Here is a 57,671-nt window from a genome sequence, read left to right as displayed (position 1 = left end):
GATCACTAAAAAACGCTCTTGCTATAATAGGCCCCTCCTCCGTCTCACGCGGTTTAACATCAAAATAACTACACCCTGCGACAAACACACCTAACACGATAACCACTACATTTTTAATCATTTTAGAACGCTCCATTTTTCCCTACGTTGTAAGCGGAATAATCAGACGCATCAAAATTTGCGCTTGAAGTCGCACAGGCAGGCCAGCCTCCACTCTGAGCCAGGCCCGGCGTTCCAGAGTGAATACCCACCACTTCAATAACATCATCGTTACCAGAGGATTTTGAATACACCGCAGCAATCATAGGACTGCCACTGTATCCCTCCGATGTTTGGCAGGTGTGATAAATACACGACTGACTGACGGCCACTACCCTGCACTGAGCGGCCGCGGAGTTGCTCCATCTAATTGAATCTTGCCACTCCACGCTTGGATTAGAGCCCCCTAGATTCTGATAAGCCCTTTGCATCGCAATCGCTTGATCCAGGAGTGCAAACGGTCCGGCAATCCATAGCAATTGCTTGGCTTGAGCAGGTTTGAAAAGTACTTTTGGCAATGGCTCTGCTGAGGGCGATTTTATGGTTTCAACAGCAATACTGACCGGATCTTTTTCGATATCAAAACCCGTCGCTGTCCTCAATCCGACTATTGCTTCTTTTGACAGGATGACTTTTCGCTTCAAGTCCATGCTCTGAATACTGAAACCAGAAAATTCACCCGAGTTAAACTCTTCAAGCACCGCGCCGCTAGACTGCCGAATAAAACAGTGCCGAGCAGTCATCATCGTTTTTTCATCCAGCAACAATCCTGTACAAAACGCCTTGCCGAGATATGACATGACAACCAAAGAACGCTGCGGCACCTGTGGATCACTGACATTTTTTTGCTTTTCCGTGCGGGTGAGACAATTTCGATCCAGCGCCAACAGAGCGCACGCATACTTCTTATCATTGGCGACCGGCTCAAGCGCTTGTAGCGTTGAGACGGACGTCGAACAGCTATCGACCTTACTTTTCTGAATAAAAAAAGGGACGCTTTTGCCGTTTGAAATAACGTTATCATCAGGATCAGGAATCACAACATGCGTATTATCCGCCTCTTTTGGCGCAAACCGATTACTCAGCGAAACCAAGGTATTTTGCGAGTCTCGATACCTCATTCTATTGCCAAGCTCTTTAATTAACTTGATATTCTCATACGTATTTTTACCCTCCCACTTGCTGTTTATCTTTCCACTATGAGGCGGCGCGCAGAAATCAGTGAAGTTGTCCGCTCGCGAAAAATCCGTAGTGAACATATTCACCGAAAAGACAGCGATAAACACTGTGCCCTTTAGATGAAAGCAGCAAGCCGTCAAAACAGATATCGTTTTTTTCTCAGCCATGATGAACACCCATATTCAAGAAGAACAAGGCCTCAGGGTCTGACTCACACAGAAAGGACAAAACACCTCAAGCCAATAAACTTAGCTAGCTCATCAACTCTTATGCCTTATTCAGGGTGATGATCCGTTGGTTTCCGTACACTGAGTGAGCATAGTCAATATTTAGAAACAATCTACAAGGGCCAATAATAGAATTACCGACCCACTGAGTAACTTCGACTAGTGAGTTAACCGGCGTACTGCCCCCAACCGACTGATCCACACCGCCCCCAAAATCACCAACCCGCCCAACGCCAGCCTCCCCAGCGGCTCATGCTGGTTCCAGATCAGCAAGTTCAGCAGCAACCCCACCGGCACATGCAGGTTGTTCATCACGGCCAAGGTGCCGCCGTTGACCAGGCAGGCGCCCTTGTTCCACCAGTACATACCCAGCGCGGTGCTGACCAACCCGAGGAACACCAACACGCCCCATTGCAGTGGCGCCTGCGGCAGGAAGTCGGCCTTGCCGAACAGCACGAATGCTGGCAACACCACGATCAAAGCACCCAGGTAGAAGTAGCCAAAACGCCGGTAATGCGGCAAGTCGCTCGGATAGCGCGCCACCAGATGCTTGTACATCACCTGCCCAGCCGCGTAGGTGAAGTTGGCCAGTTGCAGCAGCAAAAAACCGCCGAGGAAGTGCGGGGTGATCTGGTCGAAGCGGATTACCGCCGCGCCGCCCACTGCCACCAGTGCAGCGATCAGCGCCCAAGGGTTGAAGCGCCGGTTGAGGGCGTCTTCGATCAGGGTCACGTGCAACGGCGTGAGAATAGTGAACAGCAACACCTCAGGCACAGTGAGCACACGAAAGCTCAGGTACAAGCACACGTAGGTCACACCAAACTGCAGCGCACCGATCACCAACATACCGCGCATGAACGCAGGTTCGACCGAGCGCCAGCGGGTCAGCGGGATAAACACCAGCCCAGCCAATACCACGCGCACCAGCACGGCGAAGTAGCTGTCGACGTGACCGGCGAGGTATTCGCCGATCAAGCTGAAGGAAAATGCCTGAATCAGGGTGACAACCAGTAGATAGCCCATGCGCGCCTCGTTTCGAATGGGCGCGACTTTAAGGGTTTTCGGTGTTTGACGAAACTCGAGGCAAAAAAAACCCGACCTCGCTAAAGCGTCAGTCGGGCAGGAGCACTCAGGAGCAACAAGTGCAAAGGGAGGTTCGATACGCGTACTTGAAGGGTTTGCGTGGGGCGATATAAACACCACGCGATTATGTGACGATTAAACGATCAAGCGACCTGAGCCAGCAGCGCTTTAGCGTGGTTGATGCCCTTCTCCTGGAAGTCCCCGCTCAGGTTCACTCCTTCGGCGTGAATAAAGGTGACGTCATGAATCCCGATAAAAGCCATGACCTGACGCAGGTACGGTTCCTGGTGATCGGAGGTGGCACCGGTGTGGATGCCGCCCCGCGCGGTCAGCACAATGGCGCGCTTGCCAGTGAGCAAACCCTGAGGGCCGGTGGCGGTGTACTTGAAGGTCACCCCGGCGCGCAACACGTGGTCCAACCAGGCTTTGAGGGTGCTGGGGATGGCGAAGTTGTACATCGGCGCTGCCATCACCAGCACGTCGGCAGCCAGCAGTTCGTCGGTCAATTCATTGGAGCGGTCCAGAGAAGCCTGTTCAATGCCGCTGCGCTGTTCGGCGGGCTTCATCCAGCCGCCGAGCAGGTTGGCATCCAAGTGCGGGACCGGGTTAAGGGCCACGTCGCGCACAGTGATCTGATCCGCCGGATGAGCGACCTGCCATTGGCCGATGAACTGTTGGGTCAGCTGGCGGGAGATCGAATCTTGCTGGCGGGCGCTGCTTTCGATGATCAGAACATTGGACATGGCTAGGTAGGCTCCATCTGTAAGTGCTGTAAGGCGATAGAGAAAAGATTAACCAGGGCTCATTCGATAAAAAAGCGCAAAAAACTGCTACAACCCATCTATAAATTTGTTTATAAGCGGAGTATTGCTGTGAGCATGCTCCGCCGCCGGTTTATTTTGGGGCGCACGCCAGGGCGATGCGCATCTTGATGATGGCGCGGCTGAACTTGACGGTTGTGTTGGTGCTTTTGCCCGCCAGCACCGTGACCTTGCGATTACGCGGTGATTCCGGGCCGTTGGTGAAGGTTACTAAACATACCGCATCGACAGTGCCGTAGTTATTGAGTCGGATCGAACTGATGTCGCCGTCCACATCGGAGGCGGTGTAGTCCACTTGCACGCCGTCGATCTTTTTTGTCACGTCGATGGGATAGGCAAATGCGCTCATCGGCAGCAGCGCCAGCAACACACAACAGAATTTTCTCATTCGGCAGTCTCCAATAAGGACCGCCAGCTTAGGACAAGAGGAGCTCATCTTGAAAGCGCCCCGCGTTACCCTCGATCAATGGCGCACGCTGCAAGCGGTGGTCGACCATGGTGGCTTCGCACAAGCGGCTGAAGCGCTGCACCGCTCGCAATCCTCGGTGAGTTACACCGTGGCGCGCATGCAAGACCAGCTCGGCGTGCCGCTGTTGCGCATCGACGGTCGCAAGGCGGTGCTCACCGACGCCGGTGAAGTGCTGTTGCGCCGCTCCCGGCAACTGGTGAAAAACGCCAGCCAACTGGAAGACCTCGCCCACCATATGGAACAGGGCTGGGAGGCCGAAGTGCGGTTGGTGGTGGATGCCGCCTACCCGAATGCGCGCCTGGTACGCGCCCTCACCGCCTTTATGCCGCAAAGCCGTGGCTGTCGCGTGCGCCTGCGCGAAGAAGTGTTGTCGGGTGTGGAAGAACTGCTGATGGACGGTATGGCCGACCTGGCCATCAGCGGCTTCGTCATCCCCGGCTACCTGGGCACGGAAATGAGCGACGTGGAGTTTATCGCCGTGGCCCATCCCGACCATTCGCTGCATCGCCTCAACCGCGAGCTGAGCTTCCAGGACCTGGAAAGCCAGATGCAGGTGGTGATCCGCGATTCCGGCCGCCAGCAGCCGCGTGACGTAGGCTGGCTGGGCGCCGAACAGCGCTGGACCGTCGGCAGCCTGGCCACCGCCGCGACCTTCGTCAGCAGCGGCCTGGGCTTTGCGTGGTTGCCCCGGCACATGATCGAGCGCGAACTCAACGAAGGCCTGCTCAAGCAGCTACCCTTGGAAAAGGGCGGCAGCCGCAACCCGACGTTCTACCTGTACGCGAACAAGGACAAACCCCTGGGCCCAGCCACACAGATCCTCGTGGAGTTGCTGCGCACCTTTGACACCGCTCCCCTGGACGCGCCTTTCGCCGCCCCCGAGCAAGCCTGAAACGGAGTTCATGCATGGCCTGGTTCGACCATGAAGGCTGCAGCCTGCATTACGAGGAATACGGCCACGGCACTCCGCTGATCCTGATCCATGGCCTGGGCTCCAGCAGTCAGGATTGGGAGCTGCAAATCCCGGTGCTGGCCCGGCATTACCGCCTGATCGTGGTGGATGTGCGCGGCCATGGACGCTCCGACAAACCCCGCGAGCGCTACAGCATCCAAGGCTTCACCTTCGATCTGCTGGCCCTGATCGAACACTTGAACCTGCCACCCGCCCATGTGGTGGGCTTGTCCATGGGCGGCATGATCGCCTTTCAGTTGGCGGTGGATGAGCCCGGCTTGGTCAAGAGCCTGTGTATCGTCAACAGCGCCCCCGAGGTCAAGGTGCGCAGCGCCGATGACTATTGGCAGTGGGCCAAGCGCTGGAGCCTGGCGCGTTTGCTCAGCCTGGCCACCATCGGCAAGGCGTTGGGCGAGCGATTGTTCCCCAAACCGCATCAGGCCGACCTGCGCCGCAAGATGGCCGAACGCTGGGCAAAAAACGACAAACGTGCTTATCTCGCCAGCTTCGACGCGATTGTGGGCTGGGGCGTGCTGGAACAACTTTCCAGGATTACCTGTCCTACCCTGATCATCAGCGCCGACCACGACTACACACCCGTGGCGCAGAAACAAAACTATGTAAAACTGCTGCCCGATGCGCGACTGGTGGTGATCGAAGATTCCCGCCATGCCACGCCCTTGGATCAACCCGAAGTCTTTAACGCTACCTTGCTCGATTTTCTAAAGACAGTCGAAACCACTACCCAGGATCACTGACCCATGTTGAAAAAAATCGCCTTCTTTGCCGGTTCTGTTCTGTTCGCCGCCAACCTGATGGCCGCCGAGACCGCCAAAGCGCCTCACGTCCTGATCACCACCACCAATGGCAACATTGAAATCGAACTGGACCCGGTCAAGGCGCCGATCAGCACCAAGAACTTCCTGGCCTATGTCGACAAGGGCTTCTACACCAACACGATTTTCCACCGTGTGATCCCCGGCTTCATGGTCCAGGGCGGTGGGTTCACCCAGTCGATGTCGCAAAAACCGACCGAAGCCCCGATCAAGAACGAAGCCAGCAACGGCCTGCATAACGTACGTGGCACCCTGTCAATGGCGCGCACCAATGATCCGAATTCGGCCACCAGCCAGTTCTTCATCAACGTCGCCGACAATGCATTCCTCGACCCAGGCCGTGACGCCGGTTACGCCGTGTTCGCCAAAGTGGTCAAAGGCATGGACGTGGTCGATGTCATCGTCAACTCGCAAACCACCACCAAGCAGGGCATGCAAAACGTGCCTATCGATCCTGTTCTGATCAAGTCGGCCAAGCGCATCGACTGAGGTCTGCAGGGCGTTCTTCAGGTAGCCCCGCGCGGTGCCCACAAGGCACCGCGCGCATTTGAACAGGAGAGCCCGCCAGGCGGGCGTCAACCTAATGCTCTATCGTCGTTTTGAACAACTGATCGATATCTTCCGCGCCGCCCCCAGCGACGCCCCACCCGACAAAGTCCTGCCCTTCTACCTCTACTATCTGCGCCAAGTGTGGCCAAGCTTTGCCGCTTTGCTGGTTGTCGGTCTGATCGGCGCACTGATTGAAGTGGCGTTGTTCAGCTACCTCAGCCGCATCATCGACCTGGCTCAAGGCACACCACCGGCCAACTTCTTCCAGATTCACAGCGCCGAGCTGATCTGGATGGCTGTGGTCGCCCTATTGCTACGCCCGATCTTCAACGGCCTGCATGACTTGCTGGTGCACCAGACCATCAACCCCGGCATGACCAGCCTGATCCGTTGGCAGAACCACAGCTACGTGCTCAAGCAGAGCCTGAATTTCTTCCAGAACGATTTCGCCGGGCGCATCGCCCAGCGCATCATGCAAACCGGCAACTCCTTGCGCGACTCGGCGGTGGCGACGGCGGAGGCCATCTGGCACGTGTCGATCTACGCCATCAGCGCACTGGTGTTGTTTGCCGAGGCCGACTGGCGATTGATGATCCCGCTGATCACCTGGATTATTTTTTACAGCCTGGCCTTGCGTTACTTCGTGCCGCGCGTAAAGGAGCGCTCGGTGATCTCCTCCGAAGCGCGTTCCAAACTGATGGGCCGCATTGTCGACGGCTACACCAACATCACCACCTTGAAGCTGTTCGCCCATACGCAGAATGAGCAGGAATACGCCAAGGAAGCGATCATCGAGCAGACCGAAAAAACCCAACTGGCCGCCCGCGTGCTGACCAGCATGGACGTGACGATTGCCATCTTGAACGGCCTGCTGATCGTCACCACCACCGGCCTGGCGTTGTGGTTGTGGACCCAGTCGCTGATCTCCGTGGGTGCGATTGCCCTGGCCACCGGCCTGGTGATTCGCATCGTCAACATGTCCGGCTGGATCATGTGGGTGGTCAACGGCATTTTCGAAAACATCGGCATCGTGCAAGACGGCCTGAAAACCATCGCTGCGCCGCTGGCGGTCACCGACCGCGAAAATGCCCCACACCTGAACGTGCCGCATGGCGAAGTACGCTTCGAGCAGGTGGATTTTCACTACGGCAAGAAGAGCGGAATCATTGGCGGCTTGAATCTGAACATCAAGGCCGGGGAAAAGATCGGCCTGATCGGCCCGTCCGGCGCGGGCAAGTCGACCCTGGTCAACCTGCTGCTGCGCCTGTACGACCTGCAAGGCGGGCGCATCCTGATCGACGGCCAGAACATCGCCGAAGTCGCCCAGGAAAGCCTGCGTGCACAGATCGGCATGATCACCCAGGACACCTCGCTGCTGCACCGTTCGATCCGTGACAACCTGCTGTATGGCAAGCCGGATGCCACCGACGAAGAACTCACCGCCGCCATCCGCAAGGCTCGCGCCGATGAGTTCATTCCGCTGTTATCGGATGCCGAAGGCCGCACCGGGCTGGACGCCCATGTGGGTGAGCGCGGAGTGAAACTCTCCGGTGGGCAACGCCAACGTATCGCCATCGCGCGGGTACTGCTCAAGGACGCGCCGATTCTGATCATGGATGAGGCCACCTCGGCACTGGACTCGGAAGTCGAAGCCGCGATCCAGGAAAGCCTGGAAACCCTGATGCAGGGCAAGACGGTGATTGCAATTGCACACCGGTTGTCGACCATTGCACGCATGGACCGTTTAGTGGTGCTGGAGAAAGGGCAAATCGCCGAGACCGGCAGCCATGCCGAGTTGCTGACCCATGGCGGGTTGTATGCCAGGTTGTGGCAGCACCAGACAGGGGGGTTTGTCGGCATCGATTAAAAGTACACCAATGAACAATGTGTGGCTTGCCTGCGATGACGGAGCATCAGGCGACCTCATTGTCGCTCAATCAGCTCCAGGCTCCCTATTCATGGGCCCTGGCGTTTTTTATGGCCTGGATTTGCCACAAAACCCTGCTTCAATCAAAGCAGGGCCCAGAGGGGCGCTGAAGTAAATCTGCAGGGAGCATCACTGGTTTACTAATTGGGTAGAGCGATCTATCAAGGACGGGCGGCATGTCTTTGTTCAAACGTTCAGTCACAGAGGGCTTAGGTACGTTTTGGCTGGTGTTGGGCGGTTGCGGGAGTGCGGTGTTGGCCGCAGCGTTCCCCGCCGTCGGGATTGGTTTGCTGGGTGTAGCCCTGGCTTTCGGGCTTACGGTGTTGACCATGGCGTTCGCCATCGGGCATATCAGCGGCTGTCATCTCAACCCGGCAGTGTCAGTGGGGCTGGTCGTGGGCGGGCGGTTTCCGGCCAAGGAGCTACCGGCTTACATCATCGCGCAGGTGATAGGGGGCACCGTCGCCGCTGCGCTGCTGTACTTCATTGCCAGCGGCAAACCGGGATTCGAACTGGCGTCGGGTCTGGCCTCCAATGGCTATGGCGAGCATTCGCCCGGTGGTTACTCAATGGCAGCAGGGTTTGTCTGTGAGCTGGTGATGACAGCGATGTTCGTGCTGATCATTCTAGGCGCCACCGACCGTCGTGCCCCGCCGGGCCTCGCGCCCATCGCCATTGGGCTGGCCTTGACCCTGATCCATTTGATCTCCATTCCCGTGACCAACACGTCGGTCAACCCGGCGCGCAGTACCGGCCCGGCACTGATCGTCGGCGGGTGGGCGCTTCAGCAGTTATGGATGTTCTGGCTGGCGCCGATCCTCGGCGCGGTGATCGGCGGCGTGACCTATCGATGGCTGGGCAAGGAGGACTCGGCCTGAGGCAAACGGGTTCAGCCCTGCCGATAAGGCAGGGCAGCCCTTGCCTCTTCGGCATACGCCAAAATTCCCACGCGCTCGCGCTCCAGGAAATCCTCGACGGCATTCTTCAACCCTGGGTGGCGCAGGTAATGCCATGAACGGGTGATCACCGGCTCAAACCCACGAATCAACTTGTGCTCGCCCTGGGCACCGGCGTCGAAGCGTTGCAGGCCGTGGGCGATGGCGTAGTCCATGCCTTGGTAGAAGCAGGTCTCGAAGTGCAGGCGGTCGAACTCCGCCAGACAGCCCCAATAACGCCCGTAGAAGCTGTCGCCACCGAGCAGGCTGAAGGCCATGGCCACCGGGCGTGCGCCTTGTTTGGCCAGCACCACGCGGATCGCTTCGGGCATGCGCTCGGCCAACAGGCTGAAAAACGCACGTGTCAGGTACGGCGACTGGCGACGCACGGCGTAGGTATTGGCGTAGCAGGCATAGACGAAATCCCATTGCGCTTCGCTCAGTTCATGGCCTTGCAACCATTCGAACTCAATGCCCTGCCCCGCCACTTGTTCGCGCTCTTTGCGCATCTGTTTGCGCTTGCGTGAACTCAAGGCGTCGAGGAAGTCCTGAAAGTCGCGATAGCCGCGATTCTGCCAATGAAACTGGCAGCCCAAACGCTGCAGCCAGCCGGGCTGCCCGGCCAGAGCAGCGTCCGCCAATGGGTCAGTGAAATTGATATGGGCGCTGGAAAGCCCTTCGATTTCCAGGTAGCCCGGGAGGCTGTTCAGCAGCTCGAAACCATCCTCGACAGTTCTCGCCAGCAAGCGCGGCCCGCTGACCGGGCTGAACGGCACCGCCGTCAGCAACTTGGGGTAGTAATCAATACCGGCGCGCTCACAGGCATCCGCCCAACCGTGATCAAACACGTACTCGCCGTAGGAATGCCATTTGCGATAACTGGGCAATGCCGCCACCAGACGATCGCCTTTCCAGTGCAGTAAATGCTCCGGTTGCCAACCTGAGTGCGGGCCCAGGCTGGCGCTGTCTTCCAGCGCACTCAGGAACGCATGCCGCACAAAGGGCTGGGCCTGCGGCACGAGGGCGTCCCAAACCTCTGGGGCGATTTCGGACAGGTTGTCCAGGCGTTGCAACGGCATCGGCATCCTCACTGCATCGGGGGCGTGAAAGCTTGGCGAGTATCGCTTATCGCCAGGCAATGCACATCTTCAAATCGCGCAACACGACCTAAAAAATACAGCTCCGTTTCTAAATGCCTTGTCATCTACATGACATCAATTAGCCACTGTTCAGTCATAAGTGATCGCGATACTGACGCCTGTTTTTAGAGCGCCCGGTTCTACCAGGCGGCTATTTTCCGTCCGTCATCGGTCGGTTGTGTCCTGGATGGTTTGCCATCCCTCCTCACTTTCGGAGATTGATATGCGTCTTGCTTCCACTAAAACGGCGGCGCTCCTGTGTGGCGGCCTGTTGCTGGCCCTGAGCGTACCGGCCAGCGCCGCAGTCGACGCTAAATTGCTCGACATGCTCAAGGCCAACGGCCAGATCACCGCTGCGCAGTACACCGAACTGCAAGCAGAATTGGCCAAGGACCAGAAAGAGAAGCAGATCGCACAGCAAGCTCAACAAGAGACCAACGAGCAGATCGCGGCCACCGCGAAGAAAACCAATGACTTGAGCGTGTTCGACCAGAAGCTGGCCTGGGCTGCCAAGACTCAGCTCAAGGGCGATGTACGCTTCCGTCAGGAAACCGTGAAGATCCAGGGCGAATCCAACAACGGTGGCCGTGACAAGGACCGTCAGCGCATCCGTGCCCGCCTGGGTGCTTACACCGAGATCAACTCGCAGGTTGACACCGGCATCCGGATTGCCACCGGCAGCAGCGACGACGCGCGCTCAACCAACCAGGATCAGGACAACTACTTCGACAAGAAGTCGATCTGGCTGGACCTCGGCTACATCGACTACCACCCGGACCAGATCAAAAACCTGCACGTGATCGGCGGCAAAATGCTCCAGCCGTGGGTCAACATGGGCGACGTGATCTGGGATAGCGATATCAACCCTGAAGGCCTGGCCCTGACCTACAAATACCCATTGGGCAGCAGCGCCGAGCTGTTCGGCAGCCTGGGCAACTACAACCTCAAGGACAACGTCGATGGCGACGGCGTGCAATTTCGCCACGACCTACGCCTGACTTCCGGCCAGTTGGGCACGCGTTTCTCGGTGACCGACAACCTGAAAATGACCTTGGGCGGCAGTGTCTACGCCTACCAAAATGACAAGGACAGCCGTTGCACAACGACCACCACGCCTTGCGCATTGGCGGTCAACGGCAACTCGGCCGACAACCAGTTCCGCCTGTATGAAGGGTTTGCCCAGGCTGACATCGGTGGCCTGGCTGTACCGCTGGCATTCTACGGCCAGTACGTGAAAAACAACGATGCCGTGACCGATCAGGACACCGCCTGGTTGATCGGTGCCAAGTCCAAGGTGTTTGGCTTCAACCTCGACTACAACTACCGCGATGTCCAGCGTAACGCTGTGGTGGGCGCCTTCACTGACTCGGACTTCGCCAACGGCACCACCGGTTCGCGCGGCCATAAGATGAAGGTCAGCTACGACATCGACAAGAACTTCGCCCTCGGCGCCACGTACTTCCTGACCAAGGCTGACTACGCCAGCCGCACCCAACGTGATGCCAACACCAACACCCTGCAGCTGGATGCTGAAGCCAAGTTCTAACTGCGAGAGTCAAAAGCCTTGGGCCAGGACGGCCCGAGGTGGTTGTCACAGCCTTGCGTGGGTGGTTCGATCCCCATCATCCGTTCGACTCACCCACACGAGTCTGCCCTTCGCCGACGTTACTGATCCTTCAACCGTTCGGCTGCCAACCGTGCAGCCAAATCATCAGCGTCACTTACCGGTTCTTCCGGCATGAGCTTCAATGTCGCCTGCATCAGGCGCATCTGACGGATAAATCGCCGGCAGTTAGGGCAAAACATCAGGTGATGACGCACCAGCAGACGCTCGCGAAAGGTCAATTGCCCATCGAGATAATCACTGGAACGCGCCACTTGCTCTTTACACGTCAACATTCGCCCGTTTCCTCAAAATGCTCCACCGTCGCGAAGACTTTAAGCCGTGCTCGATGCAACAGCACACGGACATTGGAGAGCGACAGCGTCAGAAGATTACAGATATCTTCCAACTCCAATCCCTGGCGTTCACGCAGCACCAGGACGCTGCTTTGCAACTCCGACAAACTCAGCAACGTATGCTCCAGGCATTTGCGCAACTCATCTTCGGTCAACAAGGCTTCCGGGGTGTCCTGGTGCCAGGCATAGGGGGCGACGGCCCAGTGGCCATCGTCGGGGACGAAGCGATCGTCACCAATGGTGCCGTGGGGCGAGGGCAAATCGTCGAGCAACACTTCCCGGCGATTCTGCTTATAGCGGCCCTTGGCGGCGTTGGCAGTGATCGTCAGCAGCCAGGTCTTGAGGCTGGAACGCCCTTCGAACTTGACCAGGTTACGCACCACCGACAACCACGCGTCCTGGACCACTTCGTCGGCATGGCGCTGGCCGACGATGGCATAGGCCACCGCGCGCATCGCGCTCTGGTAGGTGGTGACTAATTCTTTATAGGCACGCTGCTCGCCCTTGAGCAGCCGTTCGAGCAGGTGCGCGTCGTCCGCTGCTGCCATTCAGAACCTCGATTTCAAAGTGCAAACCCAATCAGGGTGACAACCCGATTCCTGTGGGAGCTGGCTCGCCTGCCCCCAAATTGACCGCGTTTAGCGTTTGCGCAGGATCACGCTGCCGATCGAATAGCCTGCGCCGAACGAGCTGAGTACCGCCACAGAACCTTTTGGCAAGTCGTCCTGGTATTTGTGGAAGGCAATCACCGAGCCCGCGGAGCTGGTGTTGGCGTAAGTGTCGAGAATCACCGGTGCTTCTTCCACCGAGGCTTCGCGGCCCAGCAGTTTTTTCACGATCAGGTGGTTCATGCTCAAGTTGGCCTGGTGCAGCCAGAAGCGCTTCACATCGGCCAAATTCAGCTGGTTTTCTTCCAGGTGCACACCGATCAATTCGGCGACCATCGGGCAGACATCACGGAACACCTTGCGGCCTTCCTGCACGAACAGTTTGTCGGGCGCGCCGACGCCCTCTTCCGCCGCGCGGTTGAGGAAGCCGAAGTTGTTGCGGATGTTGTTGGAGAACTTGGTCAGCAGCTTGGTGCTCACCACATCGAACTGGTGCTCAGAGGTCGCCAGGTCAGCGCGCTCAAGAATCACCGCCGTGGCCGCATCACCGAAGATGAAGTGGCTGTCGCGGTCGCGGAAATTCAAGTGGCCGGTGCAGACTTCCGGGTTGACCATCAGGATCGCTCGGGCCTGGCCCAGCTGGATGCTGTTGGCGGCGTTCTGGATACCGAAAGTCGCCGACGAACAAGCCACGTTCATGTCGAAACCGAAACCTTCGATGCCCAGAGCTTCCTGCACTTCAATGGCGATGGCCGGATAGGCGCGCTGCAGATTGGAGCAGGCGACGATCACGCCGTCGATGTCGGCGGCGGTTTTGCCGGCGCGCTGCAGGGCTTGCTCGGCAGCACCGATTGCCATCTGGCAGAGCACCGACCACTCGTCATTGCTGCGCTCAGGCAGGCGCGGGGCCATGCGCTGCGGATCGAGAATGCCGTCCTTGTCCATGACAAACCGGCTCTTGATGCCCGAGGCCTTCTCGATAAAGGCCGCACTGGACTCGGTGAGTGCCTGCACGTCACCGTGCTCGATAGCGGCGGCATTGGCCGTATTGAACTGCTGCACATAGGCATTGAAAGACTGCACCAGCTCTTCGTTGGAGATGCTGTTGGCCGGGGTGTACAGGCCAGTGCCGCTGATGACGACGTTATGCACGGTCGTTCCTCTAAATCTGTCAGGCAGAAGATATTGGTACCGTCGTACCAAACTTTAAGTCGTTCGATGCCCTCCAGCGGGCATCAAACTGGCAACGCTTTATTCCATGGCGCCGTGGTTGCAACAGCCTTTCACGGCGATCCCGGCATTTATAACCGCGAAGTTTGCCACAACCTCGGGGGTTTGGCGCCCTTTCCCGGATAAACCCCGTACACCTATGGGAACTGGCTTGCCTGCGATGCAGGCACCGCGCTGTGTCAGTCAAACCACGGTGATGCCATCGCAGGCAAGCCAGCGTGCACATTGGATGGGTTTTGTCTGGGAAGCCAAACACCACGTCAGGCCTCCACCAGGCTCCACTGCTTACTCAAGCGCTTATCAGAAATCGGCACTTTGGTGCCCAACTGCTGGGCATACAACGACACGCGATATTCCTCCAACCACCAGCGATACAGCTCCAACTGCGGGTCGCGCTTGCCTTCCTGGGCGTGCTTGTTCAAGCGATTCTGGTACTGCGTCCACAGGCCGCCCAGCTCGGCGCTCCACACCCGATCTTTTTGCACCTGGCTTGGCAGTTTCTCAAGGCGCAGTTCGATGGCCTTGAGGAACCGCGGCAACTCCTTGAACCACTGCGCCGGGGTTTCGCGCACAAACCCTGAGTAGACCAGATGACTCAGCTGCTGCTTGATGTCATTCAAGGCCACCGCCTGGGCCAAGTCGATCTTGCCTTTGAAACGCTTCTGCAAACCGTGCCAGAGCTTCAGCACCTCCAGGGTCAAGCGGGCCAGGCGCTCGGCGTGCTCGGTCCAGCTGCCGCGCTTGCGTTCAGCTAAGGCTGCCAAGCCCGCACCGTCGCGCGGCAGGCTGGCTTCGCCTTCCAACACGCAGGCGTCGAGGCTGGCCAGCAGAATGTCTTCAACCAGCGCATCGATACGGCCCAGCTCGCGGTACATCAGGCCCAGCTCGGTCAAGCCAGGCAACTTGCCGCGCAGGAATTTCGCCGGTTCGGCCAATTGCTGCATCAGCAAACGCTGCAAGGCGCGACGGTGCTGAAACTCGGCCTCCGCGGCCGTCGAGAACCGCCCTTCCTTGACCGTGCCATTCTCTTCAACCAGCGCCGGGTAGACCGTCATCGACAGGCCCGCAATCTTTTGCTGGGTCTTCTCGGCCACCGCCGCAAACACCTTAGCTTCCACCGGCTGCTGGCTTTTCGCGGTTTGCGGCACGGCCAACGCGGCCTGGCTGGCTTCGGCAAAACGTGCCGTCAGCTCAGCCAGGTCACGGCCTTCGCCAAGGAACTTGCCTTGGCCGTCGACCACTTCCAGGTTCATCTTCAGGTGGTTTTCCACCTGCTGCGCCGCCTCGGCCCAGGCTTCATCGCTGACTCGCGCACCGGTCATGCGCAGCAGTTCGCGCCCCAGCGCCTGGGGCAGCGAGCCCTGGCCGAATTCGATGCGTTGCAGCGCCGCCTTGACGAAATCCGGCACCGGTACAAAGTTTTTGCGCAGCGCTTTGGGCAAGTTGCGTACCAGCGCGATGCACTTGGCCTCGATCACACCCGGCACCAGCCATTCCAGACGTTCCGGCGGTAACGCCGGCAGCAGCGGCGCCGGCACGCGCAGGGTCACGCCGTCGCGCGGGTGGTTGGGTTCGAAGTGGTAACTCAGGGCCAGTTCCAAGTCGCCCAAGTGCAGGGTGTCAGGGTAATGCAGGGCGGTGACTTCACTGGCCTCGCGGGCCAGCACGTCTTCTTCGCGCATGATCAGCAGCTGCGGGTCTTTCTGGCTGTTGACCTTGTACCAGCTGTCGAACGTGGCAGTCTGGTGGATCTCTGCCGGCAAGCGCGCATCGTAGAAGGCGTACAGGGTTTCCTCGTCCGCCAGGATATCGCGGCGCCGCGCCTTGGCTTCAAGCTCGTCGAGCTGCTCGAGCAGTTGCTGATTCGCCGTCAGGCACTTGGCCCGGGACTGAATCTCGCCACGCACCAACCCCTCGCGGATAAACAGCTCGCGGGACACCACCGGGTCAATCGGCCCGTAATGCACAGGGCGGCGCCCGACCACAATCAGCCCGAACAGGGTGATTTGTTCAAACGCCACCACTTGGCCGCGCTTCTTTTCCCAGTGCGGTTCGAAGTGGTTTTTCTTGATCAGGTGGCCCGCCAACGGCTCGATCCAGTCAGCATCGATCTTCGCCACCATGCGCGCATACAGCTTGGTGGTTTCCACCAGTTCGGCGGCCATTAGCCATTGCGGGCGCTTTTTGCCGATACCCGAGGACGGGTGAATCCAGAAGCGCCGCTGGCGCGCCCCCAGGTAATCGCCATCTTCGGTTTTCTGCCCAATCTGGCTGAGCAGGCCGGACAACACGGCCTTGTGCAGCTTGGCAAAATCCGCCGGCTCTTTATTAATCGTCAACTGCATGTCGCGGCAGATCAGGCTCAGCTGACGATGCGAGTCGCGCCACTCGCGCAGCCGCAGGTAATTCAAGAAGTTCTTTCGGCACCAGTTGCGCAACGGGCTGGCCGTCAGTTCCTGGCGCTGCTCTTCAAAACCACGCCACAGGTTAACCAACCCGGCAAAGTCGGAATCCGCGTCCTTCCACTGCGCATGAGCCTGGTCGGCGGCTTGCTGACGCTCGGGTGGACGCTCGCGCGGGTCCTGGATCGACATCGCACTGGCGACGATCAACACCTCCTGCAAGCTGCCGAGCTTGGCGGCTTCGAGCAGCATACGGCCCATACGCGGGTCTACTGGCAGGCGCGCCAGTTGGCGACCCAGCGGCGTGAGCTGGCTGTTACGGTCCACCGCCGAGAGCTCTTGCAGCAGGTTAAACCCGTCGCTGATGGCCTTGCCGTCCGGCGGCTCGATGAACGGGAAATCGGTGATCTCGCCCAGGCGCAGGTGCAGCATCTGCAGGATCACGGCAGCGAGGTTGGTGCGCAGGATCTCCGGGTCGGTAAATTCCGGGCGGCCGATAAAATCTTCTTCGCTGTACAAGCGGATACAAATCCCCGGCTCGACCCGGCCGCAGCGGCCTTTACGCTGGTTGGCGCTGGCCTGGGAAATCGCTTCGATCGGCAGGCGCTGCACCTTGGCGCGGTAGCTGTAGCGGCTGATGCGCGCAGTGCCGCTGTCGATCACGTAGCGAATGCCCGGCACGGTCAGCGAAGTTTCCGCAACGTTCGTCGCCAGCACCACGCGGCGGCCTGGGTGAGACTGGAAAATGCGCTGCTGCTCGGCCGGTGACAGGCGCGCGTACAGCGGCAGAATTTCGGTGTGCTTGAGCTGAGCCTTGCGCAACATCTCGGCGGCGTCACGAATCTCGCGCTCGCCCGGCAAGAACACCAGCACATCGCCCGGGCTGCGGCGTTCGCTGCGCTCATAGGCGGCGATTTCATCAAGGGTGGCGAGGATCGCCTGGTCGACGGTCAAGTCGTCCTCGACGCGGTTGCCCTCCTCGTCCTGCTCCAGGGTCAGCGGACGGTACCAAGTGTCTACCGGGAAGGTGCGGCCCGACACCTCAACAATCGGTGCATCGTCAAAATGCTTGGAAAAGCGCTCCAGGTCGATGGTCGCCGAGGTGATGATGACTTTCAGGTCGAGGCGACGCGGCAGCAGGGTTTTCAAGTAGCCGAGCAGGAAGTCGATGTTCAGGCTGCGTTCGTGGGCTTCGTCGACGATGATCGTGTCGTAGCGTTCCAGGTAACGGTCATTCTGAGTCTCGGCCAGCAGGATACCGTCGGTCATCAACTTGATCAGGGTGTTGGAATCACTCTGGTCTTCGAAACGCACCTGATAGCCGACCAATGCGCCCAACGGCGTGGCCAGTTCTTCGGCGACGCGGCTGGCGACGCTGCGCGCAGCAATTCGGCGTGGCTGAGTGTGGCCAATCAGGCCGTACTGGCCACGGCCGATTTCCAGGCAGATTTTCGGCAGTTGGGTGGTTTTACCCGAGCCGGTTTCGCCGGCAATGATCAGCACCTGATGCTTGAGCAGCGCTTCTTTGATCTCGTCGCGCTTGGCGGCAATCGGCAGGCTGTCGTCATAGCGGATCACCGGCAAGCTGGCACGCCGCGCCGTGACCTGGGCGCAGGACGCCTGCATGCGCGTGACCCACTGCGCCAGCTTCTCCTCATCGGGCTTCTTGCGCAGCTCGAGCAACTGGCGCCGCAAGCGGTGGCGGTCGGCGAGCATGGCGTGATCGAGGTTTTTGAGCAGTTGGTCGATTGTGGGCGCTTGGTCGGTCATCAGGTACTTTGAAGGTCGTCTATTTATGCACGGCCGACAAGTGTGGCAGAAAAGCAGCTTATCTGGCAGACGGCGATGTAAATGTGGGAGCGGGCTTGCTCGCGAAAGCGGAGTGTCAGTCACCTTATTTATCAACTGGCACACCGCATTCGCGAGCAAGCCCGCTCCCACAGGATTATGCGTTTACAGCGGGTCTTTGCGCCGGTACGGGAACACGTCGATGACCTTGCCGGCGCGAATCGCGTCCTGCAGGCCTTTCCAGTAGTCGGCGTTGTACAGCTCACCATGCAGCTCATTGAACAGCTTGCGCTGGCCGGCGTCGGCGAACAGGAACGGCGGGAACTCTTCGGGAAACACATCCAGCGGGCCAATGGAGTACCAGGGCTCCGAAGCCATTTCGTCCTCGGGCGTGCGCGGTGCGGGGATGTGGCGGAAATTCGCTTCGGTGAGAAAGCAGATCTCATCGTAGTCGTAGAACACCACGCGACCGTGGCGCGTAACGCCGAAGTTTTTCAGCAGCATGTCGCCGGGGAAGATATTTGCCGCCGCCAGTTGCTTGATGGCCAGGCCGTAATCCTCCAAAGCTTCGCGCACCTGGGCGTCGTTGGCATTGTCGAGGTAGAGGTTGAGCGGGGTCATGCGTCGTTCGGTCCAGCAGTGGCGGATCAGCACGGTGTCGCCTTCCACCTCCACCGTGCCCGCAGCGACTTCCAGCAGCTCGGCCAGGCACTCGGGCTCGAACTTGCTCAAGGGAAAGCGGAAGTCGGCGAACTCCTGAGTGTCGGCCATACGCCCTACCCGGTCGACGCTTTTTACCAGGCGATACTTTTCGATCACTGTCGCGCGGTTGACGTTTTTCGACGGCGAGAAACGGTCCTTGATGATCTTGAACACCGTATTGAAACCCGGCAGCGTGAACACGCTCATGACCATGCCGCGCACGCCAGGCGCCATGATGAACTGATCATCGGTGGTCGCCAGGTGATTGATCAGCGCGCGGTAAAACTCCGACTTGCCGTGCTTGTAAAAGCCGATGGAGGTGTACAGCTCAGCGATGTGCTTGCCCGGCAGGATGCGTTTGAGAAAGCCGATGAACTCCGCCGGCACCGGCACATCGACCATGAAGTAGGAACGGGTGAACGAGAAGATGATCGATACATCGGCTTCGTCGGTGATCAGCGCGTCGATCTGGATGCCGCGCCCTTCGCGGTGCAGCAGCGGGATCACCAGCGGCCATTGTTCGTCGCGGGTGTAGATACGCCCGACCAGATAGGCACCTTTATTGCGGTAGAGCACCGAGGAAAACAGCTCGACGTTGAGGTCCGGGTCTTTGCACACCCAGTCTGGCAGGTTCTCGCGCAGTTGCGCTTCGAGGCGGCGCAGGTCGGCCGCCAGGTCGGCGTAGGGCTCGCTGAACGCGTAATCGGCGAAGACCTGCGCCAGCATCGCCGCCAGGTCGCCAGCCGGTTTATACACGCGGGTTTGCGCCGCCCGCGCGCGGCGCAGGCTCGGCCGGGTGGTGTGGATGAACATGCAGCCGTCGCTGATCAGGTCATGGCTGAACAGACCGCAGAAGATCGAGTTGTACCAGGTCTCAGACAGCTCATCGTCAAAGCGCAGGTCGATCAGGCCGATATATGCGCTCTTCACCAGCGGCCACGTGTCGATCTCCAGCAACACAGCCGCATCAAAGCCGGCTCGCAGTCGCGCGGTCACTTCAGCGACTTTTTCTTCGTACAAGTTGATACGTGCGGCCGACGCCGCCTGCCCCTGCTGCCACTGAGCCGTCTCAAAGCGTTCGCGGGCGCCCATGGTGATCTGGCGGAAGTGCTCACGGTAATCGTCGAAGCCGTCGAGGATCATGCGGGCGATAGCGAGGGCAGATTGCGACATGCGGGAAACCTCTAGCGGGCATCTGGAAGCCCTGAGCTTAGCCAGTGAACAGGGGTAGGAGAAGGAGGATTTTTGCGCACGAGCTGTACACGCCACGGGCGCTACTGAAACGTCAGCGGCCAGCCACTGTCTCGCCTGGCGCGTGGACCTTAATGCCTGGCGACGCAGTTTGTCGTGTAATTAGCGATTGTGTCGAGCAGGCCTCTGGGCAACACTCGCCGCCTTATTGATGTAGGAGTGTTTCGTGAGACCTGTCGACACCCTGTACCTGTTGGGGCTGGCTGCCATCTGGGGCGCGAGTTTCCTATTCATGCGCATTATCGCGCCGGAAATCGGCACGGTGCCGACCGCGTTTTTTCGCGTGTCGATTGCCGCCGCCGGTTTGCTGGTGATCCTCACATTGATGCGCGTGAACTGGGATTTCCAGGGCAAATTCAAGACGGTCCTGCTGCTGGGCGTGATCAACTCCGGGATTCCCGCGACCATGTACTCGGTGGCGGCCCAAGTACTGCCCGCCGGCTACTCGGCCATCTTCAACGCCACCACGCCCTTGATGGGCGTGTTGATTGGCGGGTTGTTCTTCAGTGAGCGCCTGACGCCGTCGAAAATCGCCGGGGTCAGCCTGGGCCTGTTCGGCGTGGGCGTACTGACCCGCGCCGGGCCGGTGGCGTTTGATCTGCAATTGTTGATGGGCGCGCTGGCCTGCCTGTTGGCCACCACCTGCTATGGCTTCGCCGGCTTCCTCGCACGACGCTGGCTGGACCAACGCGGCGGGCTGGACAGCCGGCTCGCAGCGCTGGGCAGCATGCTCGGCGCCACCTTGTTTCTGCTGCCCTTCTTCGCCTACAGCGCCATCAGCCACCCACCTGCGAGTTGGGGGGGTTGGCAGGTGTGGCTGTCATTGCTCGGGTTGGGACTGGTGTGTACGGCGTTTGCGTACATCCTGTACTTCCGCCTGCTGTCATCCATTGGACCGGTCAAGTCGATGACGGTGACGTTTATGATTCCGCCGTTTGGGGTGTTGTGGGGGGCGTTGCTGTTGGATGAGCCGTTGTCGATGGCGCATGTGTATGGCGGGGTGTTGATTGCGGGGGCGTTGTGGTTGGTGTTGCGGGTGGGGACGTTGGCTAAGGCGCGGTAAGAGTCGTGCCCACACCAGCACGGGTGTGGGCACCCTGAAGTGCCTGACAGAAGGGTCAACTAAGCGAAGGTTTCAGCCTCAACAAAACGGGTGGCGTTGGTATCTTTGGCCGACAGCGTAGGCGGCTCGGAAATCGGCCAATCGATCGCCACGTCAGCGTCATTCCACGCAAGACTGCGCTCATGCTCAGGCGCCCAGTAATCGGTGGTTTTGTACAGAAACTCCGCACTTTCAGAAAGCACCACAAAGCCATGCGCGAACCCCTCCGGTATCCACAACTGAGCCCGGTTACTCTCGCTGAGGTGCGTGCCCGCCCACTGGCCAAACGTGGGTGAGCTTTTACGCAGGTCGACCGCCACGTCAAAGACTTCTCCCTGGATCACACGCACCAGCTTTCCTTGGGCCTGCTTGATCTGATAATGCAGGCCGCGCAGCACGCCTTTTGCAGATTTTGAGTGGTTATCCTGTACGAAATGGACAGGTTTTCCGACAGCCTCCTCGAAAACCTTCTGATTGAAACTTTCGTAGAAAAACCCGCGCTCGTCCCCGAATACTTTCGGTTCAAACAAAATAACGTCCGGGATAACGAGGGAAGTGGCTCTCATCTTTACGGTGTCTCCAACAGGGTATCGGGCCAGCTTGGCGGCGCCACGAGTCGACTCAACCTTAAGGCAGCGACGAGGGGTGCCGCGTTCCACTCAGGCCATCAAAAAATCTTGTCGTGCAGCAAACGCTTGAGATATTGGCCATAGCCATTCTTGGAAAGCGGCACCGCAAGTTTCTCCAACTGTTCGGCATCAATCCACTTCTGGCGAAACGCAATTTCTTCAGGGCAGGCCACTTTAAGCCCCTGACGATGCTCAAGCGTTGCAATGAAGTGACTGGCCTGCAGCAGCGAGTCATGCGTGCCGGTATCCAGCCATGCGTAGCCACGCCCCATAATTTCAACCGAGAGCTTGCCCCGTTCCATATAGAGACGGTTGAGATCGGTAATCTCGAGTTCGCCACGCGGTGATGGCTTGATGCTTTTAGCCATTTCAACCACGTCCTGGTCGTAGAAATAAAGGCCGGTGACCGCGTAGTTTGACTTAGGGTGCAGCGGCTTCTCTTCCAGGCTGATCGCCTTGCCCTGGGTATCGAATTCTACGACGCCATAACGCTCCGGATCGTTCACGTGGTAGGCGAAGACACTGGCGCCGTCCTGACGCAGCATTGCGCTCTTGAGCAGCTCATTAAAATCGTGACCGTGATAAATGTTGTCACCCAGCACCAGTGCCGAGAGGTCATTGCCGATGAAGTCTTCACCGATGATGAACGCCTGGGCCAGGCCATCCGGGGACGCCTGCACGGCGTAGGAGATGTTCAAACCCCAGTTGCTGCCATCGCCCAAAAGTTGCTCGAAACGCGGGGTGTCTTGTGGTGTGGAAATGATCAGGATGTCGCGAATACCCGCCAGCATCAGCGTGGTCAGCGGGTAGTAGATCATCGGTTTGTCGTAAACCGGGAGCAACTGTTTGGAAATAGCCAAGGTTGCAGGGTGCAGGCGCGTGCCCGAACCGCCGGCTAAAATAATTCCTTTGCGCTTTAGCATAGTCATTTCTCTAGAATTTCTTTAAGCATCCGTGCCACACCGTCCTGCCATGCAGGCAGGCAAAGTGAAAAGGCATTCTGCAGTTTTTGAGTGTTGAGTCGAGAGTTGCCAGGGCGCTTGGCCGGTGTGGGATAAGCGGCCGTGGTTATCGCGCCGACGGATGTCGACGGGACTTTGAGCGCCACGCCTGTCGCCTGCGCCTGTTCGAGTACGAAGCGGGCATAGCGGTGCCACGTGGTCTCGCCGGCTGCCGCAAGATGGTAGATGCCTTGCAATTGAGGGTTCAAACGCATCGCACGGATAGCATGGGCGGTGACGTCCGCCAGCAGGTCTGCCCCGGTGGGGGCGCCGAATTGGTCGTCGATCACATTCAGGCTGTCACGCTCCGTAGCCAGGCGTAGCATGGTCTTGGCGAAGTTATTACCGCGCGCCGCATACACCCAACTGGTGCGCAAGATCAGGTACGCGCAGCCGCAGGCCTGGATCGCCTGCTCACCTTGCAGTTTGGTCATGCCATAGACGCTCAGCGGGCCCACTGGATCGCTTTCCTGCCACGGCGTATCACCCTGACCGCCGAACACATAGTCAGTGGAATAGTGCACCAGCAAGGCATTCAGTTTGCGCGCTTGTGCCGCCAGCACCGCCGGGGCTTCAGCGTTCACGCGCAGCGCCTGGCCCGGCTCACTTTCGGCTTTGTCGACAGCGGTGTACGCCGCCGCATTGACGATGACGTCAGGCGCAAACCGCTGCACGGTAGCCGCCAACCCTTGCAGATCGTTCAGGTCACCGCAGTAATCCCGGCTTTTGGAGTCCAACGCCAGAACTTGACCCAAAGGGGCCAAGCTACGTTGGAGTTCCCAGCCTACTTGGCCATTTTTGCCAAGCAGCAAGATTCTCATACCGAACGCTCGGAGTCGTACTTCGCTACCCGGCCCAATGCCACGTTTGCACCGATAAAGCCTGCACCGCCGGTTACTAAGATAGTCATTGAGTTAAATCTTTTCAGTAATGTCGCAAGGATGGGCCCGAAGTTCCCCTCACCGTCTGCCGATTCACATCGGCCAACCGAAACCCTAGCACTCGTCTGATAAAACCGCCGCGCCAATTTACAGGCAAGCTACACGCTGAACGAGCGCGCTTGAAACGTGAAGAGACCGGCGAAACGGGCGAAACTCGGCATTGCACCAACGAAACCGCCCTATCGAGTACGACGACAGTATAGAGGCGGACTCCAGACAAATACGGCCCTCAACCAAGAGGTTGTCACGGGAGAGAAACCAGCGACCGAAGCCGACAACGTTGCGCAACCCGCCGCCACCTGAAATCGTACCGATTACCCGATATAAAATAGTAACTTACATTCTAAAGCCCGGAATTATTACAGCATTGCCCTACAGGTACAACATGACCCTCTGATGACCAAGGGGGCGTGTGGCGTGCTATCTACCGCCCCCTCGGTGCTCACCTTCTAGTGTTTACGGAAGACAAACGCCAAACCGATGATGATCAACACCATCCCCAGCACACTCAATACCGCGAGCCGATTGCCAAAGATCAGATAGTCCATCACGGCCGTCACCGCCGGCACCAGGTAAAACAAGCTGGTGACATTCACCAGATTGCCCCTTGCGATCAGACGGTAGAGCAACAACGTCGCCAGCAGTGACACCACCAGCCCCATCCACAGTACCGGCAGGTAAAAGCCGGCACTGTGCTCAACGTGAAAGGGTTGAAACGGTACAAACACCGAACACAGCAGCAACCCGGCGAAGTACTGCACCGGCAGCGTACCCAAAGGGTTGTCGGTGATGCGCTTCTGCATGATGGAACCGAAGGTCATGCTCACCAGCGCCAGCAGCCCAAACAGCATCCCCGCAAGGGACATACCCGACAGGCCGATGCCTTGATAGACCACCATGATCAACCCCGCCAACCCCAATCCCAGGCCGAACATCCGGCCCCAGGAACGCTGGCGCTCCATCAGCACCACCGTGAGGATCGGCTGCACGCCCATGAGGGTTGCCATCACACCGGGAGTCACTTTCAGGTCCAGGGCCAGCAGATAGAAAATCTGATACGCCCCCAATAACACCAGCCCGGTCGCCGCCGCATAGAACATCGGCTTGCCGGGACGGGGCAGCTTCAGTTTCAGGATCGGCACCAGGATCACCAAGCCCGCCAAGGCGATGGCAAAACGGATCAACAGAAAGGCAAAAGGCGAAGCGTGGGCCAGGCCCAACTTGGAGAAAATCGCCCCGCTGCTCCACAGCAAGACAAACAGGCTCGTCGAGGCCGCCGCGGCCACGGATTGTTTCGAAAGAACAGACATGGATACCACCTGTAATCAGGCAAAAAGCCAATTCAGCCAAAGCTGAAACTCAGTAGGTTTTTTTCAGGCAGGCAAAGGGGAACAGCGTTTCGCTGATCAGCCCGAAATGCCAACACCCGGCGGTGATACGACTGCGTACACCGGCGTGCTACTGACAGGTGGGGGGTAATGACTGATCTGCGCAGGCTGCTTATTCCCGCACGGCACGACGACAGCGTTGAGCGCTGAATCGACTACCGCTATGCGAGGGGAAGCAGGCATGGGCTGATCTTGTGTGAAGGGATGAAGAGTCGGTGACTATAACCAGCCGTCGACCGGTTTTGCAATCACCCCCGCCGAGCCAGTCCGCGTGGAGGAGTTTTCACTTTGAGGGAAAGGCACGGTCGTTATAATGCCGACCAGTTTTTATCCAAGGATTTCACATGCTCGCTCTGCCCTGGTTGTACCTGGCGCTTCTCTCCATTGGCTATGTACTGGCCTTGACCTATGGGCAACTCGGCGCGCTGGCGGTGGTATCGGTCGCCCTGCTACTGATCGCCGGATACGCCGTGCGCCAGCAACGCACACCTTGGGCACGTTACGTCGGTCACGGGCTGTTCATCGTATTGGCCTTGGGCTTGGCGATGCACTGGCTGCCGGGTTTCTACAACGGGCGTGCGATAGCTCCGCAGCACTTCACGCCTGACGCAGTGCCGTTCTCGATGTACCTGAACCAGGACAAACCGCTGATAGCCTTTTGGCTGTTGCTGGCCTGTCCATGGATTGTAGCGCGACGCTCGCTGCGCCTGACGATTTGCGTGACTGCATTGGCATTAACCCTGACGGTGGTTGCAGCGCTGGGTGGCGCGGTGTTGTTAGGGGTAACCAGTTGGGCACCGAAATGGCCGGAACAGGCGTGGATCTGGGTGCTGAATAACTTGCTGCTGGTGACGCTGGTGGAAGAGGCGTTGTTTCGGGGGTACATCCAGGGCGGATTGAGCCGGCGCTTTAAGCAACTGCCTTATGGGGAAAACCTGGCGTTGCTATTAGCTTCATTGTTGTTTGGGCTGGTGCATGTCGGCGCTGGGTGGCAGTGGACGTTGTTGGCGGGCATTGCGGGGGTTGGGTATGGACTGGCGTATCGGTTTGGCGGGTTGGGGGCGGCGGTGGTGACGCATTTTGGGGTGAATTTGCTGCATTTTGGGTTGTTTGTTTATCCGATGTTGGCTTGAGCGCCCCCCTCTCGAATAGGTCGAATAAAAATTCCGGTATCAATTGGTACGGGTGATACGGGCATTTTTCCCGTCGGATGAAAGCGCGTATGCTCATCGCACAGGCAGTACAAGAGCGTCGTATTCAAAGCTCCTTGATATACGTGAATTAATGTATCAAGGGTGTGATTTCTTTAGCGCTCAAGGCGGCCCTGCTGGATAGACCTTTCATCTACCGATGCCCCTGGGCAAGTACCTTTTGGACCACCACAGGTTCACAGCGGCTTTAGCGCTCAGGAGCAACACCTTTTGACGATACCCCGTTAAAAACCGGACTCTTTGAACCCACGACAACTACCCGATGTCGATGGGATTGTGATAATTTCGCGTATGTGTGTACCCTCACCAACCTTATTTAAGACTGATATGACGTTGTCGATGGTTATTTTCGAATCGAGCAGCCTAGATACATCGCTGACGCATCAGCGCTGTAAGGAAGAGTCCGTGTGAGTATCGCCTTCCCTCCCGCCCCGATTATTAATCGATGGCGCGTCAAGCTTGTTTTGTCGGCCAGCACACCGGGGCCTAAAATCTTCCCCCTCCATCATTTTTCTTTCAATGTATTGAATGAGTGCTAATAAATGGACTTTTTCCCCTGCTTTCTTTCTGTTGTATTTGTTGTTCGCAACCAATCAAAGAATATTGAAAAATATTTGACCGATGCCACCGCAATCATTTCCACGCTCGTCAGCGACTACGAACTAATCATTGTCGATAACGCCTCCGATGACGACAGCATCACTGTACTTAAGCAACTCACCGCGGAAAGTGGACTGGCTAATCTACAAGTCTACGCACTTACTAAAGAAGTGGATACCGACACCGCCTCGTGGGTCGGCTTAGAGAGTGCGCTCGGCGACTTCGTCGCCGTCATCAATCCTTTACTGGATGACATCAACTTTATTCCACAGATACTCGAAAAGGCTGCCAACGGCGCAGACGTAGTATTTGCCAATAATGAGCAAAAACCATCGCAGAGCATGGCCTACAGGGGGGCGAACGCCGTTTTTCACGGTTTATACAACAGACTTAACGGCGTTGACCTTGCCAAAGAGGCGCCGCAATATCGCATGCTCAGTAAGCGTGTTATTAACTTTATACTCCAACATCCGCAACCGACTATGACCTATCGTCATCTGCCAGCGACCGGCGGCTTCGCGCGAGCCTATCTCACCTACAGTGCGGCACCGAAGTCATCCCCCCGCAAGCGCTTGGGTGAGAGCATCGATCGAGGCATGCGGCTGCTCGTATCTACTACGCGCGCGCCCATGCGGCTTGTCACTTATTTGTCGTTGTTCGGTGCGCTCGCCAACGTGGTGTACTCCATCTATGTGCTTGCCGTCGCGGCCCTAAAGCCTGATGTAGCGCCTGGCTGGGTGAGTTTTTCGCTACAGCAATCGGGGATGTTTTTCCTTATTTCGCTGGTATTGCTGGTACTCGGCGAATACATCCTGAACATGGCCAGCCTGTCGAATGAGGGACCGCTTTATCATGTCGGCCAAGAGTTCACCAGTGCACGTATGACACGCTTGGAAAAGCTGAATATTGAAGAGGTCAGCTCCCTATCCACCAAGACCGACGACGCCATATTCTGATGGCAAACATAAATCACCAGCAAACCGCAGTAGTGATAGGCGGGGGATTTTACGGCGCAGCCATCGCAGTTTACCTCGCCAAGCAACGCGGCCTAAAGCGTGTACTTTTGATTGAGTGTGAGCCGGCGCTGCTCAAGCGCGCCTCGTACAACAATCAGGCTCGCGTTCATAACGGCTATCACTACCCTCGTAGTTTTACCACTGCTTATCGCAGCCGGGTGAACCTGCCGAAGTTTGTAAAGGACTGGCCACAAGCGATCAAACAGGACTTTACAAAGCTCTACGCCATCGCACGGCGTAACTCAAAGGTCACCGCTAGGCAATTCGAACGTTTTTGCAGAGATATTGGTTCCGCCATTGAGCCCGCCGCACCCGAGCTGAAGGCGTTATTTGAACCGCGGTTGATCGAAGACGTATTCCTAGTCCAAGAGTACGCGTTCGATACAACGAAACTTGCTCATTGGGCTGAACGCGAGCTTAAAGAAAACGGTGTGCACGTCCTCTTCGAAACGCGAGCGGTCGAAATTATCAGAGCCTCAAACCCGTCTGTTCGGGTAGTCGTCGAGGGAAAAGGCGGCCAAAAGGAACTGATTACCTGTGATTACCTTTTCAACTGTACCTATAGCGGTATCAATCATTTCAGCGGTGATTTCACAGGCGTTCAAACGGGCCTCAAGCACGAAATCACTGAAATGCCACTGATGCGCATGCCCTCCTCGCTGGAGGGTTTAGGTATCACGGTAATGGACGGCCCATTTTTTTCAATGATGCCTTTTCCAGCTCGCGGGCTTCATACTCTGTCCCACGTCCGATACACACCTCACTTGCACTGGGACGACGAGCAGGGCGTCAACCCTTACGAAAAATTGGGTGAATATGACAAGGCAAGCCGCGTCGATCGAATGGTGAGAGACGTGGGTAGGTACATTCCTGCAGTCTTGAGCTCCACCCATGTAGACTCACTATTTGAAGTCAAGACAGTACTGACAAAAAGCGAAGGGGATGACGGACGGCCAATCTTGTTCGAAAAGCACGCCACATTGCCTGGCTGCTACTCCATTCTGGGCGGTAAGATCGACAACATTTATGATGTCCTAGAAAAGCTGGACCTCGAAGTTTTCAGTGAAACCGACCCCGACTCTTGAGCACACAATGACTAACACCATCGAAATCACCATCCCGGTTCTGAATGAAGATGCGACCCTCGCCCAGCAAGTCAAGGCAGCTCACGCGTATATCCAGGAACACCTTAACGACCTCGGTATCATCACCATTACCCTCGCGGATAACGGTTCAACCGACAATACTCAGGCAATTGGCACAGCACTTTCGGAAGAACTTCCAAACGTCCGCTATTTGCGCCTTGAAAAGCGCGGTGTCGGCCTGGCCTTGAAGTCATCATGGACGGCCTCTTCCGCTGACATTGTTGGCTACATGGACCTCGACCTTGCCACCGACCTGAGCTACCTCAGGCCGGCGCTCAGTAGCCTGATCGCTAAAAAAGCCGATATCGTGACCGGCTCTCGCCTTGCCAAGGGCGCAAAGGTGATTGGTCGCACGCCCTTGCGAAATTTCACCAGTGCGTGTTTTAACCGCATTGTGAAATTCACCTTCCAAACCTCTTTCAGCGATGGCATGTGCGGCTTCAAATTTCTGCAGCGCAGTGTCCTGGCTCCGCTGATGAGTGAAGGCGCCAAAAGTGACGGCTGGTTTTTTGCAACCGAACTTCTGGTTACCGCCGAGCACATGAATTATACGGTGCAGGACCTTCCCGTCACCTGGACTGATGACCCCAACTCCAAAGTTAAAATCATCAAACTCTCGCTGGAGTATTTGAAGGCAATGTTTGCACTCCGCCAACGGCTACGTCACTCCAAGAGCGCGCCACATTCATGATCAATCTAGCGAATGACGACAAAACGCTGGTGCTCGGCACCGCCCTATGGGGCTGGGGCATAGACGAAAACAGCGCGTACCAACTGATCGATACCTTTGTGTCCAAGGGCGGCAGCACGATCGACACAGCGTCCAATTACCCCATCAATAAGCGGTCGGAAGACTTCGGCCTTGCCATACGCTGGGTTGAACGCTGGGTGAAATCAAACCCTGGCACAGACGTATCCGTCATAGCCAAAATAGGCGCCACTGATAACTCAGGATCTCCCGACACCGACCTGTCAGCCTCGAACATCCTCGCGACAGCCACCGAACTCAAAGATCGCCTGGGGCAGGCGCTGTCCTGTGTCTCAGTGCACTGGGACAACCGCGGCGCGGAGCAACAAGATTTCGTCGAGATTGAGAAAACCCTAGAGGCCATGGCGACCCTACGCCAACGCGGCCTGGGCATTGGTTTGTCAGGCATCAAGTTTCCCGCCCTGTACTACAAGGCCAAACCCGAACTTTCTGAACACTGGCTTATACAGGTCAAGGAAAACTTTAACACTCGCGCCGCTCGCGAAAGCTATTACCCGCACTTTCCCACTGCAAGGTACTTAGCCTACGGGATCAACCTGGGCGGAATAAAAGCAACGCCGACTGAAAAAAATAGTTCCGCTGAGCTGAGGAAGATCGTTCATTCCACGACCCTGATTGAGAAACTGTCGAACTTCCTGGCGGCCAACACTTCGATTGTTCCGCGCCCCGCCTCGGTGAATGATCTCGCCTTGGCATTTATCTTTGCCAACCCGGCACTCTGTGGCGTGATTATTGGCCCACGAAACAAGGGACAATTGCTCGGCACGCTGTCTTACTGGAAGGCGCTTCGCAACACCTTCAATCATGCGGACCACTCAGCGTTATTAACTTCACTGGCCGAACACACTCATCATGGTTGAAGCATGATACAGCTTATAAAATACGCTCTGACAGGTATCATCAACACCCTGATTGGATATGGCGTGTTTTGGGTATTGTTCACCCAGTTCAATATATACGCAGAGTATGCAAACGCTGCAGGGTATGGTATTGCCTTGGTCTTTGCATTTCTGCTTAACAAGGTTTTTGTATTCAACAAATCAACCTTTCACTCAGCCATGATCCCAAGGTTCATTGTTGCGTTTATGCTTGCCTTCCTCATCAATCAGTTGGTCCTTATCGTGTTCCACAGAGTGCTGGATATCCGCGCGGAAATCGCTCAAATCCTCGCAATGGGAACCTACACGGTCCTATTTTATATATTGAACAAGCGTTACGTTTTCAAGGAAGGCGCTACTTATGAAAAACACTGACCCTACGGTCATATTCTGCACTTTCAGCTGGCCCGCAGTTTGACCCGTATTGTGACGCGTGACTGCCCTCCACCTACTCGCCACCTAACGGCGTAACGCACAGTTCTCTGAGTGGTAGAGATGCCTGATTCGAGGGTGTTTTTTGTGCATCACGCCAGAAACCCCGCCCACAAAAATAATTGACCGCTCCGATTGGCGGAGAGGAAAATTCCCCACACCGTGGTAATATCGCTGTCATACGCGCCTTGAAAAATGGCCGTGTAGAGGGCTCTGGTAGATTAACCACTCGTCGCCAAGATGCTCGTTTTCGCCAAGGATAGAATAGACGACGGGCTGATTTCAGGAAAATTTTGATCGAAGATGCAGCCGCGCAGTCTACTTTTGCCGCTCTATATTTCAGAAGGTACACTGGCGACCCTGAGAGAAGCTGGATCGGGCTTCCAAGCCCAAGAACGCGTGAGCTGTCGAGGACTCATGAGGTCAACTTTCAATCGGAACTCATCTCCCACAATGCGTGTCATCTTACAGAACAGCCACCACGCTGATTACACGCCAAACAGTAGGTCGAGAGTTCACCCTGATGCGGGAGGCACTTTTCGGTACTGCACACTGATAGATTGAGCACGGCGAAGGGTTGCGGAAACCAAGGTGATTCTGCAAAGCTTTCTAAACAATTAGGATGATAAAATGTCTGCAACAAACGCCAATGAATCGGTACCGGGTTCGACCTCACGCTTCGCAGGGAAAAAAGTTTGGATTACGGGCCACAGAGGGATGCTCGGTTCTGCTGTGGTGCGAAACTTCAAAGGTGAGGATGCCCAACTGCTTCTGACGGCCAGATCTGAACTGGACCTTACCAACCAAGCCGCTGTGTACGATTGGATGGATAAGAATCGTCCAGATTATATTTTCCACGTCGGCGCTAAAGTCGGCGGCATTCACGCCAATGCAACGTTGCCCGCATCATTCATTTATGACAATTTGATGATTCAAACAAATGTCATTTCTGGGGCTCACAAGTTCGGCACCACCAAGTTACTTTTCGTGGCAACTAATTGCACCTATCCCAAAAATGCAGTGCAGCCCATTGCTGAATCAGCCCTGCTCACGGGACCTCTGGAAGACAGTATTCGCGCTTATGCCGTAAGCAAGATCGCCGGCATTGAAATGTGCCGGGCTTACCGCAAACAATATGGCTGCGACTTCGTGTCAATTATCCCACCTAACCTCTATGGCCCCGGCGATAACTACCACTCCCAACACAGCCATGTGGTTGCCGGGATTCTTCGCCGCACGCACGAGGCCAAGGTATTGGAGAAAGACGAATTTGTCGTCTGGGGTGACGGCACACCGCGTCGTGAACTCCTGCATGTCGACGACCTTGCCGGTGCCATGAAGTGCGTCATGCTCGCCCCGACCACGGACGATCTCTACAACATAGGCTGCAACCATGACATCGCCATTGCTGACCTCGCGGCGATGATCGCGGAAGTCGTCGGCTATAAGGGCAAAATCATCTACGACACTGACAAACCCAATGGCACCATGCGCAAACTGCTTGATAGCAGCAAAGTTCGGGCACTCGGCTGGAAGCCGAGTATCAACGAGAAAGTGGGGCTTGAAAGCGCCTACAAGGACTTCTTGGGACTCCTTGAGTCACCAGCGCCAGACGCACGCATCGATCTGTGATGCAGGGCGAAGCCGAGACGTTGTCTTTTTTAATTCCTACAGTTTGGATGCTGTGAAATGAGCAATGATTTCCCTCTGCCCGAGGGCGTATTTGGCCGCTTTGGCGTTGTTAAGCTTTGGCCGGGCATTAAAACCGCAGAAGATGAATGCATCGCGCGCCTGAAACTGGCGGCCAAAGCCATCGGCGTTGAATGCGTCGAAGTGCATGCCGATGGCGGCCTGATTTCGGCCCCCGACATCAAAGTTTCAAAGACCAATGTCGATTTTGTGATACACCTGCATTACGACACCCCCAAGCGCTACGATGCCTTTTCATTCGTGGCGCTGTGGAACCCATTGAAGTTCTATCACGAGTGGGGATATCAGCGTTGCTCGCGCAACCTTACTACACATGATGACTTCCTCAGTTGCAGCTCCATTGCCGCAGATGACCATGTAGCACGTATGGTTCGTGGTTCCACCACGCACTTGCCTGCGCATTTCAAGCTTTACCACTCGACACCCAATATCGTCCACGAACCATCCCTGGGTGACGGCAAACTGTTCTATGCCGGTATCAACTGGGAAGCCATCGTCAGTAGCCGCCAATCACGCCAGCAAGAAGTGCTCAAGCGCCTGGACCCAACCGGCCTGCTGAAGATCTATGGCCCCACCATTTTCCAAGGTGTGCGTGTCTGGGAAGGCTACCAGAGTTACGTCAGAGAGATTCCGTTCGACGGTTTCTCCATGATCAACGAAATCGCCAAAGCTGGCGCCGCGCTGGTGCTGTCCTCGCAGGCCCACCGCGATTCGGAAATGATGTCCAACCGCCTGTTTGAAACCATTGCAGCCGGTACGCTCGTCATCTGCGACGAGAACCCTTTCGCGCGCAAGTTCTTCGGCGACTCATTGCTCTATATCGATAGCCGCTCGCCAATGGAACAAATCTACGGCGACATCACCGCGCACCTCAGCTGGATCAAGAACAACCCTGAAGAGGCGCTGGCCAAGATCAAGCAAGCGCAAGCCATCTTCAACGAGCATTACTCACTGATTGGCAACCTGAAGGATCTCTACACCGAGCTCAATGCGCGCAAACAGCAACTGGCGGCCCGGCATCTGGGCGCTGACGGCGAAAAGACTAGGATCAGCCTCAACTTGCTGATGCTGGACTACTCCACCGCCGCACTCAAGAAGCACGTCGAAAGTGTCGCCCGTCAAAACTACACCAACTTCACCGCCACCCTCGTGATCGACAGAGTCGCCGCGAGCGATCTTAGATCAGAGATCTCGCGAATTCTGAGTACCTCTCCCACCCCAATCCAAATCAAGGAAATAGAAGGCTACAAATACGGCATTCATCCTGAAATCAAGGTTAAGCGCCTGCTGGGAGACACGCTCAAAGAACTGGTTTCAGACGCCGCACAATCCGATGCAATCGTATTTGTCGCGCCCAATGAGAAGCTGCTTGCCAACCACTTGACCACCCTCGCTGGCGCGTTGCAAAGCGACCCCGAGGTGAACTGTGCAGCAACAGCCGCGATTATGGATGACGGCCATTCCCCTGTGCACACCATCCATGAGTTGGTAGACTTTGGCCATGTAGATGCCGCAGGCCCACCGGGTTACGGCCGGTTCATCTTCCGAACGGCCGCACTTCCTACCGACTTGAATATCGCGCTGCCTTACCTTGACGGACGACCACTGGCGGCAATGATCACCGGCCAGATCAAACATCTTTTGCCCGCCACGGTCATTCTGGATGTACGGCAGTCATTTCCTGAGAGAGCGTGGGATGAAGCTGCCGAAACCGAGCTGATCAAGGACTTCAATCCGCAGGTGCTCAAAGTATCCGCAGGCTTCTATATGTCCGCAACCCCCGCACCCGTTTACATCGAGGCGCCGAATCGCTCCATCGCCAGGCTGTTTCTCAACAAGACCTGGGTTAAAGCCCAGATCCACGCGATCAGAACCCAAGGTCTCAGCGCGCGCCTCGCAGTATTGAAGCGAAAACTAGGATGAACCCACACGCCCCTGCTCCCATTTCGTTGTTTTCCCTGCTCAAGAGCGTTTGGTCGAATTGGAACCTGATCCAACAAATGACCAAACGGGACGTTATCGGCCGCTACAAGGGCTCGATGATGGGTATCTTGTGGTCGTTCGCGAACCCGATACTGCTTTTGGTCATTTATACGCTGGTGTTTTCAGTCGTATTCAAGGCTCGCTGGGGAACCGGTGAGCCTGGGAGCAAAAGCGAGTTCGCCATCCTGCTGTTTACCGGAATGATCGTTCACAGCCTGTTCGCCGAGACCCTGACAAGAGCACCCACGCTAATCCTGAGTAATATCAGCTACGTGAAGAAAGTGGTGTTTCCCCTGGAGATTCTTCCGATTATCGCCATGGGCACCTCCTTCTTCCACGCTCTGGTGAGTATAGGGGTCTTGCTGGCGGCGCAAGTTCTGGTTCATGGCTCGATCCCATGGACCGTGCTGTTCCTGCCCCTGGTGATCGCGCCGTTGATTGTTCTGTCACTGGGCCTCGCGTGGATACTCGCTTCTCTTGGCGTGTATTTACGCGACGTGGCGCACCCAATAGGCTTGCTCATGACCTTGCTGCTTTTTGCCTCCCCGGTGTTTTATCCGATCTCGGCCTTGCCGATAGAGATCCAGCCGTGGTTAATGCTTAACCCCCTGACCTTCATCATCGAGCAAGCTCGCGCGGTGCTGATCGCAGGATCAATGCCCAATTTCGAAGGCCTGGCGATTTATGCGGCAATCGCCGTCAGTATTGCCTGGGCGGGCTATAGCTGGTTCCAAAAGACTCGAAAAGGATTTGCGAATGTCCTCTAATGAATTCGCGATTCGTGTGGAAGCTGTTTCCAAGCGATTCGAAATATTCGAACACCCTCGCGACCAGCTCAAGCAATTCATCTACCCCAGACTGCGCAGACTGTTTCGCAGGCCGAGCCGCAACTACTTCAAAGAGTTCTGGGCGCTTCAGGAAATTTTTCTTGAGGTGCGCAAAGGTGAATCCTGCGCCATTGTCGGCCTTAACGGCAGCGGCAAAAGTACGCTCTTGCAGATCATTACCGGCACCCTGACCCCCACTACTGGCAAAGTCAGCATTAATGGCCGGGTCGCCGCGCTGCTGGAACTGGGATCGGGCTTCAACCCAGAATTCAGTGGGCGCGAAAATGTCTACATGAATGGCGCCCTGCTGGGCTTCAACCGCAAAGAAATCGATGCAAAAATTCCTGACATCGAAGCGTTCGCCGATATTGGCGACCATTTTGATCAGGCACTTTCATCGTATTCGAGCGGTATGCAAATGCGTGTCGCCTTCGCCGTTTCCACGGCGTTCGAGCCCGACATCCTGATCATTGATGAGGCGCTGGCTGTGGGCGACGCCTACTTCCAGCAAAAGTGCTTCCAACGCATTGAAAGCTTTCGTGAACGCGGCGGCACCCTGTTGTTCGTGTCCCACGATGCCAACACGGTAAAACACATTTGCAACAAAGCTCTGCTATTAAGTCATGGCAGAACCCTGAGCTTTGGTGCCCCTCGAGACGTGATCGACCTGTATCAAGGACTGGTGGCGAGAAAGACCGACATGAGCGGCAGCCAAGTATCGGTTGATCAGAGCGTTGCCCCCACCGCTGAAAGCCTGGAAGTTATCGAGCATCCGACGGCGTGGACCAAAGCCACGACCATCACCACCAATGGTGATGCGGAACTGATCGATTTTGCTTTGCTGGATGCGGAGAACCACCCCATCACCTACATTGAAAGTGAAACACAGCTGACGGTCCGCTATATCGTGAAGCTGAATAAACATTTCGAGCGACCTGCGTACGGTCTTATCGTGAGAGATCGCCTGGGTCGCTCGCTGTTCGAAACAAGCACTTTTGCCCTGCAAATACCCGACGCGCCCTGCCATCAAGGCGCCCAAGTGCTCGTGCGGTTCAATCTCAACTTGAACTTGAAGGCCGGTCAATATTCATTTTCAGTGGGAGTGGCCAACAAAGGTTTCTCCAGGAGCGAATTTGAAGAATACAGCCTGCTGATGCATGACGTGGAGCAGTTACAGGTCACCGAGTCACCACTGGCGGCGTTCTACGGGGGTATTTTTAATATGCACCCAGTCGTATCCGTGGATTTACTGGAAGAAAAGTCAAATGCCTGATCTCGACACGCTGTCCCAACAGCTGGAAGAAGCCCTGAAAGAGCTGAAGGCCCTGACAGAGCGACAGTTACACTTTGAGACCCTCCTGCTGAACAAGGGCCTGTCGACTGAAGACGTCGCCGGCTTCAACCCATTGCTGCATCGAAATTTCATCAGTAATGCCGATGCCGCACAGCAAAAGCACCTGATGCACAGCTGGAAGTACAACTCAGCGGCCGTACTGGCCCCTTCGGAGCTGGCGGAAAGCGGATTTCGCGCGTTTTCTCAAAATGATGAAGACGGTATTTTGCTGCGCCTATTTACCCATATCGGTTGCACCAACCGTTATGTTGTAGAAATAGGCAGCAATTGCAGCGGCTCCGATGTCGGCATACCTGAAAATCTGTCCACCAATCTGCTGGTCAATCACGGCTGGCACGGCACGATTTTCGAACTCGATGCGACCGAATGCAACAAGATGCGCTACTTCTTCGCGCGTACCGCCGCCACACGTCACTATCATTGGACGCGCGAGGGCTTGACCGAATATTACTCCCCAGTGATCGTTCAGCAAGCCATCAGCCCGGAGAACATCAACGAGCTGCTGCTGGCTGCCAACCAAGAGCCAGAGCCCGACCTTTTTATTATTGATATTGACGGCGGTGATTTCGCTGTCATGGAAAATCTCAGCGCGATCAAACCACGCGTCATTGTCGTCGAGTTTGAAAAACGCTTTCGCGAACGGCACAGCGTCGTTCAGCGGGACCGGAAGCAGTTCAGCCTCAGGTGGCAGCAATCGGGCGCGGCCAGCCTGACTGCGTGGGCTGAACTACTGCAGCCTAAAGGCTACAGGTTATGCGCCGTAGGGAGCTGCTGCTTTAATGCATTCTTCGTGCGAGAGGATGTCGCCGAAGGCGAGCTGGCAACCCTGTCACCCAAATCAGCCTTTGACTCACACCCGGTATTTTCGGCGATGGATGACAGTTTTTGGCTCGAGCCCGATGAGAGCTGGCAAATACTGTAAGTTCAAATCCGGCGAGTATTCCACTGCTACGAACAGTTGAGCTTATTGCAAGCAGCACTGGACGCACTGGGTGAGAGGATCAACGCCCTAGGAGCACCTGCGCGCCAGACCGCTGCTGGCAACAGCACTCGCGACCACGCGCCCGGGCCAGCAACAACATTCCAAAACTCAACACAGCGCTTGAGTACTATAAATTCAGCAAGGACCTAGTGGGCATGACATTAAAAAACCCAAAGCACACAGCAATAACGCTACTATTTTTAATCGTCGTGCCATTAATTATCGCTTATTATGTCTTAGGGCTTGACAAGTCCGGCCTTAACTCTCCGTTTGTCTATGGTCACCTCGACGATATTTGGCAGTTCTCGCTGACCAAAATGGTCAAGGAAACGGGTTGGGTTCTCTCTAATCCCTACCTCGGTGCTCCCGAAATCGCAAAATGGCACTATCACTCTGCGGCCCAAACCAGTGCACTGCACTCCATTATCATGTTGATGATGAGCCCATTTTTCGACAGCGCGATCACACTGCAACAAACTTACTACGTATTAAACTTCCCGCTTATCGCGTTAACCGCTTACCTGTCATGCCGGTTGCTTTCCATTCGGCGCCTACCGGCAATCAGCGTCGCGCTGCTGTTCGCCTTTTGTACTTATCGCTTCAACCTCATCATCTACTCGTTCCTGCCCAATTATTTCTGCATCCCCTTGGCCATGGTTGCCATCATTTGGACCCTCCAAGGAAAGTTTGACAAAGGGCTGGCCTCTTCATCGCTGCCGACACTGTTAAAGTCTCTGTTTAAAAACAAGTCCTTTATCCTTGGACTCTTTTTCATTATTCTGATTGCCTTATCAGATGGTTATTATGCGTTTTTTTCGTTGTTGCTTTTTGGCTTGGCGGGGGCGGCTCGATTACTGGTAGGTGGCTGGAAGCAACCCAAAACCCTGATTCCCGCGATCCTCTATATTACGACCCTGGTCGCGGTCTCGCTTCTCATCCAACTCCCGCTTTATCAATATAAGAAAGCCCACCACGACGAGTTTTACTCTCAGACTAACGTTGCTGACCCGACGCTTATAAAGTCGCCCTTTGAGGCAGAGGTTTATAGCAGCAGCCTGAAACTGCTAGTCAGCCCAAGCCCTCAGCACCATATTGCAACGCTGGGCCGCGTAGGCAGCTACATGATAGAAACCGCCAATGCGAATCGGCAGTTTAAAACCGATACTGTGGTACCACTTGGCTTTGTCGGTTCAGCGTTGCTACTCCTGAGTTTCATATTGCTCGTAATTCCGCAAGTTCGTCGCACTGTATTGCCTAGTAACAGTGCGCACGAACATAACTCCCAGAACCCTATCGAATTAGGCGATTGCCTCCTGGCGATCATACTTTTTGTATTCCTGGCGAGCATTTCAGGCGGGATCGGGACGCTGATAGCACTGGTATTTCCCACCATCAGGGCCTACGAACGCTTCCCGATTTTTTTGGTGTTCGCCCTCTTGCTGCTCGGCGCCCTGCTGGTAAGCCGGATATTAAGCGCGACCCGTCGCCCCTTCCTGGTAACGCTGGCACTGGCGGCTATCACAGGCTTGAGCCTCTATGACCAAATTCCAGGTCACGTATCCGCCCGATCGCCCGACATTCGCCCGCGAGTCGCAGAAGAAACCGCATTCGTCAAAGGGCTGGAGGCCAACCTACCCAAAGACGCAATGGTCTATCAATTTCCTTATTCTCAGTACCTGACCGACAACAAATACTACGGCTGGGGCTCGTTCGACCATATTCGACTGTACTTGTTTTCTCATAACATCCACTGGAGCAACGGTGGCTCTAAGAACAGCCCGGCTGATGAGTGGAATCGGCGTATTTCGAAATTGCCGATCGACGCACTGCTGAGTGAAATTCAAGCGATCGGTTTTAAAGCACTGGTGATTGATCGGACCGTGGTCAAAGAGCCCGAGTACGCAACACTCAGAGCCTCTTTGCAACAATTGAACTTTGTCGTTGTAGAGGATGTCTCAGGGCGTTTTGCCTATATCCTGCTTCCTGAGCAAAACTTCAAAGTTTCTTACGCCAAAGACTATAAATCCATCGACAGCATCACCATAAACTCCTCCACACCGATTGATAAGAGCGCCTTCCCAGAGCTGATTGATGCTGACAAGCTTGAGCAATTACTAAACGCTAACCGCGCGCCTTTCCCTTTGCATATAGGCCGCGCCCAGCACCCAGAAATATTCAAAGACCTTATGGCGATGCGTAAAGGCAGCGGTGACTTCGCGCTGTCGCCCTCCGATCTTAAGGCCACGCTAACCTGCACGCGGCTCGATGAGCAACGTTTTGCGATTGACCTGAACAATAATGGAACTTTTAATCTGGCGCTGGGTCAAGGCTCATTCCCGTTTAACGTTGGGGTACATGTAAAGAGCAAAGACGGCACAATGCTATTATGGGATTCGGGCTATCGGATTGCAGGGGATTTGGTTGTCAAGCCGGGCGAGAAAAAACGTCTCGTGTTGGACCTGAAAGACTATACTGGCGCCCATCAATACAAAGCGGACCCGACCCATTCATTGCAATTTGAACTGGTTCAAGATGGAAATACCTGGTTCTCAAACGCCAGCTGTTCTCCTGCACCGTGATTGCACAGTAAATGCTTCAATAGGGTGCTGATGAGTTTCCCAAGTCGCAAACTCACCAGCACACATTGAGAATTGAGCCCCATTGAGGCAGTATAGAAAATTATCGGCCGGGTTCTGGCTGAGTCGATCAATCGTGAGGAATTGCTTTCCTCGCTATCGCTTCAAATATACTTTTTAAAAAACACGTCAAGAGAAGCATATGAAAAAAGTTGCGCTTATTACTGGAGTAACAGGTCAAGACGGATCCTACCTGGCCGAGTTGCTTCTCGAGAAAGGCTATGAAGTGCACGGAATCAAGCGCCGAGCCTCATCGTTCAACACCGACCGCATCGACCACCTGTACCAAGATCCACACGACTCTGATCGTCGCCTCGTCCTGCATTATGGGGACATGACTGATTCGACCGGCCTGATCCGCGTCATCAAGCAAGTGCAACCCGACGAAATCTACAACTTAGCAGCACAGTCCCACGTTGCGGTATCGTTCGAAGAGCCTGAATACACCGCCAACTCCGACGCACTGGGTGCACTGCGCATCCTGGAAGCGATCCGTATCCTGGGGCTGGAGAAGAAAACCCGTTTCTATCAGGCGTCGACCTCCGAGCTGTATGGCTTGGTACAGGAAACCCCTCAGAAAGAAACCACACCGTTCTACCCACGCTCCCCGTATGCGGTGGCCAAGCTCTACGCCTACTGGATCACCGTCAACTATCGTGAAGCGTACGGCATCTATGCCTGCAATGGCATCCTCTTCAACCACGAAAGCCCAGTGCGCGGTGAAACCTTCGTAACGCGCAAGATTACTCGTGCATTGGCCCGTATCAAGCTGGGTCTGCAGGACTGCCTGTACCTGGGCAACCTTGACGCGCTGCGCGACTGGGGCCATGCAAAAGACTACGTCGAAATGCAGTGGCTGATGTTGCAACAGGAGCATCCGGAAGACTTCGTTATCGCCACCGGCAAGCAGTACAGCGTTCGCGATTTCGTCAATGCTGCGGCAAAACACGCCGAAATCAACATCACCTGGAAGGGTGAAGGCGTTGATGAAAAAGGCTACGACGCCGATGGTAAGTGCATCGTTTCGGTTGACCCACGCTACTTCCGCCCAACTGAAGTAGAAACCTTGCTGGGTGACCCAACCAAAGCCAAGCAGAAATTGGGCTGGACTCCTAAAATCAGCTTTGAGGAACTGGTCACCGAGATGATGACCGAAGACTTGAAGTCAGCGACTCGTGATGAGTTGGTGAAAAAACACGGTTACTCCGTCTACGACTACCACGAGTAATAGCTAGGTGGATAAAAGCGCCAAAGTATATATCGCGGGGCACGCCGGCATGGCTGGTTCCGCGATCCAGCGGCGGCTATCCGCCGCTGGGTTCAGCAATTTCGTTACTCGCTCGCACGCTGAGCTCGATCTGACCCAACAGGCCGCTGTGGACGCTTTTTTTGCCGCAGAGAAACCTGAGATCGTGTTTTTGGCTGCCGGCAGGGTTGGCGGGATCAAAGCCAACAATAATTTCAGAGCTGAATTTATATATCAAAACTTGATGATAGAGGCGAACGTGATCCACAGCGCCTGGAAACATGGGGTTCAGCGCCTCCTGTTTCTGGGTTCCAGCTGCATTTACCCGCGCGATTGCCCCCAGCCAATCCACGAAGACTATCTGCTGACTGGACCGTTGGAGCAAACCAATGAGCCATATGCAGTGGCCAAGATCCTTGGCGTCAAACTCTGCGAGAACTACCACCGTCAATATGGTGCTCAGTTCATTGCTGTCATGCCGTCCAATCTGTATGGCCCTAATGACAGTTATGACTTGGAAAACTGCCATGTGCTGCCTGCCCTGATTAGTAAAGCCCATGCGGCAAAAATGAGCGGTGCATCGGAGCTGGTGGTATGGGGCTCGGGCTTGCCAAGACGCGAGTTTCTCTACGTAGAAGATATGGCCGATGCTTGCGTGCACTTGATGGAGTCCGATATCAAAAGCGGACTTTTCAACGTAGGCATGGGAAGCGACCTGCCCATTGGCGAACTTGCCGAGTTGGTCATGAAGGTTGTCGGTTACAACGGCCGGATCGTATACGACCATAGCCAGCCCGACGGCACACCGCGCAAGTTACTCGATATCAATCGCTTGAAAGGCCTGGGATGGACAGCCCAAACGCAGTTGCGTGAGGGTATAGCTCTAACCTACAAAGATTTTCTCAGCCGTACGGATCACCTCTGAATGTCCCAACCCTTGGTCACGATCGCAGTACCTTCATTCAACCAGGGCCGTTATCTCGACGATGCTTTAAGGTCAATATTTGAACAGGATGTTCTTGTAGAGGTATTTGTTCTGGACGGCGGTTCTACCGATAACTCGGTTGAAGTCATTCGCAAATGGGAACACAAGCTGGCCGGTTGGCGCAGTCACCGAGATGACGGTCAAGCGGCCGCTATCAATGAAGGTATCGTTCAAGGCAAAGCCCCTTTTGTCTGCTGGCTGAACAGTGACGACTGGTTTGAACCCGGCGGGTTGAAACGACTGATCGAAGCTATTAACGCCGCACCACAGGCATCAGCGGTGTACGGCAAGTGCTGGAACGTCATTCAAGACACTGGCAAGCGCAAGCCTGTATGGGTTGAACCATTCAGCGAGCGTCGGCTGTCACTGCGTTGCATCATTTCGCAGCCCGCCACATTGATCCGCAGATCGGCCTGGGAAACTATAGGCGGCGTAGACCCCTCTATGCACATGGCAATGGACTACGATCTCTGGTGGCGACTCTTCAAAGAAGTCGGTCCACTGGTACATGTGGATGCTTTCGTAGCCGTTAACCGAGAGCATGAAGAGACCAAAACGAAAACTCTACGCCGGCGCCATTACGCAGAAGCTATCGCGGTAGTGCGCAGACATCACGGTAGCGTTCCCTTGAAGTGGTGGCTTTTTCAGCCCTACGCCGTCTGGCTAAAATCCATCTTCCCCTAATCGGAACTCGTTATGCGCATTTTGCATTTTTATAAAACTGCCTACCCCGACACTATGGGCGGTGTGGAGCAAGTTATACATCAAATTTGCCAACAGTCGCCTCGCTTCGGTGCGACCTGCGAAGTTCTTGCACTGTCCCCTCACCCAAGCCCGACAGTACTGGAACTGGACGGTTATAAGACTCACCAAGTTAAAGAAAATATAAAAATTGCTTCAACTGGCTTTTCGATCCACGCGTACTCGAAGTTTAAAGAGCTCGCGCAGCAGGCTGATATCATTAACTACCATTTCCCTTGGCCGTTCATGGACGTCATCCATTTCGCCAGCCGGATTAAAAAACCCAGCGTCGTCTCCTATCACTCTGACATCGTCGATCAAAAGAAGCTGCTAAAACTCTATCGCCCACTCCAGAACAAATTCCTGAGTAGCGTCAACCGTATCATTATCGCATCGCCCAACTATTTGGAATCCAGCGCCGTATTGCCGGCGTTCCGCGAAAAAATCAGCATCATTCCAATTGGGCTAAACAAAAAGAGTTACCCAATCCCCTCTCCTGCAGTGAAAGCGCGATGGGCGAAACAACTGCCCGAGCGATTCTTTCTGTTCGTGGGCGTACTGCGTTATTACAAAGGCCTGCACACGCTACTCGAGGCCATCCAAGGCACTGGCTATCCCGTGGTTATTGCTGGCGACGGCCCAAAGAAACAAGAGCTCAAGGAACAGGCCGATCAGCTGGGGCTTCAGAACCTGCACTTTTTGGGGAAAGTTAACGATGAGGACAAGGTGGCGTTGATTCAACTGTCCACCGCCATCGTATTTCCTTCGCACCTACGCTCAGAAGCGTTCGGCGTCGCATTGCTGGAAGGAGCAATGTACGGAAAACCTATGATTTCCTGCGAAATCGGCACCGGCACAACCTACATTAACATCGCAAATGAAACAGGGCTGACCGTTCCACCCGAAAACCCAATAGCCTTTCGCGAAGCCATGCGTTACTTATGGGATCATCCCCAAGAGGCAGCGGTGATGGGCGAAAAAGCACAGGCGCGATACACGGAGCTATTTACCGGCGATCAAATGTTACGGGGATATATGAAGGTCTACCAAGACCTGATGAACGAACAACGATAACACCTGCCCGACACTCAGTTCGGGCAGGCTACACTCGCGTTACTTGCCGCTTTCGACCCGACCATAGATATCCTCAAACCGAACGATATCGTCCTCACCTAAATAATCGCCACTCTGCACCTCAATCAACACCAAATCGATGACCCCTGGATTCTCCAGGCGATGGGTATGACCAGCAGGGATGAACGTTGATTCATTTGTGTTGAGCAAAAACTCTCGATCGTTATTAAACACTCGTGCCATACCGCTGACCACGATCCAGTGCTCGCTTCGGTGATGGTGCATTTGCAGTGAGAGTGAACCTTGAGGCTTGACCACAATGCGCTTGATTTTGAAGCGCTGCCCTTCCTCCAGTGTGGTGTAGGCCCCCCACGGACGGCGAACCGTGGTGTGATCAAGGTGTGAGCAATGGCCGTTCTTCTTTAACTGCGCCGTGATTGCTTTGATGTCTTGAGCATGGTCTTTGTGTGCGACCAGCAAGGCATCCGGCGTATCAACGATAATCAGGTCCTCAACGCCTACCAAAGCCGCCAAACGACGCTGGCTACGCACGTAGTTGTTGCAGGCGCCATGAAAAATGGCCTCACCTTCGACGCGATTGCCCTGCTCATCCGCTGGCGACAGTTCGCTCATGGCATTCCACGAGCCGATATCACTCCAACCGATATCACAAGGAACCGTTGCGACTTTGTTAGAGCGCTCCATCAGGGCGAAGTCGATGGAAATATCAGGCACTTTGGCAAAACTTTCCGGCTCGAGGTGCAGGCTTCGATGGCTATTGCCGGTCATCGTCCCGGAACCTGCCAGGCAAAGGTCCACGGCACTGGAGACATCCGGTGCGCAGAGTGCCATTTCTTCAATTAACGTACCGGCGCGGAAGCAGAACATGCCGGAGTTCCAGAAGTACTCACCTGAAGCCAAATAGCCTTGGGCGGTTTCCAGGTCTGGCTTCTCGACGAAACGTTTGACCTTGAAGCCATTACCGAGAGGGCTGTCATTGTCTTTCTGGATATAGCCGTAACCGGTCTCCGGATATTCAGGCTTAACGCCAAAAGTTACCAGCCAACCGTCTTTGGCTAACTCGGATGCCGCCGAAACTGCATGGGCAAATGCCGCATGGTTATCGATCAAATGATCAGCGGGCAGCACCAGCATGATGGCATCTGGCCCATGAGTGCGCGCAACTTCTTGAGCAGCCAGCGCAACAGCCGCTGCGGTATTGCGCCCGAAGGGCTCAAGAACAAAACTTAGATTCGTGAATTGAGGCGCTTGCGCGCTGTATTCGTCGAGGGTTTTGAAATAGAGGTCACGGTTAGTGATCGTCAATACTTCGCTGACGGCGTCCAATGCCAGGGCGCGCCCATAGGTCTTACGAATCAGATTACCGCCGCCCGGCAGTTCAATAAACGGCTTGGGGTGTGCTGAACGAGAGACAGGCCACAGACGACTGCCCGCACCACCGCAGATAATGACCGGAACAAGTGTCACATGTAACTCCTTTACGTACTGCCACTTGATTTCGACTGCAGCGCTCGCCCCCTCGATGCGACAGACCAAAAAACAAAGTGACGTAGAGTCTTTCAGCTAAATTAAAGTCAAGCCGCCTAGGCGCCTTGGGGGGGGTTAAAAATATAGTATTTCCTTACAGATATGCGTGAACATTCTTATTTAAATGGTCATTTATGTCTAGGAAAACACTGAAAAATCCGATAGCTGAAAATCCATTTCTCCGATCAAAAATACTAGCAGACCAAAAACATGTCACTTTTCTTTCTCAAAGGTTACAAGCTAGCTCAAAAAGAGCCGCGAGCCCTGCCCCCCCTTGATCTAGAGGCTAGACAGGTGCTGTCGCATTTCGGTTTGGCTACAACACCGATCGGAAAATTCCCTCAACAATTTCAGATAGCGGCCGATACCCCTGAAAGCCTTGCGGATTGAAAAACTCATGCGTAATAACCAACCCGTTACCCAGCGCGAACGCACCTTCCCCGCTCAGCAACGGTTGATCTCCACCACAGACGCCAAAGGCGTGATCACCTACTGCAACGACGCTTTCGTCGAGATCAGTGGGTTCACCCGTGAAGAACTGACCCGGGCCCCGCACAATCTGGTACGTCACCCAGATGTGCCGCCCGCGGTGTTCGCGCATATGTGGTCCACGCTCAAACAAGGCTTGCCATGGATGGGCATCGTTAAGAACCGCTGCAAGACCGGCGATCATTATTGGGTTAACGCCTATGTGACACCGGTCTTCGATGGCAACCAGGTGGTCGGCTATGAATCGGTGCGCATCAAGCCCACCGCCGAGCAGATTCGCCGGGCCGAAGCGCTCTATCAACGGATCAACCAGGGCAAGTCTGCCGTGCCTCGACGCGACAAGTGGCTGCCGGTGTTGCAGGACTGGCTACCGTTTATCTTGGTCAGCCAGTTGAGCTTCATGATCGGTGCATCACTCAACTCGCACTGGGGCTTTGCCCTGGCGGCGGGGTTGTCGGTGCCGCTGGGCCTGCTGGGCTTGAGCTGGCAACAGCGTGGCCTCAAGCGTTTGTTACGCCTGGCGGAACAAACCACGTCCGACCCGTTGATCGCGCAGATGTACACCGACAGCCGTGGCGCACAAGCGCGGCTGGAGATGTCGATTCTCAGCCAGGAAGCGCGTCTGAAGACGTGTCTTACACGTTTGCAGGATACGGCCGAGCACCTCAACGACCAGGCGGCGCAGTCCAATACCTTGGCGCATAACAGCTCCAGCGGCCTGGAGCGCCAGCGTGTGGAAACCGAACAGGTGGCCACCGCCGTCAACCAGATGGCCGCGACGACTCAGGAAGTGGCCAGCCACGTGCAGCGCACAGCTGACGCCACGCAGGAGGCTAATCGTCTGACCGGGCGTGGCCGCGACATTGCCGGGGAAACCCGTGAGGCGATCCAGCGGCTGTCGGTCGCCGTGGGTGAGACGGGCGTGACCGTCACTCAGTTGGCCAAGGACAGCGATGAAATCGGCGGCGTGGTGGATGTGATCAAGGGCATCGCCGATCAAACCAACCTGCTGGCATTGAACGCAGCCATTGAAGCGGCCCGCGCCGGGGAGATGGGCCGTGGTTTTGCGGTGGTCGCTGACGAGGTTCGTCAACTGGCGCAGCGCACGGCTGAATCGACCGGGCAGATCCATGCCTTGATCGCCAAGCTGCAGCAGACGGCCGCCGCCGCCGTGCAAACCATGGACGCCGGGCATCGCCAGGCTGAAGAAGGCGTGGCGCGGGTGATGGAGGCGGATCAGGCGTTAGTGGGCATCAGTGAAGCGGTGGCCAACATCACCGACATGACCACGCAGATCGCGGCGGCTACCGAAGAGCAAAGCGCGGTGGCCGAAGAGATCAGCCGCAATATCAGCACGATTGCGCTGCTGGCGGATCAGACCTCGGAACAGGCGATGAACTCAGCGCAGTTGAGTGAAGAGCTGACGCATACCGCTAATACACAGTATTCGCTGGTAGAGCGTTTCAACCGTTAAATCGCTTTCGCGAGCAAGCCAGCTTCCACATTTGACTGTGTTCACAGATCAAAATGTGGAAGCTGGCTTGCCTGCGATGAGCCACTAAAGGCTAGCAAGAAAGTTTGAAACCTTCACCGCAGCCGCCTCCAAATGCTGCTCATGAGTAAAGCCCGAAGCCTTCAACGGTTTCAAGTCATGATCCCCCGCCACCAGCCACACCACTTCGATGCTCGACGACAACGCATAGCCTTCCACCGCCGCTCGATTACCCAGCGCATCGCGCTCGCCCTGCACAATCAACGTCGGCGTTTTTAGCCCGGCCAGATGCTCAACCCGTGGTTTCTGCGGTTTACCCACTGCATAAAACGGATAACCCAGGCACACCAGGCCATCAGCGCCTAACTCATCAGCCAAAATGCTCGCCATGCGCCCACCCATGGACTTGCCGCCAATGGCCAGTTTCCCAGCGACATGACGTCGCACCTCGGCATACACCTCACGCCAACATTCCAGCAGTTTCGGCGCCGGGTTCGGCGGTCGCTTACCCCCGTCCAAACGGCGTTGAGCCATGTACGGGAACTCGAAGCGCAACACGTTCACGCCCTGCCCGGCAAGGCGTGCAGCCATGTCGCTCATGAAGGATGAGTCCATCGGTGCGCCGGCACCGTGGGCCAAAATCAGCGTGACCGGCGTACGCGCGACTGGCCCCGTCGCTGCCTCCCACAACCACCCGTGTTCCCGCACACACTGCGCCCATTGATCCCCGTCAATACTGGCCTTGTGCTCTTTGCCCATGCTTGCCTCGCTTTTTAGTCTGCCTATAACTCCAGCCCAAGTGCCACATTTGCTTGGGTTGAACCGTGGATGGGGAACCATGAACACTACTTTAAGTACCGCCTATAACTACAAGGTGGTCCGCCAATTCGCCATTATGACGGTGGTGTGGGGCATCGTCGGCATGGGGCTCGGGGTTTTTCTCGCCGCCCAATTGGTTTGGCCTGCACTCAACTTCGATTTGCCGTGGACCAGCTTCGGCCGTTTGCGTCCACTGCACACCAACGCAGTGATCTTCGCCTTCGGCGGCTGCGCGCTGTTCGCCAGCTCGTTTTACTCGGTGCAGCGTACCTGCCAAACCCAACTGTTCGCGCCAAAAATCGCCGCGTTCTGCTTCTGGGGCTGGCAACTGGTCATCGTGCTGGCCGCCATCAGCTTGCCGCTGGGCTACACCACCTCCAAGGAATACGCCGAGCTGGAATGGCCGATCGCCATTCTTATCGCCATTGTCTGGGTCGCCTACGGCGTGGTGTTCTTCGGCACAGTGATGAAGCGCAAAACCAAGCACATCTACGTCGGTAACTGGTTCTTCGGCGCTTTTATCATCACCGTGGCGATTCTGCATATCGTCAACCACGCCTCCCTGCCAGTGAGCTGGACCAAGTCCTACTCGGCCTACGGCGGTGCGACAGATGCCATGGTGCAGTGGTGGTATGGGCATAACGCGGTAGGCTTTTTCCTCACCGCTGGCTTCCTCGGCATGATGTATTACTTTGTGCCCAAGCAGGCCGAGCGTCCGGTGTATTCCTATCGCTTGTCCATCGTGCACTTCTGGGCGCTGATCACCCTGTACATCTGGGCTGGCCCTCACCACCTGCACTACACCGCACTGCCGGACTGGGCGCAGTCGCTGGGCATGGTGATGTCGCTGGTACTGCTGGCGCCAAGCTGGGGTGGCATGATCAACGGCATGATGACGCTCTCAGGCGCCTGGCATAAGTTGCGCAGCGACCCGATCCTGCGCTTCCTGGTCGTCTCCTTGGCGTTCTACGGCATGTCGACGTTCGAAGGGCCAATGATGGCGATCAAGACCGTCAACGCCCTCTCCCACTACACCGACTGGACCATCGGCCACGTACACGCCGGCGCCCTCGGTTGGGTAGCGATGATTTCCATCGGCGCGCTGTACCACATGATCCCGAAAGTCTTCGGCCGCGAGCAGATGTACAGCCTCGGCCTGATCAACGCGCACTTCTGGCTGGCCACCATCGGCACCGTGCTCTACATCGCCTCGATGTGGGTCAACGGCATCGCCCAGGGCCTGATGTGGCGTGCGATCAACGAAGACGGCACCTTGACCTACTCCTTCGTCGAAACCCTGGTGGCCAGCCACCCAGGCTTCATCGTACGGCTGGTGGGCGGGGCGATCTTCCTCAGCGGCATGTTGCTGATGGCTTACAACACGTGGCGCACCGTGCGCTCGGTGCAACCCGCCGAAGCCGCCCCTGTCGCGCAGATGGCCTGAGGAGTCAGTGATGAAACACGAAACGATTGAAAAGAACGTCGGCCTGCTGATGCTGTTGATGGTACTCGCCGTGAGCATCGGCGGCCTGACGCAGATCGTCCCGCTGTTCTTCCAGGACGTCACCAACAAACCGGTGGAAGGCATGAAGCCCTACACCGCGCTGCAACTGGAAGGGCGCGACATCTATATCCGCGAAGGCTGCGTACAGTGCCACTCGCAGATGATCCGCCCGTTCCGCGCCGAGACCGAGCGCTACGGCCATTACTCGGTAGCGGGCGAAAGCGTGTGGGACCACCCGTTCCTGTGGGGCTCCAAGCGCACCGGGCCGGACCTGGCCCGCGTCGGCGCGCGCTACTCGGACGACTGGCACCGCGCGCACTTGTACAACCCGCGCAACGTGGTGCCGGAGTCGAAAATGCCGGCCTACCCTTGGCTGGTCACCGCAGCGGTCGACAGCAGCCACACCGAGACCAAGTTGAAAGTAATGCGCACCCTCGGCGTGCCCTACACCGACGACGACATCAGTGGCGCCGTTGCCAGCCTCAAAAGCAAGACCGAGATGGACGCGCTGGTTTCATACCTGCAAGTGCTCGGCACTGCCATCAAGAGCAAGAGGTGAGCCATGGGATTTGAATTCGATGCGGGCACCATCCGCGGCCTTGGCACGCTGGTGGTCGCCATCGCCTTTATCGGCCTGTCGCTGTGGGTGTTCAACAACAAGCGCAATGCGGAGTTCGAGCAGGCACGCCTGCTGCCCTTCGCCGATGAACCTTCTCCCTCTGACGCTCAAGAAGAGCCTGCTACAAGGAGCAACCGGCCATGACTACCTTTTGGAGTACATGGATCTGTGTACTGACCCTCGGCAGCCTGATCGGCCTGACCTGGCTGTTGATCGGCACTCGCAAGGGCGAGACCAAGGGCAGCGTCGACCAGACCATGGGCCACGCGTTCGACGGTATCGAGGAATACGACAACCCGCTGCCCCAGTGGTGGTTCATGCTGTTCGCCGGCACGCTGGTGTTTGCGGTTGGCTACCTGATCCTCTACCCGGGCCTGGGCAACTGGAAAGGCGTGTTGCCGGGCTATGAAGACGGCTGGACCTCGGCCAAGGAGTGGGACAAGGAAATGGCCAAGGCCGATACCAAGTTCGGGCCGATTTTCGCCAAATTCGCGGCCATGCCGGTAGAAGAAGTCGCCAAAGACCCGCAAGCGTTGAAGATGGGCGGTCGCCTGTTCGCCTCCAACTGCGCGGTGTGCCACGGCTCGGATGCCAAGGGCGCGTATGGCTTCCCCAACCTGGCGGACACTGTCTGGCGTTGGGGCGGTTCGGCTGAAGCGATCAAGGCGACCATCCTCAATGGTCGCCACGCGGCAATGCCGGCCTGGGGTGAAATACTGGGCGAAGACGGTGTGAAGAACGTCGCCGCCTTTGTGCGTCACGACTTGGCCAAACTGCCATTACCCGCCGACAGCAACGTCGATCTGGCGGCCGGTCAAGCCGCTTTCAACACCACCTGTGTAGCCTGCCACGGCCCACAAGGCCACGGCATGCAAGCGATGGGTGCGCCGAACCTGACCGAGCCCGCCGGCTTCATTTACGGCACCAGCCTGACGCAACTGCAGCAGACCATCCGCCACGGCCGCCAAGGCCAGATGCCAGCGCAGGACGTGCTGCAAGGCAATGACAAAGTGCACCTGCTCGCAGCCTATGTTTACAGCTTGTCCCACAACGCTGATGGCGCAACGCCAGAAAGCCAACCGCAGTAACCGGTGACTGCCGCCCCAATGTGGGGCGGCAGCGCTACCTTTCTAAGCGACCAAGTGTCGCACCCTTCCCGACAGCAACTTTCCCCTCCCTCCATTCGGGTCTACGCTTGTCTGCACAGCGGACCGGTTTAGGCGCACGCAGCGACTGCCGTTGCGACCCGAAAAAATTCTTGTCCACTTGATCAGCTTTCTATTTTGAATTTTGTCCTTACGCCAAACATGGAAAGGGCGCAGAATCTGGCGTGGAACGCATTGATACAGGTCAGCCATTGCGTTGCAATGGACCCTCGCTTTCTACATACTTGCGGCCGATTTTACCTATAAAAAAACCTAAACCGTGGAACCTTAGAATGAGCACAGCAATCAGTCCGACTGCTTATAACTATAAGGTAGTCCGCCAGTTCGCCATCATGACGGTGGTCTGGGGGATCCTTGGCATGGGGCTCGGGGTGTTCATCGCCTCGCAATTGGTTTGGCCGGAATTGAATTTCGGTTTGCCATGGACGACCTTTGGCCGCCTGCGCCCGCTGCACACCAACCTGGTGATTTTCGCCTTCGGTGGCTGTGCATTGTTTGCCACCTCCTACTATGTCGTGCAGCGAACCTGCCAGACGCGACTGATCTCCGATGGCCTCGCCGCCTTCACCTTCTGGGGCTGGCAAGCCGTGATTCTCGGCGCCATCATCACCCTGCCGCTGGGCTACACCACCACCAAGGAATACGCCGAGCTGGAATGGCCGATCGCCATTTTGCTGGCCATCGTCTGGGTGACCTACGCCGTGGTGTTTTTCGGCACCATCGTCAAGCGCAAGACCAAGCACATCTATGTGGGCAACTGGTTCTACGGCGCCTTCATCCTGGTGACGGCGATGCTGCATATCGTCAACCATGCGTCCTTGCCGGTCAGCCTGTTCAAGTCCTACTCGGCCTACGCCGGGGCGACGGACGCGATGATCCAGTGGTGGTACGGCCACAACGCCGTGGGCTTTTTCCTCACCACCGGCTTCCTGGGGATGATGTACTACTTCGTGCCCAAGCAGGCCGAGCGTCCGATCTACTCGTATCGCCTGTCCATCGTGCACTTCTGGGCGCTGATTACCCTGTACATCTGGGCAGGTCCCCACCACTTGCACTACACCGCATTGCCGGATTGGGCACAGTCGCTGGGCATGGCGATGTCGATCATCCTGCTCGCCCCGAGCTGGGGCGGCATGATCAACGGCATGATGACCCTGTCGGGCGCCTGGCATAAGTTGCGCACCGACCCGATCCTGCGTTTCCTCGTGGTGTCACTGGCGTTCTACGGCATGTCGACCTTCGAAGGGCCAATGATGGCGATCAAGACCGTCAACTCGCTGTCCCACTACACCGACTGGACCATCGGCCACGTCCACGCTGGCGCACTGGGTTGGGTGGCGATGATCTCCATCGGCGCGCTGTACCACATGATCCCCAAACTGTTCGGCCGCGCGCAGATGCACAGCGTCGGGCTGATCAATGCGCACTTCTGGCTGGCCACTATCGGCACCGTGCTCTACATCGCCTCGATGTGGGTCAACGGCATCACCCAGGGCCTGATGTGGCGTGCAATCAACGATGACGGCACCCTCACCTACTCCTTCGTCGAAGCACTGCAAGCCAGCCACCCGGGCTACATCGTTCGCGCCATCGGTGGTGCGTTCTTCGCCAGCGGCATGTTGCTGATGGCCTACAACGTCTGGCGCACGGTGCGTGCCTGCGACCCGGTAGAAGCCGAGGCCGCCACCAAGATCGCCGTTGTGGGAGCTCACTGATGAAGCATGAAGTAGTCGAGAAGAATATCGGCCTGCTGGCCTTCTTCATGGTCATCGCCGTGAGTATCGGCGGCTTGACCCAAATCGTTCCGCTGTTTTTCCAGGACGTGACCAACAAACCGGTCGAAGGCATGAAGCCGCGCACCGCGCTTGAACTGGAAGGCCGCGACATCTACATCGCCAACGGCTGCGTGGGTTGCCACTCGCAGATGATCCGCCCGTTCCGCGCCGAAACCGAGCGCTACGGCCACTACTCGGTCGCCGGGGAAAGTGTGTGGGACCACCCCTTCCTGTGGGGTTCCAAGCGCACCGGCCCGGACCTCGCCCGTGTTGGCGCACGTTACTCCGACGACTGGCACCGCGCGCACTTGTACAACCCGCGCAACGTAGTGCCGGAATCAAAAATGCCGGCGTACCCGTTCCTCGTAGAAAACAAGCTCGACGGCAAGGACACCGCGAAGAAGATGGAAGTCTTGCGCACACTGGGCGTGCCATACACCGATGAAGACATCGCCGGTGCAGCCGCAGCCGTCAAGGGCAAGACCGAAATGGACGCACTGGTGGCCTACCTGCAAGGCCTTGGCACCATCATCAAAAGCAAACGGTGATCTTCATGGATATCGGGATGATTCGTGGCTTGGGCACCGTTGTGGTGATGGTGGCCTTTATTGGCCTGGCGTTGTGGGTGTTCAGCCCCAAGCGCAAGTCGGAGTTTGACGACGCAACCCTGTTGCCCTTTGCGGATGACCCCGAAGCCATCAAGCACGTCGAGCAAGCGTCTAGGAGTAACAAAGAATGACTACGTTCTGGAGTCTGTACGTCACAGTCCTGAGCCTGGGTACCATCTTCGCCCTGACCTGGCTGCTGCTGTCGACCCGCAAGGGGCAGCGCGCCGAGCAAACGGACGAGACCGTCGGCCACTCGTTCGACGGCATTGAGGAATACGACAACCCGCTGCCCAAATGGTGGTTCATGCTGTTCGTTGGCACCATCATTTTCGCCCTCGGCTACCTGGTGCTGTACCCAGGTTTGGGTAACTGGAAAGGCCTGCTGCCGGGCTATAACTACCTCGACAACGACAAGCAAACCCCCTTCGCCAATGGCCAGACCGGCTGGACCGGCGTGCACGAATGGGAAAAGGAAATGGCCAAGTCAGACGCCAAGTTCGGGCCGATCTTCGCCAAGTTCGCCTCGATGCCGATTGAAGACGTCGCCAAAGACCCGCAAGCCTTGAAGATGGGTGGACGCCTGTTCGCCTCCAACTGCTCGGTGTGCCACGGCTCCGACGCCAAGGGCGCCTACGGTTTCCCTAACCTGACCGACGCCGACTGGCGCTGGGGCGGCGAGCCGGCGACCATCAAGGAAACCATCATGAAGGGCCGCCACGCGGTGATGCCGGCCTGGGCCGAAGTCATTGGCGAGCAAGGCGTGGCCGATGTGGCGGGTTATGTGGTGACCAGCCTCGATGGTCGCAAACTGCCCGAAGGCGCCAAGGCTGACGTGGCCAACGGCGCGAAACTCTTCGCCGCCAACTGCGTGGCCTGCCACGGGCCCGCCGGTAAAGGTACGCCAGCGATGGGCTCTCCCGACCTGACGCACCCAGGCGCATTCATCTACGGTTCCAGCTTCGCACAACTGCAGCAGACCATTCGTTACGGCCGTCAAGGCCAGATGCCTGCGCAGGAGTTGCTGCAAGGCAATGACAAAGTGCACTTGCTGGCGGCGTATGTTTACAGCCTGTCCCATGGGGATAAGCCCGCCGACCCCGAGTAAGCCTCCAAAACAGAAAAAGCCCCGCCGCTAACGCGCGCGGGGCTTTTTTATTCATCGATAAACGCGAACTGCCTGTGCATACAGTTAACTTTCAAATCGTGGTGCGACGCCCCAAGATAAGCCACTCCCTCAGTACGGTATGGGAGATCAAATTATCAAATCCCGACCCACCCAACCCATCAAGTATCGTACTGACCAGCGACGTTCGCGCCAGCAGTTCACTGGCGAACTTTCTGTCTTCGTTAGTATAACGACTCTGGCTGCTTGAGTTTTTGACCCGTTCAAGGGTTTGCCGTGTCACGACGTTTTCCACTTCTCCCGAATCGAACTCATGGGGCTGGGAAAAGGTTCTGAAATTATTCAACAAATGCCGCGTGAGTTCGATATTGGACTGCCGGCTGAATTGACCGTGACTCAGTTGAACATAACGAGTGACACTGGCCAGGGGAATCTTGCCAGCATGTCCGATCTGGTCCATGAGGCCTTGGTTTTCCAGAAGCGCGCGAGCAAATTCCGAGGGATCAGCACTGGCACCTTGTTGCGGGCCGCTGCCGGCCAATCGTTGAAGCGATGCGCGAGTAATGATACCCGGCGATGCCGGATCGACAAACGTGGAAAAGTTACTCTTCAAATACGTCGCCATGCCCACATTACTAAGCGATTTGAAAGAATTACTGGGCACCGTCGCGGGCGTTGCCGCAGCGACTGATAACTGGCCACTTACAACGTTTGAAGTTGTCACAACAGAACTTACATTCATAGATACTTCCTCAACTCACAGCGTTTTAAAGTTCGTTTGGGCGACTTCATAAAACTAAGATCCCCCGCCACAACCCTTCCAGACTTCAATTCAAATCCGGCGCTTGATAAGTGGTTATCACAGGAAAACCGTTCCTACAAAAAACCTTTCAACGTATGTAAAAAAATTCCGTTTCGCTCACCAGTATTGGTCATGCCCCCCCTGCAGACTCAACCTCTTTGAATGTAAGACGCACGACCGATGCGCAGTAGAGCGCCAAAGTGAGACGCTACCGCGGTGCACTGGAAGCCGTTTTGCGTTTCCAGCCTGCGTATATCACTGTCCCATGACCGCTCGTAGCTTCAGGCGTGTGGCTCAGCTCAGCGAAGTAGCAACGTAACGACGTTCAGGCCAGCAAGGGGGCCCCATGACCATCACCACCATTTCCAGCCGTGAATTCAATCAAGACACAAGCGGTGCCAAAAAAGCCGCCCGTCACAGGCCGGTTTTTATCACCGATCGCGGCAAGCCTGCCCATGTACTGCTAAGCATTGAGGACTAGCAGAAACTGACAGGCCGCAACGCCGACATTGTTGACCTGTTGGTGATGCCGCAGTCGCTTTGCGTTGCGCTCATTTGCAGGTGCCAAACCAGGCTAATGAAAGCGATGCGCCGATTGCTGCCACGGCTCTGGTTCATGGACTGACTGTCGTCACGCGCAATGTCAGTGACTTCAAATCAAGCGGCGTTCCATTGCTTAATCCGTGGGGCGAATGACCAGCCTGCGCGCAAAAACCAGCCATACTTCACAAGTCAATTGATCCAGATCACGTACACCATCAATTGATTTCCCCCAACGCGACCAAAGGTCGCACCCTTTGAACAGCACCAGAGGCGTATCATTACGCCACTGCAAGACCCTATTTTGACCCCGGTTGGCACGTACTGGCCGAGGCAAATCTCCACCGCCGTGGGATGCAATGATGAGCAACCAAATTCCGGTACATGACGTTACCCCGCCTGCCAAAAACTCAAGTCAATCCGTTGACCTCTATGCGTCG

At 56.5% G+C, this 57,671-nt stretch carries 51 protein-coding genes and 2 pseudogenes (2 of these 53 cut by a window edge); 35 read left to right on the top strand and 18 right to left on the bottom strand.

Annotated elements, in window-relative coordinates; translation table 11 throughout:
- The 5 genes from FW764_RS03980 to FW764_RS03960 form a co-directional block, all read right to left on the bottom strand.
- A protein-coding gene (locus tag FW764_RS03980) for a hypothetical protein (RefSeq protein WP_446432849.1) crosses the window boundary here: on the bottom strand, positions 1 to 121 show its beginning. The gene continues 1,121 nt to the left of window position 1, outside the view; the window shows 121 of its 1,242 coding nt (coding positions 1-121); its start codon is at positions 119 to 121; its stop codon lies beyond the left edge, outside the window.
- A gap of 1 nt (position 122) precedes the next feature.
- Positions 123 to 1,385, bottom strand: coding sequence for a trypsin-like serine peptidase (locus FW764_RS03975; RefSeq protein ID WP_446432848.1), 1,263 nt, complete (start codon positions 1,383 to 1,385; stop codon positions 123 to 125).
- A gap of 219 nt (positions 1,386 to 1,604) precedes the next feature.
- Entirely contained in the window at positions 1,605 to 2,468 is an 864-nt protein-coding gene (locus FW764_RS03970) for a carboxylate/amino acid/amine transporter (RefSeq protein ID WP_446432847.1), read from the bottom strand.
- A gap of 203 nt (positions 2,469 to 2,671) precedes the next feature.
- Positions 2,672 to 3,271, bottom strand: a complete 600-nt coding sequence (locus FW764_RS03965; protein ID WP_446432846.1) for an FMN-dependent NADH-azoreductase — start codon at positions 3,269 to 3,271, stop codon at positions 2,672 to 2,674.
- Between the two features lie 151 nt (positions 3,272 to 3,422).
- Positions 3,423 to 3,737 carry a 3-phosphoglycerate kinase gene (locus FW764_RS03960; protein ID WP_446432845.1) on the bottom strand — a complete coding sequence of 105 codons (315 nt, stop codon included), beginning with the start codon at positions 3,735 to 3,737 and terminating at the stop codon, positions 3,423 to 3,425.
- A 49-nt stretch (positions 3,738 to 3,786) separates the two neighbouring features.
- Here FW764_RS03960 and FW764_RS03955 point away from each other — a divergent pair, with 49 nt between their 5' ends.
- The 5 genes from FW764_RS03955 (at position 3,787) to aqpZ (ending at position 8,960) form a co-directional block, all read left to right on the top strand.
- The gene (locus FW764_RS03955; protein ID WP_446432844.1) at positions 3,787 to 4,710 is read left to right on the top strand and encodes a LysR family transcriptional regulator; all 924 of its coding nucleotides are present in this window, start codon (positions 3,787 to 3,789) and stop codon (positions 4,708 to 4,710) included.
- A 14-nt stretch (positions 4,711 to 4,724) separates the two neighbouring features.
- The gene (locus FW764_RS03950) at positions 4,725 to 5,528 is read left to right on the top strand and encodes an alpha/beta fold hydrolase (protein WP_446432843.1); all 804 of its coding nucleotides are present in this window, start codon (positions 4,725 to 4,727) and stop codon (positions 5,526 to 5,528) included.
- A 3-nt stretch (positions 5,529 to 5,531) separates the two neighbouring features.
- Positions 5,532 to 6,095, top strand: a complete 564-nt coding sequence (locus tag FW764_RS03945; protein WP_446432842.1) for a peptidylprolyl isomerase — start codon at positions 5,532 to 5,534, stop codon at positions 6,093 to 6,095.
- A 94-nt stretch (positions 6,096 to 6,189) separates the two neighbouring features.
- Positions 6,190 to 8,022: an ABC transporter ATP-binding protein gene (locus FW764_RS03940; RefSeq protein ID WP_446432841.1), complete on the top strand. Its 1,833-nt coding sequence runs from the start codon at positions 6,190 to 6,192 to the stop codon at positions 8,020 to 8,022.
- A gap of 236 nt (positions 8,023 to 8,258) precedes the next feature.
- The gene (aqpZ, locus tag FW764_RS03935) at positions 8,259 to 8,960 is read left to right on the top strand and encodes an aquaporin Z (protein ID WP_446432840.1); all 702 of its coding nucleotides are present in this window, start codon (positions 8,259 to 8,261) and stop codon (positions 8,958 to 8,960) included.
- A gap of 11 nt (positions 8,961 to 8,971) precedes the next feature.
- Here the strand turns inward: aqpZ and FW764_RS03930 are convergent, their stop codons facing one another.
- Entirely contained in the window at positions 8,972 to 10,096 is a 1,125-nt protein-coding gene (locus FW764_RS03930; RefSeq protein WP_446432839.1) for a GNAT family N-acetyltransferase, read from the bottom strand.
- Positions 10,097 to 10,379: 283 nt separating this feature from the next.
- Between FW764_RS03930 and FW764_RS03925 the strand changes: the two genes are divergently transcribed.
- On the top strand, positions 10,380 to 11,702 hold the full coding sequence (locus FW764_RS03925) for a putative porin (RefSeq protein WP_407019733.1): 1,323 nt from the start codon (positions 10,380 to 10,382) through the stop codon (positions 11,700 to 11,702).
- Between the two features lie 119 nt (positions 11,703 to 11,821).
- On the opposite strand, the gene FW764_RS03920 is transcribed toward FW764_RS03925, so the two are convergent.
- The 5 genes from FW764_RS03920 to aceK all read right to left on the bottom strand — a co-directional run bounded on the left by FW764_RS03920 (position 11,822) and on the right by aceK (position 20,018).
- On the bottom strand, positions 11,822 to 12,055 hold the full coding sequence (locus tag FW764_RS03920; RefSeq protein WP_446432838.1) for a zf-HC2 domain-containing protein: 234 nt from the start codon (positions 12,053 to 12,055) through the stop codon (positions 11,822 to 11,824).
- On the bottom strand, positions 12,049 to 12,663 hold the full coding sequence (locus tag FW764_RS03915) for an RNA polymerase sigma factor (RefSeq protein ID WP_446432837.1): 615 nt from the start codon (positions 12,661 to 12,663) through the stop codon (positions 12,049 to 12,051). The genes FW764_RS03920 and FW764_RS03915 overlap by 7 nt, the downstream gene beginning before the upstream one ends.
- Before the next feature lie 90 nt (positions 12,664 to 12,753).
- Positions 12,754 to 13,875, bottom strand: a complete 1,122-nt coding sequence (locus FW764_RS03910; RefSeq protein WP_446432836.1) for a beta-ketoacyl-ACP synthase III — start codon at positions 13,873 to 13,875, stop codon at positions 12,754 to 12,756.
- A gap of 338 nt (positions 13,876 to 14,213) precedes the next feature.
- Positions 14,214 to 18,125, bottom strand: coding sequence for an ATP-dependent RNA helicase HrpA (gene hrpA, locus FW764_RS03905; protein ID WP_446432835.1), 3,912 nt, complete (start codon positions 18,123 to 18,125; stop codon positions 14,214 to 14,216).
- A 183-nt stretch (positions 18,126 to 18,308) separates the two neighbouring features.
- Entirely contained in the window at positions 18,309 to 20,018 is a 1,710-nt protein-coding gene (aceK, locus tag FW764_RS03900) for a bifunctional isocitrate dehydrogenase kinase/phosphatase (RefSeq protein WP_446432834.1), read from the bottom strand.
- 244 nt (positions 20,019 to 20,262) lie between these two features.
- Between aceK and FW764_RS03895 the strand changes: the two genes are divergently transcribed.
- Complete coding sequence (locus FW764_RS03895) at positions 20,263 to 21,159, top strand: DMT family transporter (protein ID WP_446432833.1); 897 nt, start codon at positions 20,263 to 20,265, stop codon at positions 21,157 to 21,159.
- A gap of 59 nt (positions 21,160 to 21,218) precedes the next feature.
- Here FW764_RS03895 and rfbC read toward each other — a convergent pair whose 3' ends face one another.
- From rfbC to FW764_RS03875, 4 genes are all read right to left on the bottom strand, one after another.
- On the bottom strand, positions 21,219 to 21,764 hold the full coding sequence (gene rfbC, locus FW764_RS03890) for a dTDP-4-dehydrorhamnose 3,5-epimerase (RefSeq protein ID WP_446432832.1): 546 nt from the start codon (positions 21,762 to 21,764) through the stop codon (positions 21,219 to 21,221).
- Positions 21,765 to 21,865: 101 nt separating this feature from the next.
- Positions 21,866 to 22,750 (bottom strand): glucose-1-phosphate thymidylyltransferase RfbA, encoded by an 885-nt coding sequence (gene rfbA, locus FW764_RS03885; protein ID WP_446433075.1) that lies wholly within the window; start codon positions 22,748 to 22,750, stop codon positions 21,866 to 21,868.
- Between the two features lie 2 nt (positions 22,751 to 22,752).
- Entirely contained in the window at positions 22,753 to 23,649 is an 897-nt protein-coding gene (gene rfbD, locus FW764_RS03880; protein WP_446432831.1) for a dTDP-4-dehydrorhamnose reductase, read from the bottom strand.
- 569 nt (positions 23,650 to 24,218) lie between these two features.
- Positions 24,219 to 25,079 carry a DMT family transporter gene (locus FW764_RS03875; protein WP_446432830.1) on the bottom strand — a complete coding sequence of 287 codons (861 nt, stop codon included), beginning with the start codon at positions 25,077 to 25,079 and terminating at the stop codon, positions 24,219 to 24,221.
- Between the two features lie 422 nt (positions 25,080 to 25,501).
- Here FW764_RS03875 and FW764_RS03870 point away from each other — a divergent pair, with 422 nt between their 5' ends.
- The 16 genes from FW764_RS03870 to FW764_RS03795 all read left to right on the top strand — a co-directional run bounded on the left by FW764_RS03870 (position 25,502) and on the right by FW764_RS03795 (position 44,746).
- Complete coding sequence (locus FW764_RS03870) at positions 25,502 to 26,290, top strand: CPBP family intramembrane glutamic endopeptidase (protein WP_446432829.1); 789 nt, start codon at positions 25,502 to 25,504, stop codon at positions 26,288 to 26,290.
- A 620-nt stretch (positions 26,291 to 26,910) separates the two neighbouring features.
- Positions 26,911 to 27,924, top strand: coding sequence for a glycosyltransferase (locus FW764_RS03865; RefSeq protein ID WP_446432828.1), 1,014 nt, complete (start codon positions 26,911 to 26,913; stop codon positions 27,922 to 27,924).
- On the top strand, positions 27,924 to 29,069 hold the full coding sequence (locus FW764_RS03860) for an FAD-dependent oxidoreductase (RefSeq protein WP_446432827.1): 1,146 nt from the start codon (positions 27,924 to 27,926) through the stop codon (positions 29,067 to 29,069). Before FW764_RS03865 ends, FW764_RS03860 begins: the two co-directional genes overlap by 1 nt.
- A 7-nt stretch (positions 29,070 to 29,076) precedes the next feature.
- Positions 29,077 to 29,820 (top strand): glycosyltransferase, encoded by a 744-nt coding sequence (locus FW764_RS03855; protein ID WP_446432826.1) that lies wholly within the window; start codon positions 29,077 to 29,079, stop codon positions 29,818 to 29,820.
- Entirely contained in the window at positions 29,817 to 30,758 is a 942-nt protein-coding gene (locus FW764_RS03850) for an aldo/keto reductase (RefSeq protein WP_446432825.1), read from the top strand. The genes FW764_RS03855 and FW764_RS03850 overlap by 4 nt, the downstream gene beginning before the upstream one ends.
- A gap of 3 nt (positions 30,759 to 30,761) precedes the next feature.
- Positions 30,762 to 31,151, top strand: coding sequence for a GtrA family protein (locus tag FW764_RS03845; protein ID WP_446432824.1), 390 nt, complete (start codon positions 30,762 to 30,764; stop codon positions 31,149 to 31,151).
- A 687-nt stretch (positions 31,152 to 31,838) separates the two neighbouring features.
- On the top strand, positions 31,839 to 32,840 hold the full coding sequence (locus tag FW764_RS03840) for a GDP-L-fucose synthase family protein (RefSeq protein WP_446432823.1): 1,002 nt from the start codon (positions 31,839 to 31,841) through the stop codon (positions 32,838 to 32,840).
- A gap of 57 nt (positions 32,841 to 32,897) precedes the next feature.
- A complete protein-coding gene (locus FW764_RS03835) occupies positions 32,898 to 34,841 on the top strand; it encodes a glycosyltransferase family protein (protein WP_446432822.1) in 1,944 nt (647 codons plus the stop codon).
- Positions 34,838 to 35,668 (top strand): ABC transporter permease, encoded by an 831-nt coding sequence (locus FW764_RS03830; protein ID WP_446432821.1) that lies wholly within the window; start codon positions 34,838 to 34,840, stop codon positions 35,666 to 35,668. The genes FW764_RS03835 and FW764_RS03830 overlap by 4 nt, the downstream gene beginning before the upstream one ends.
- Positions 35,658 to 37,001 carry an ABC transporter ATP-binding protein gene (locus FW764_RS03825; protein WP_446432820.1) on the top strand — a complete coding sequence of 448 codons (1,344 nt, stop codon included), beginning with the start codon at positions 35,658 to 35,660 and terminating at the stop codon, positions 36,999 to 37,001. Before FW764_RS03830 ends, FW764_RS03825 begins: the two co-directional genes overlap by 11 nt.
- Positions 36,994 to 38,004 (top strand): FkbM family methyltransferase, encoded by a 1,011-nt coding sequence (locus tag FW764_RS03820; RefSeq protein WP_446432819.1) that lies wholly within the window; start codon positions 36,994 to 36,996, stop codon positions 38,002 to 38,004. The genes FW764_RS03825 and FW764_RS03820 overlap by 8 nt, the downstream gene beginning before the upstream one ends.
- A 215-nt stretch (positions 38,005 to 38,219) precedes the next feature.
- Positions 38,220 to 40,643, top strand: a complete 2,424-nt coding sequence (locus tag FW764_RS03815; protein ID WP_446432818.1) for a hypothetical protein — start codon at positions 38,220 to 38,222, stop codon at positions 40,641 to 40,643.
- A 199-nt stretch (positions 40,644 to 40,842) separates the two neighbouring features.
- Entirely contained in the window at positions 40,843 to 41,928 is a 1,086-nt protein-coding gene (gene gmd / locus FW764_RS03810; protein WP_016979321.1) for a GDP-mannose 4,6-dehydratase, read from the top strand.
- Between the two features lie 7 nt (positions 41,929 to 41,935).
- Positions 41,936 to 42,871 carry a GDP-L-fucose synthase family protein gene (locus FW764_RS03805; RefSeq protein ID WP_446432817.1) on the top strand — a complete coding sequence of 312 codons (936 nt, stop codon included), beginning with the start codon at positions 41,936 to 41,938 and terminating at the stop codon, positions 42,869 to 42,871.
- Entirely contained in the window at positions 42,872 to 43,615 is a 744-nt protein-coding gene (locus FW764_RS03800) for a glycosyltransferase family 2 protein (protein ID WP_446432816.1), read from the top strand.
- 12 nt (positions 43,616 to 43,627) lie between these two features.
- Positions 43,628 to 44,746, top strand: a complete 1,119-nt coding sequence (locus FW764_RS03795; protein ID WP_446432815.1) for a glycosyltransferase family 4 protein — start codon at positions 43,628 to 43,630, stop codon at positions 44,744 to 44,746.
- Between the two features lie 39 nt (positions 44,747 to 44,785).
- On the opposite strand, the gene FW764_RS03790 is transcribed toward FW764_RS03795, so the two are convergent.
- The gene (locus tag FW764_RS03790; protein WP_446432814.1) at positions 44,786 to 46,234 is read right to left on the bottom strand and encodes a mannose-1-phosphate guanylyltransferase/mannose-6-phosphate isomerase; all 1,449 of its coding nucleotides are present in this window, start codon (positions 46,232 to 46,234) and stop codon (positions 44,786 to 44,788) included.
- Between the two features lie 457 nt (positions 46,235 to 46,691).
- Between FW764_RS03790 and FW764_RS03785 the strand changes: the two genes are divergently transcribed.
- Positions 46,692 to 48,257, top strand: a complete 1,566-nt coding sequence (locus FW764_RS03785; protein WP_446432813.1) for a methyl-accepting chemotaxis protein — start codon at positions 46,692 to 46,694, stop codon at positions 48,255 to 48,257.
- An 84-nt stretch (positions 48,258 to 48,341) separates the two neighbouring features.
- On the opposite strand, the gene FW764_RS03780 is transcribed toward FW764_RS03785, so the two are convergent.
- Entirely contained in the window at positions 48,342 to 49,034 is a 693-nt protein-coding gene (locus FW764_RS03780; RefSeq protein WP_446432812.1) for an alpha/beta family hydrolase, read from the bottom strand.
- A 79-nt stretch (positions 49,035 to 49,113) separates the two neighbouring features.
- Between FW764_RS03780 and ccoN (FW764_RS03775) the strand changes: the two genes are divergently transcribed.
- From ccoN (FW764_RS03775) to ccoP (FW764_RS03740), 8 genes are all read left to right on the top strand, one after another.
- Positions 49,114 to 50,538: a cytochrome-c oxidase, cbb3-type subunit I gene (ccoN, locus tag FW764_RS03775; RefSeq protein ID WP_083357380.1), complete on the top strand. Its 1,425-nt coding sequence runs from the start codon at positions 49,114 to 49,116 to the stop codon at positions 50,536 to 50,538.
- Positions 50,539 to 50,548: 10 nt separating this feature from the next.
- Positions 50,549 to 51,157: a cytochrome-c oxidase, cbb3-type subunit II gene (gene ccoO, locus FW764_RS03770; protein ID WP_446432811.1), complete on the top strand. Its 609-nt coding sequence runs from the start codon at positions 50,549 to 50,551 to the stop codon at positions 51,155 to 51,157.
- Between the two features lie 3 nt (positions 51,158 to 51,160).
- Complete coding sequence (locus tag FW764_RS03765) at positions 51,161 to 51,361, top strand: cbb3-type cytochrome oxidase subunit 3 (protein WP_083357379.1); 201 nt, start codon at positions 51,161 to 51,163, stop codon at positions 51,359 to 51,361.
- Positions 51,358 to 52,305 (top strand): cytochrome-c oxidase, cbb3-type subunit III, encoded by a 948-nt coding sequence (gene ccoP / locus FW764_RS03760; protein ID WP_446432810.1) that lies wholly within the window; start codon positions 51,358 to 51,360, stop codon positions 52,303 to 52,305. Before FW764_RS03765 ends, ccoP (FW764_RS03760) begins: the two co-directional genes overlap by 4 nt.
- 350 nt (positions 52,306 to 52,655) lie before the next feature.
- Positions 52,656 to 54,098, top strand: coding sequence for a cytochrome-c oxidase, cbb3-type subunit I (gene ccoN, locus FW764_RS03755; protein ID WP_446432809.1), 1,443 nt, complete (start codon positions 52,656 to 52,658; stop codon positions 54,096 to 54,098).
- Positions 54,098 to 54,706 (top strand): cytochrome-c oxidase, cbb3-type subunit II, encoded by a 609-nt coding sequence (gene ccoO, locus FW764_RS03750; RefSeq protein WP_446432808.1) that lies wholly within the window; start codon positions 54,098 to 54,100, stop codon positions 54,704 to 54,706. The genes ccoN (FW764_RS03755) and ccoO (FW764_RS03750) overlap by 1 nt, the downstream gene beginning before the upstream one ends.
- 5 nt (positions 54,707 to 54,711) lie before the next feature.
- Positions 54,712 to 54,897, top strand: a complete 186-nt coding sequence (locus tag FW764_RS03745; protein WP_003183474.1) for a CcoQ/FixQ family Cbb3-type cytochrome c oxidase assembly chaperone — start codon at positions 54,712 to 54,714, stop codon at positions 54,895 to 54,897.
- Complete coding sequence (gene ccoP, locus FW764_RS03740; protein WP_446432807.1) at positions 54,894 to 55,871, top strand: cytochrome-c oxidase, cbb3-type subunit III; 978 nt, start codon at positions 54,894 to 54,896, stop codon at positions 55,869 to 55,871. The genes FW764_RS03745 and ccoP (FW764_RS03740) overlap by 4 nt, the downstream gene beginning before the upstream one ends.
- Positions 55,872 to 55,962: 91 nt before the next feature.
- Here ccoP (FW764_RS03740) and FW764_RS03735 read toward each other — a convergent pair whose 3' ends face one another.
- A complete protein-coding gene (locus FW764_RS03735; protein ID WP_446432806.1) occupies positions 55,963 to 56,631 on the bottom strand; it encodes a hypothetical protein in 669 nt (222 codons plus the stop codon).
- A 406-nt stretch (positions 56,632 to 57,037) separates the two neighbouring features.
- Here FW764_RS03735 and FW764_RS03730 point away from each other — a divergent pair.
- From FW764_RS03730 to ccoG, 3 genes and pseudogenes are all read left to right on the top strand, one after another.
- Positions 57,038 to 57,169 (top strand): annotated as a pseudogene (locus FW764_RS03730) (type II toxin-antitoxin system prevent-host-death family antitoxin); the annotation flags it as partial.
- 47 nt (positions 57,170 to 57,216) lie between these two features.
- Positions 57,217 to 57,387: pseudogene (locus FW764_RS03725) on the top strand (VapC toxin family PIN domain ribonuclease); the annotation flags it as partial.
- A 206-nt stretch (positions 57,388 to 57,593) separates the two neighbouring features.
- On the top strand, positions 57,594 to 57,671 hold the beginning of the coding sequence (gene ccoG, locus FW764_RS03720; protein WP_446432805.1) for a cytochrome c oxidase accessory protein CcoG. Its footprint extends 1,338 nt past the window's final position; the window shows 78 of its 1,416 coding nt (coding positions 1-78); it begins with the start codon at positions 57,594 to 57,596; the stop codon falls past the right edge of the window.

It is taken from the genome of Pseudomonas sp. 1152_12 (assembly GCF_052850675.1).
The sequence above is the reverse complement of the archived record's forward strand: the minus strand, read 5'-3'. Positions and strand labels throughout refer to the sequence as shown.

What these genes read in the sequence shown, in the direction of transcription:
- FW764_RS03915 (WP_446432837.1), bottom strand. Translation starts at nt 12,663, where the DNA reads ATGGCAGCAGCGGACGACGCGCACCTGCTCGAACGGCTGCTCAAGGGC.
- FW764_RS03945 (WP_446432842.1), top strand. Translation starts at nt 5,532, where the DNA reads ATGTTGAAAAAAATCGCCTTCTTTGCCGGTTCTGTTCTGTTCGCCGCC.
- FW764_RS03825 (WP_446432820.1), top strand. Translation starts at nt 35,658, where the DNA reads ATGTCCTCTAATGAATTCGCGATTCGTGTGGAAGCTGTTTCCAAGCGA.
- FW764_RS03795 (WP_446432815.1), top strand. Translation starts at nt 43,628, where the DNA reads ATGCGCATTTTGCATTTTTATAAAACTGCCTACCCCGACACTATGGGC.
- FW764_RS03930 (WP_446432839.1), bottom strand. Translation starts at nt 10,096, where the DNA reads ATGCCGTTGCAACGCCTGGACAACCTGTCCGAAATCGCCCCAGAGGTT.
- rfbC (WP_446432832.1), bottom strand. Translation starts at nt 21,764, where the DNA reads ATGAGAGCCACTTCCCTCGTTATCCCGGACGTTATTTTGTTTGAACCG.
- FW764_RS03975 (WP_446432848.1), bottom strand. Translation starts at nt 1,385, where the DNA reads ATGGCTGAGAAAAAAACGATATCTGTTTTGACGGCTTGCTGCTTTCAT.
- FW764_RS03875 (WP_446432830.1), bottom strand. Translation starts at nt 25,079, where the DNA reads ATGTCTGTTCTTTCGAAACAATCCGTGGCCGCGGCGGCCTCGACGAGC.
- FW764_RS03800 (WP_446432816.1), top strand. Translation starts at nt 42,872, where the DNA reads ATGTCCCAACCCTTGGTCACGATCGCAGTACCTTCATTCAACCAGGGC.
- ccoP (WP_446432807.1), top strand. Translation starts at nt 54,894, where the DNA reads ATGACTACGTTCTGGAGTCTGTACGTCACAGTCCTGAGCCTGGGTACC.
- ccoO (WP_446432808.1), top strand. Translation starts at nt 54,098, where the DNA reads ATGAAGCATGAAGTAGTCGAGAAGAATATCGGCCTGCTGGCCTTCTTC.
- hrpA (WP_446432835.1), bottom strand. Translation starts at nt 18,125, where the DNA reads ATGACCGACCAAGCGCCCACAATCGACCAACTGCTCAAAAACCTCGAT.
- FW764_RS03950 (WP_446432843.1), top strand. Translation starts at nt 4,725, where the DNA reads ATGGCCTGGTTCGACCATGAAGGCTGCAGCCTGCATTACGAGGAATAC.
- ccoN (WP_083357380.1), top strand. Translation starts at nt 49,114, where the DNA reads ATGAACACTACTTTAAGTACCGCCTATAACTACAAGGTGGTCCGCCAA.
- FW764_RS03820 (WP_446432819.1), top strand. Translation starts at nt 36,994, where the DNA reads ATGCCTGATCTCGACACGCTGTCCCAACAGCTGGAAGAAGCCCTGAAA.
- FW764_RS03845 (WP_446432824.1), top strand. Translation starts at nt 30,762, where the DNA reads ATGATACAGCTTATAAAATACGCTCTGACAGGTATCATCAACACCCTG.
- FW764_RS03965 (WP_446432846.1), bottom strand. Translation starts at nt 3,271, where the DNA reads ATGTCCAATGTTCTGATCATCGAAAGCAGCGCCCGCCAGCAAGATTCG.
- gmd (WP_016979321.1), top strand. Translation starts at nt 40,843, where the DNA reads ATGAAAAAAGTTGCGCTTATTACTGGAGTAACAGGTCAAGACGGATCC.
- FW764_RS03785 (WP_446432813.1), top strand. Translation starts at nt 46,692, where the DNA reads ATGCGTAATAACCAACCCGTTACCCAGCGCGAACGCACCTTCCCCGCT.
- FW764_RS03870 (WP_446432829.1), top strand. Translation starts at nt 25,502, where the DNA reads ATGCTCGCTCTGCCCTGGTTGTACCTGGCGCTTCTCTCCATTGGCTAT.
- rfbA (WP_446433075.1), bottom strand. Translation starts at nt 22,750, where the DNA reads ATGCTAAAGCGCAAAGGAATTATTTTAGCCGGCGGTTCGGGCACGCGC.
- FW764_RS03735 (WP_446432806.1), bottom strand. Translation starts at nt 56,631, where the DNA reads ATGAATGTAAGTTCTGTTGTGACAACTTCAAACGTTGTAAGTGGCCAG.
- aqpZ (WP_446432840.1), top strand. Translation starts at nt 8,259, where the DNA reads ATGTCTTTGTTCAAACGTTCAGTCACAGAGGGCTTAGGTACGTTTTGG.
- FW764_RS03970 (WP_446432847.1), bottom strand. Translation starts at nt 2,468, where the DNA reads ATGGGCTATCTACTGGTTGTCACCCTGATTCAGGCATTTTCCTTCAGC.
- FW764_RS03855 (WP_446432826.1), top strand. Translation starts at nt 29,077, where the DNA reads ATGACTAACACCATCGAAATCACCATCCCGGTTCTGAATGAAGATGCG.
- rfbD (WP_446432831.1), bottom strand. Translation starts at nt 23,649, where the DNA reads ATGAGAATCTTGCTGCTTGGCAAAAATGGCCAAGTAGGCTGGGAACTC.
- FW764_RS03860 (WP_446432827.1), top strand. Translation starts at nt 27,924, where the DNA reads ATGGCAAACATAAATCACCAGCAAACCGCAGTAGTGATAGGCGGGGGA.
- FW764_RS03835 (WP_446432822.1), top strand. Translation starts at nt 32,898, where the DNA reads ATGAGCAATGATTTCCCTCTGCCCGAGGGCGTATTTGGCCGCTTTGGC.
- FW764_RS03840 (WP_446432823.1), top strand. Translation starts at nt 31,839, where the DNA reads ATGTCTGCAACAAACGCCAATGAATCGGTACCGGGTTCGACCTCACGC.
- FW764_RS03815 (WP_446432818.1), top strand. Translation starts at nt 38,220, where the DNA reads ATGACATTAAAAAACCCAAAGCACACAGCAATAACGCTACTATTTTTA.
- FW764_RS03780 (WP_446432812.1), bottom strand. Translation starts at nt 49,034, where the DNA reads ATGGGCAAAGAGCACAAGGCCAGTATTGACGGGGATCAATGGGCGCAG.
- FW764_RS03960 (WP_446432845.1), bottom strand. Translation starts at nt 3,737, where the DNA reads ATGAGAAAATTCTGTTGTGTGTTGCTGGCGCTGCTGCCGATGAGCGCA.
- ccoO (WP_446432811.1), top strand. Translation starts at nt 50,549, where the DNA reads ATGAAACACGAAACGATTGAAAAGAACGTCGGCCTGCTGATGCTGTTG.
- FW764_RS03850 (WP_446432825.1), top strand. Translation starts at nt 29,817, where the DNA reads ATGATCAATCTAGCGAATGACGACAAAACGCTGGTGCTCGGCACCGCC.
- FW764_RS03765 (WP_083357379.1), top strand. Translation starts at nt 51,161, where the DNA reads ATGGGATTTGAATTCGATGCGGGCACCATCCGCGGCCTTGGCACGCTG.
- ccoP (WP_446432810.1), top strand. Translation starts at nt 51,358, where the DNA reads ATGACTACCTTTTGGAGTACATGGATCTGTGTACTGACCCTCGGCAGC.
- aceK (WP_446432834.1), bottom strand. Translation starts at nt 20,018, where the DNA reads ATGTCGCAATCTGCCCTCGCTATCGCCCGCATGATCCTCGACGGCTTC.
- ccoN (WP_446432809.1), top strand. Translation starts at nt 52,656, where the DNA reads ATGAGCACAGCAATCAGTCCGACTGCTTATAACTATAAGGTAGTCCGC.
- FW764_RS03920 (WP_446432838.1), bottom strand. Translation starts at nt 12,055, where the DNA reads ATGTTGACGTGTAAAGAGCAAGTGGCGCGTTCCAGTGATTATCTCGAT.
- FW764_RS03940 (WP_446432841.1), top strand. Translation starts at nt 6,190, where the DNA reads ATGCTCTATCGTCGTTTTGAACAACTGATCGATATCTTCCGCGCCGCC.
- FW764_RS03830 (WP_446432821.1), top strand. Translation starts at nt 34,838, where the DNA reads ATGAACCCACACGCCCCTGCTCCCATTTCGTTGTTTTCCCTGCTCAAG.
- FW764_RS03865 (WP_446432828.1), top strand. Translation starts at nt 26,911, where the DNA reads ATGGACTTTTTCCCCTGCTTTCTTTCTGTTGTATTTGTTGTTCGCAAC.
- FW764_RS03745 (WP_003183474.1), top strand. Translation starts at nt 54,712, where the DNA reads ATGGATATCGGGATGATTCGTGGCTTGGGCACCGTTGTGGTGATGGTG.
- FW764_RS03925 (WP_407019733.1), top strand. Translation starts at nt 10,380, where the DNA reads ATGCGTCTTGCTTCCACTAAAACGGCGGCGCTCCTGTGTGGCGGCCTG.